Source organism: Hahella ganghwensis DSM 17046, from assembly GCF_000376785.1.
GTDB classification, from domain to species: Bacteria; Pseudomonadota; Gammaproteobacteria; order Pseudomonadales; family Oleiphilaceae; genus Hahella; species Hahella ganghwensis.
On the sequence record NZ_AQXX01000132.1, the window covers coordinates 1 to 57671 of the forward strand.

A 57671-nucleotide genomic window follows, 5' to 3' on the forward strand; every position below is an offset into this window, starting at 1 on the left:
TAAGGCGAGAAGCATCGATTGCGGCGGTAAGCTTTGATCGAGCCCCGTCTGACATTCGCTTCAAACCAGTGTGTGATTATATTGCTGTTCAGTTAATTGTGATGGCGGCTTCCAATCCGATATCTGGAACAGGTCGGCGCTTGTCAGAGTTAAGATCGGGAATTAGTAGTCTGTTTTTGGAGAGGCGTCCGAGGCCTACGACACCTCGGACGGTTAAGATATCAAAGACCCGATATCCAGTAGATCGCAATGCTGCTCCTCTTAAGTGAACAGCATTGCGTCAATCACGGGCTTTTTATCTGGCTTTATTACCTATTTGGCTTTAAGGCCATCCTTTTCAATTTTTCGAGTAATAACCCACTGCTGTGCAATAGACAGACAGTTGTTCACCAGCCAATAAAGAACCAGACCAGCCGGGAACCAAAGGAAAAATACGGTGAAAACAATTGGCATCATCTTCATAACTCTTGCCTGAATAGGATCCGGTGGGGTCGGATTCAGGTGCATTTGGAGGAACATGGTTGCCCCCATCAACAATGGCAGTATGAAGTATGGGTCCATAATGGACAGGTCTTGAATCCAGAAAAAGAATGGAGCCTGGCGTAATTCAACAGATTCCAGCAATACCCAGTAGAGGGCAATAAACACAGGCATCTGAACAAGAATAGGAAGACATCCGCCCAATGGGTTGATTTTCTCTTTCTTATACAGCTCCATCATAGCCTGAGACATTTTCTGGCGATCGTCAGAATATTGCTCGCGGATTCTCTGCAGTTCCGGGGTTACACGACGCATATTTGCCATGGAACGATAACTTGCTGCAGACAAATGGAAGAATATTGCCTTAATCAAAACTGTCAGGAGGATAATTGCAATCCCCCAGTTACCCACATAGTCGTGGATATAATCCAATACCAAAAACAGTGGCTTGGCGATTAACCATAACCAACCAAAATCGATGGTCAAATCCAAATTTGGTGCGATAGATTGCAGGGATTCAAGAATCTTCGGACCCACATATAAACTGGCTTCAAAGGTTTCCGTTGTTCCCGGAGCAACTGTTACCTCAGGGTCTACATATCCCATCAAGTAAAGACCATTTCTTACACGGGTCTGATAGGTATGAGTTTCCTCATTACGAGGAATCCAGGCACTAACGAAATAATGTTGTACAAAAGCTACCCAACCACTGTTGTCTTCGACCTGAACTGACCCCTCGTCCATATCGTCAAAATCGACTTTTTCATAAGGAGTTTCAGTGGTAGAAACGACAGCACCAAGATAAGAAACAGCGCCCATCCCAGCAGCTTTTGTGGGATCAGGGGAATTATCTCTTACCAACTTCGCAGAAAAGTTCGCTCGCCATGGATCTACCGAGTCGTTGTTAACCAGATAGTAGACCTTGATTTCATAATTTCCGCGGCTAAAAACATATCGTTTAGTTACATTCACACCATCACGGGTATAGTTCAAATCTACAGTCAGTTCGTTATTGTCTTCTGAAAGCTTGTAATGATTTTGCGAAGACTGATAAACCGGTAGAGGACCATTTTTGGAAGCATCAAATCCATCGCGTCCAATTAAACCACTTTCAGCAACAAAATAGCGTTCTGAGTTCTTCTGAAAGATTTCCAGTGGGGCAGGGTTATTAAGTGAAACCGGATAGTCCTTTAACGCTGAGTAAGTAAGATTACCACCGGTAAGATCGATTTTCGCAGCCAGGACGTCAGTCAAAACAGTGACTTCTCCGCCTGTACTCGAAGAACGTGAGGAGGCACTTACTTCCACATTTTGCTCTGAGCTCATTGACTCTGGAGTAGCAAGCTCTCCAGTTGTACTGTGATCAGAAGGAACGCTTGAAGAGCTGGTTTCATCAAACCCAGGGGCAGTTTGAGTAACAGCAGGACCCTGATCAGACGAGAAGTCTTTGTTCCACTCAAGTACCAACAGATACGAGACAACAAGTAAGCCAATAATAAGAGGTGTTCTTATATAGTCCATAAAATCACAAACTAAGATTCATGTAAGGATGAATGGCGGTGTCTGGAATGAGAACACTCGGGTACGGGATCGATACCGCCTGTTGACCAAGGGTGGCATCTTAACAGACGTCGCACCCCAAGATAACTCCCTTTTATTGCTCCATAACGAGATATTGCCTCGAAGGTGTAATGGGAACATGAGGGATAGAATCGACAATGGTTGCCCATCATGGGACTGATGGCATACCGATAACATTGGACGATTAAAAGAAGTGCCTTTTTAGGCAGTTGACGAACTAGATCGATCAGGTGGGTTTTTTTCATATTGTCGACTCAGTTTCGCCAATAATTTAACCATACACTGATGAAGTTCAGCATTGTCAATGTCTGCCAGAGGGCGACGGGCAATTACCACTATGTCGATAGCCGGTAATTGATACTGTTTTAAACGAAACTGTTCACGAATTATTCGCTTAACTCGGTTTCGACCAGTTGCAAATTTGATATTGCGCTTAGCAATTACTAAACCCAATCTCGCATGATTGCACTGGTTAGAACGAGCCAATAGCAATAATGCAGGATGCCCTGCCTTATACTCGGCTTGCTCAAAAACATTACGAAAGTCCCCTGGCCTCAGTAATCGAAGCGACCGGGGAAATTCGTAAGTCGACATCTAAGCGTTGAAAAAATTCAACGAATGATCAATTAAGCGGAAAGACGCTTACGACCTTTCGCACGACGGGCTGCCAGTACTTTACGACCATTTGCAGTGGCCATACGTGCACGGAAACCATGAGTGCGTTTACGCTTAAGGACGCTTGGTTGGAATGTACGTTTCATGTCCTACTCTCACAGCTAGATAACGTTAAAATGGACTATTCAAAAATAGGGACGCGAATTTTATGGAATTTAAGAACAAATAGCAATCGGAATTCCTGAAAAGATTTTTATAGCCCTTTCTCGAAAATTTTGTCCACACGCTAAATTAAATATAAATATGAATTTTTAAAGAAAGATTGTTGATTTAGTGCATTGTTAAGGAAGCCCTTTTCTGTGGATAAATCGATTTTATTTATGAAAAACAACAATCTGGGAGATTAATAATTATATGGATATCACGTTGGAAACACTGGGATAGCCTGGGTAATACCGTTGGAAAAACTGGTCACTTGTCCACAGCCGTTTTCATCCACAGGGATTTGCTCAGGTTATCCACATGGATATCAAAAGGTTTTCCCTTATAAGCAATGGTTCTAAATTTTTTTTCCTCGATTTTTTGTTAACAAGGCTGTTGACAAGTCAGTATATTTTTGATTTTTAAAGGTAAAGTTATCCACAAGGCATCTAATAAGCATGATTTTGGTGGTGGCATTAGGTGAAACTTCCCGCTAGAATCCCTCTTTACCTGTCCAAGCACCAAGGCGCGTTTTGTCATTTTGGGGGACAAGGCGGTGCCAAAAATAATGAATACATATTTTTATGCGGTGAATTTCACTGCAGGGGTATTTGTCACTCTGATTTTTGTCATTTGGCGATCCGCCAGGGAAGTTTTCAATAAACATGATGTCTGAATTGGGGGCAGGTAGCGGCGTATCCACTCGGAGGAGTGTTGCGTGTGATAGACAGATTAAAAAGCAAAATTCATAAATAACGATATCAGTAAGCTGGAGGTTTTGGCGTGGCTTTAGAACTGTGGCATCAGTGCCTTGGGTATCTGGAGGATGAGCTTCCTTCGCAACAGTTCAATACCTGGTTACGACCATTACAGGCAAGAGCATCTGAAGAGGAAATTCTTCTCTACGCACCTAATCGCTTTGTTTTGGATTGGGTGAATGAAAAGTATGTCAGCCGTATTAGTGAAATACTGCAGGAGATTTCTCATTCACAACCACCAAGAGTGTCTTTGAAAATTGGAAGTTTAAGTCAAAAGAAGGCAAATGGTGGTGGTTCGGCAGTAAGTAGGCCTGCTAATAATGGTAATGATGCAAAAAATAGGAAGGATACCGAACATTCTGTAGAGGCGAAGTCACCTGATCGTCAAGTATCAGTGGACGGAGCTATAAAACATGAGAGTTCCCTTAATCTTAACTTCACTTTTGATACTTTTGTTGAGGGCAAATCAAACCAATTGGCAAGAGCTGCCGCGACTCAGGTTGCGGATAATCCGGGCTCTGCCTATAACCCACTATTTCTATATGGTGGTGTGGGATTGGGGAAAACCCACTTAATGCATGCGGTGGGGAACTCAATTCTGAGAAAGAATCCGAATGCAAAAATTGTATATCTGCATTCAGAACGTTTTGTCGCTGACATGGTAAAGGCGCTGCAACTAAATGCAATTAATGAGTTCAAGCGTTACTACAGGTCGGTGGATGCATTACTGATCGATGATATTCAGTTTTTCGCCAGAAAAGAGCGTTCTCAGGAAGAGTTTTTCCACACATTCAATGCGTTATTGGAAGGTGGACAGCAGATGATTCTGACGTGTGATCGATATCCAAAGGAAATTGATCACATGGAAGAGCGTTTGAAGTCTCGTTTTGGCTGGGGATTGACTGTGATGGTTGAGCCTCCTGAGCTTGAAACCCGAGTGGCGATTCTGATGAAGAAAGCTGAGCAGGCAAATGTAATGCTTAGTAGTGAGTCAGCATTCTTTATAGCTCAGAAAATTCGTTCCAACGTTCGTGAACTTGAAGGAGCTTTGAAGCTGGTTATTGCCAATGCTCATTTCACAGCCCAGGAAATTACGCCACCTTTTATCAGGGAATGTCTGAAAGACCTTCTGGCTCTGCATGAAAAGCAGGTTAGTATCGATAATATTCAAAGGACGGTGGCTGAGTACTATAAGATAAGAGTGGCTGATCTATTATCAAAACGGCGTACACGTTCTATTACCCGTCCAAGACAGGTGGCAATGGCTCTGGCGAAAGAATTGACAACCCATAGTCTGCCTGAAATTGGTGAGGCCTTTGGCGGTCGTGACCATACAACAGTGCTTCACGCTTGCAAAGTCGTACTGGAATTGCAGGAAAAAGATCCGATGATCCGGGAGGATTATCAGAACTTTATGAGAATGTTAACGGGATAGTTGGCAATAGGTTTCCGGGAATATATCGTTCCCTCATTTATCGGAAAAATCATAGTCGCATCACGGGTTTAACATCGCTAACATACAGATGTTATAAGCCGGTAACTAAAGCAGGATACAAACAGGATAATCCATGAAATTCACTATTACGCGAGAGGCGCTCATAACATCCTTGCAAATGATTTCAGGTGTGGTTGAAAAAAGACAGACCATGCCTGTACTTGCTAACGTTTTACTTGATGCGAGTGAGGATAAGCTGACTGTTACTGGAACCAATATGGAAGTGGAGTTGGTCGCTCAGATTGCGGAAGTGAATATACAGCAGCCGGGAAGAATTACTGTACCTGCCAAGAAGTTTACAGATATCTGCAGATCCCTACCAGATCAAGCTAATATTGACGTAGAAGTGAAAGATTCCAGACTGAATGTCCATTTTGGAAAGAGCCACTTTGTTTTATCCACATTACCCGCTGATCATTTTCCTAATGTAGAGGAAGAAGCTGGTAGTATTAAACTTGAGTTACCGCAAAAAGAACTCAAGCGAATGATTGATGCCACGGCATTTGCAATGGCCCAGCAGGATGTACGTTATTATTTGAACGGCATGCTCATGGAGCTTAGCAATGATGGTTTAAAAGCTGTTTCGACAGATGGTCACAGGCTGGCAATGGCTGGTATCGCTACAAAGACTTCAGTGGAAGATAAGAGGCAGCCAATTGTTCCTCGTAAAGGGGTGCTGGAATTAGCCAGATTGTTATCAGATACAGAGGAAACCTGTACTGTGATATTTGGTGACAACCATGTGCGTGCCGTGGTGGGTCATTATACCTTTACCTCAAAGCTAATAGACGGAAAATTCCCGGATTATCAAAGGGTTATACCACGTGGTGGGGATAAGACAATGATTGCTGACAGGCAGTTATTGAAGGGCGTTTTGCAAAGAGCCAGTATCCTTTCCCATGAAAGTATCAGGGGAGTTCGTCTTCAGTTTGAGCCGGGGGAGTTAAAGGTTTTTGCCAATAACCCTGACCAGGAAGAAGCTGAAGACAGTCTTGAAGTCGATTATGATTTCGAGCCTATGCAGATAGGTTTTAATGTCGGTTATCTGATTGATGTTCTAAATGTGCTTGATGATAATTTGATCAAAATGACCTTGTCCAATGCGAATAGTAGTGCTTTGGTTGAAGGTATGGAAACCAGTGACGCATTGTATGTTGTCATGCCAATGAGGCTGTAGAATTACCTGAAGTTTCAACAGGTTCCAATGTTATTTTTGAAATGTTGGTGCCTGTCTAATAATAAGACAGGTTGCCGGAATTTTTTCGGCTTATCCAAGGTAGGAAGGGGTTTGATAGTGTAACGGAATTAAGACGCAGGTTAGCAAATGAGTAAATTAGCGATAGCTATAAAAAGTGCGTTCAGAATTGGTCAAACCGCAGCAGTTGTGACAAAAGCCGGTGCTGGCTGGGTGTTGGGAGATAAACTGCCACCGCCAAAGTTGCTTAGGCAAACTTTCGAGGAACTGGGGGCAACATATATAAAACTAGGACAGTTTATCGCGTCCTCGCCAACCTTTTTTCCAAAGGAATATGTTGATGAATTTCAACTCTGTCTCGATAAGACAAAACCACTGCCCTACTCTCAGATAGAAAAAATCATTAAGGATGAGTTGAAGCAACCATTAGGCGATATCTTTTCGTTTATCGATACGAATCCGCTAGCTTCAGCCTCAATTGCTCAGGTACATGCCGCAAGGCTTGTAACTGGTGAAGAAGTCGTCATCAAGGTGCAGAAACCTGGTGTTCGTAATATTCTTCTGACGGATCTTAATTTTCTCTATGTAACAGCTCGGGTTATAGAGTATCTGGCTCCGAAATTATCTTGGACCTCCCTCTCCGGAATTGTTGAAGAAATTCAGCGGACGATGATGGAGGAATGTGACTTTTATCAGGAAGCCAGGAATCTTAAAGAATTTCAGGAGTTTCTTGTTCGAACTGAAAACGAAATGGCAGTCGTACCGAAAGTATATGAGAGTGCCAGTTCCATGAGAGTTCTGACCATGGAGCGTTTCCATGGCGTGCCGCTGACAGATTTAGAAACGATACGAGAGTACTGTTCTGATCCTGAAAAAACCTTGATATCAGCAATGAATACATGGTTTGCATCGTTAACCCAATGTGAGTTTTTTCATGCTGATGTTCACGCAGGAAACCTCATGGTTCTTGAAGATGGACGAATCGGTTTTATAGATTTTGGAATAGTCGGACGGATTGGCGCCGGTACTTGGCAAGCAGTGTCTGATTTTATTACCTCTATAATGATGGGGAATTTTCACGGCATGGCAGACGCCATGGCGAGAATAGGTGTGACCAAGGTTCAGGTAGATATTGATGCGTTGGCGCGAGATATTGCGAACGTTTATAAGAAAATGGACGCAATGGTGCCCGACACCTCGATCTATTATGATCAGTCTCCAGAGGATGATGATATTAATAATATTCTTATGGACTTGGTTAGGATTGGTGAGCAGCACGGCTTACACTTTCCAAGAGAGTTTGCTCTCCTGTTAAAACAATTCTTATATTTTGATCGCTATGTCCATATCCTGGCTCCTGAATTGGATATGTTTATGGATGAAAGACTGGGCCTGCTTCAGTAGATAGAAATTGAAGATAAGAAAAAACCTGACAATGTGTGAGCGTTGTTGGGTTTTTTTATTGCTAAACTGAAAATATAGAAATTTGGCGGATATCAAGAGACTGCTATGGAAATATCCTCAGCGATAATATTGTTGTTAGTGGTAATGGATCCTTTAGGAAATATTCCTATATTTTTAAGTGTTTTGGATAAAGTTGAAAAATCCAGGCGGTTTAAGGTTCTGTTGCGTGAGCTGCTAAGAGCTTTGGTGATACTGCTTGGTTTTTTGTTTGGTGGCAGTTATTTACTAAAAGTTTTCAGCTTGAGTCAGGAAGCGGTAGGAATGGCAGGGGCCATAGTACTGTTTGTGATTGCTATAAGAATGATATTCCCGGCCAAGCGTGACTGGTTGGAGGATCTGCCAGACGGTGAACCATTTATTGTACCTCTTGCTATACCCTTTGTGGCTGGCCCCTCAGCGTTGGCTACATTGATTCTTATATCAACCCGAGAGCCCGACAGAATGGTGGATTGGGTGATTGTTGTTGTCGCATCATGGAGCTTAACGGCGTTGGTTCTGATGTGTTCAACAGGCTTGTATAAAATACTGAGAAAACGAGGCCTAATTGCGATTGAGCGTTTGATGGGGATGTTATTGATAGCAGTGTCCGTTGAAATGTTTATCTCAGGCTTGCAACCGCTACTAATTAAGATCACTCACAGTTTATGACAGTAGAAAGGATTTCTCTTTCCGGGATCAGAAATCTTGAAGATGTCGATTTAGAAGCAGATTCACGAATAGTATTTATCCAGGGTGATAATGGTAGTGGCAAGACCAGTCTAATCGAGGGATTGTATTTGGCTGGTCGAGGCTCTTCTTTTAGGAGTCATGATCTCGACCATGTTATCCATTATTCAAAAGATCAGTTTATTTGTTTTGCGAAACTTACTGGCCATCAGAAAATTGGTGTTAGTCGTCAGAAGAGCAATAAGAAGACTCTAGTCAAGATTAATGGAGAGCCTGCACGAGGTCTTTCTGAATTGGCAGAGATATTTCCATTGCTGTTAATTACTCCCCTCACTTTTGATTTGTTAAATGGAAGACCTTCCGGTCGCAGACGATTTTTGGATTGGGGGGTGTTCCACGTGGAACCCTCATATAAATTCGTTTGGCAAAGGTGGAGGAAATTATTATTACAAAGGAATAAATTGCTGAAAAATGGTACAATCTCCGGCTCGGAGTTGGCTCCCTGGACAAGTCAGTTTATTGAAGCGTCGGAGAAAATTGATGTCTTCAGAAATCAGTTTTACAGAGAGTTGATCGACAGATTGAAGAATAATCTTCTGGAAGGAGGTGTATTCAATCAGGATATTTCCGATCAGGTTACGATCAAATATGATCGAGGGTGGTCCGGGAATTTATCTTTGGAAGATCAACTTGAAAGATCGCTTGATTTAGATAAAAGACGAGGTTTTACTTCAGTGGGACCTCATAAAGCAGATCTAAAGTTTACTGCACACGGGATAGCTGCAAGGGAAGTATTATCCAGGGGGCAACAAAAGGTTTTAATCACCCATTTATTACTGGCTCAACTACAGCTGCTTAGAGAAAAAAGGCAGCTAGATTGTACAGTATTGGTGGATGATTTAGGTGCTGAACTGGATCAGGAAAATCAGTACCAATTATTGAAAACGCTCCTTGAGAAAGGTGCCCAGGTGTTTTGCACCATGGTAGACACCGAACAAATGTTAAGTTTGAACCAAAGGTTGAACGAAAGATACTACGCCAAAATGTTTCACGTGGAACATGGCCGTGTTACCCCGCTAAACCCAGGGGAATGATGGGTAGGAGAACTATATGTCAGATTCCGGAAATTACGATTCGTCTAGTATTAAGGTCCTAAAAGGTCTGGATGCCGTTAGAAAGCGTCCCGGCATGTATATAGGTGATACTGACGATGGTACCGGCTTGCACCACATGGTGTTTGAGATTGTGGATAACTCCATTGATGAAGCGCTGGCTGGTCACTGTAAAGAAGTTAAAGTCACCATCCATCCTGATGAGTCAATTTCGGTATCCGATGACGGACGTGGTATTCCTGTAGATATCCATGAAGAAATGGGAGTATCTGCGGCAGAAGTTATTATGACGATGCTGCATGCTGGCGGAAAGTTTGACGATAATAGCTATAAAGTATCCGGTGGATTACATGGTGTTGGGGTATCTGTAGTCAATGCCCTTTCCAAGGAACTGCGTTTAACAATCAGGAAAAACGGTAAAGTTTACGAGCAGGTATACCATCATGGTGTGCCACAGGCTCCTCTAACCGCTATCGGTGAGACTGATAATACAGGGACAGAAGTTCACTTCGTGGCTTCAGAGGCTACTTTCAACAATATTGAGTTTCATTACGATATCCTCGCTAAGCGTCTTAGAGAACTGGCTTTCCTGAACTCAGGTGTGCGTATCAATTTGACAGACGAAAGAAGCGGAAAGAACGAAGTTTTTGAATATGAAGGTGGACTGGAAGCCTTTGTTGCTTATCTCAATCAGTCAAAGAATCCTATCGCCAAACCGTTTCATTTCATCAAAGAGCGTGAGGACGGTATAACAGTAGAGGTCTCTCTGCAGTGGAACGACAGTTTTCAGGAAAATATATTCTGCTTCACCAATAACATTCCGCAGCGTGATGGTGGAACACACTTGGCTGGGTTCCGTGCATCACTGACTCGAAGCCTCAATAACTATATTGAGAAGGAAAGCCTTCTTAAGAAAACGAAGGTTAATACCTCTGGTGATGATGCTCGGGAAGGTTTAACTGCAATTATTTCTGTTAAAGTTCCAGATCCCAAATTCTCCTCTCAGACGAAAGATAAGCTTGTCTCTTCCGAAGTGAAGTCTGCGGTAGAGCAAGAGATGAATGTTGCTTTTAACGACTTTCTAATTGAAAACCCTACTGATGCGAAAAACGTCGTTAACAAGATGATCGATGCAGCGAGAGCCCGGGAGGCCGCTCGTAAAGCACGTGAGATGACTCGTCGTAAGGGCGCACTGGATATTGCCGGGTTGCCAGGAAAACTCGCAGATTGTCAGGAGAAAGACCCTGCCCTATCCGAACTATATATAGTGGAGGGTGACTCGGCCGGTGGATCAGCCAAGCAGGGCCGAGATCGTAGAACCCAGGCGATACTTCCGTTGAAAGGTAAAATCCTGAACGTTGAAAAAGCCCGCTTCGATAAGATGCTTTCCTCAGCAGAGGTTGGCACGCTGATCACTGCGTTAGGCTGCGGTATTGGGCGCGAAGAGTTTGATATCAATAAACTTCGTTACCATAGCATCATTATCATGACGGATGCTGATGTGGACGGATCACACATTCGTACGCTACTGCTGACCTTTTTCTTCCGTCAAATGCGCGAAATTATTGAGAATGGTTATGTCTTTATTGCGATGCCACCGCTCTATAAAGTGAAAAAAGGCAAGCAGGAGCAGTACGTCAAGGATGAAAAAGCCCTTCAACAGTATCTAACCCAGAATGCCTTAGAGGGAACAGAACTCTATACCAATGCAGATGCTCCCCCAATTTCAGGAACAGCTCTGGAGACTCTGGTAAATGACTATCGTACGGCTGTTAGCTTGATTGAGCGGATGTCCAGGGCTTATCCAAGATCCGTGTTGAATAAGTTATTGGAAGTATCACGCTTGGTTGAGGATGATCTAAAAGATGAGTCTAAAGTAGATAGCTGGTGTAAAGAGCTCGGCGAGACCTTGCACTCTGACAACCCTAACGGTGAAAGTATTCTCCTGAAGGTCATTGAAGATACTGAGCGGAATTTATTCCTGCCGCAGATTGAATTTATTCTGCATGGTGTAGATTACCGTTACACGCTGAATCAGGAATTCTTCACATCAACTTCCTATCAGAACGTTGCTACTGTAGCGGAAAAATTGGAAGGGCTAATTGAAGAAGGTGCTTTTGTAAAACGTGGTGAAAAAGAATTCCAAGTTCGCAGTTTCGATGAGGCTTTGACCTGGTTGATGAAAGAAGCTCAACGTGGTCAGAATATTCAACGATACAAAGGTTTGGGAGAGATGAACCCAGAACAGCTATGGGAAACCACGATGGACCCGGAAAGCCGTCGGATGATGAAAGTGACGATTGAAGATGCTATTGCAGCTGATCAGATCTTTACAACTTTGATGGGAGACGAAGTAGAACCCCGTCGAGACTTCATCCAGACCAATGCACTACAAGTAATGAACCTCGACGTTTAATTACTTGCTGCGAACGAAAAAAGGCGGCCTTCCCTTGGCCGCCTTTTTATTTCTACTCAGATACTTCCTGGTATACCCTCATGCCTCTTGCCCGATAATTACTTAATGCTCCCGGATGATCCAGGCTGCAGGTGTGAACCCAAACTCTTTGTGTATCCTTAAAACTCCAGGCATTGACCAATGCTTTGGTGAGTAGGTAACCACCTAATCCTTTACCAATGAACGCTGGCATCAGGCCAAAATAACTAATTTCTACATTACCCTCTTCTTGCTTCTCGAGTTCAAAATAGCCTGCTGGACTACCCTTGTAGTAACCTACGTAAAGGTGAAGTTCCTCTTTCTCGGCATAGTCTTTCCATTCGATATCAGACCATTGAAGCTTGTCTTTCCAGTCCCACTCCGCACCCACTGACTGATAAAAGAAACGGTTGTACTGATACTGCTTTATCTCTGCTTCGATAACTTTAAAGTGTTCAACTGGTGGCTTCTCTTTGATTTGCTTCGGGTCTGTTTGTTCTAAATAGTAGGTTATTACTTGCGTCATTGGCGTTTATCTTTTGGGGATTTTGGTATTGATTCAATACAGGAAACTATCGGTTAAAAAGCGTTGTGCTAGTCCTCAGATCAAAAACAACTAAATGTTTCCCTGCTCATTTCAACTAAGTATGAATGTAGTATCTGAATACTACCGAAAGCTTAATAGATCGTATTACACTTTTTGTTTTTTACAACAAGGAGAGAAAGAATAATGTCTGCCAAAGTTCTCGTGATTGCCGGTGATTTTGTAGAGGATTACGAATTAATGGTGCCTTTTCAGGCACTTATTGCGATGGGGTATGAAGTAGATGCTGTTTGTCCTGAAAAATCCAAGGGAGATACTATTGCGACTGCCATACATGATTTTGAGGGGGATCAAACCTATACCGAAAAACCAGGCCATAGATTTACATTAAATGCTACTTTCGCGGAAGTCTCTCCGGATCAGTATGATGGACTTCTTATCCCAGGTGGGAGAGAGCTCCAGAGTACCTGAGACTAAATGAACGCGTACTGGAAATTATCAAAGCCTTTAATGAAGCAAACAAACCAATAGCAGCCATATGTCATGGTGCTCAGTTATTGACTGCAGCCGATGTTATTCGGGAAAGAAAGATTTCAGCTTACCCGGCTTGTGCTCCAGACGTTCGCCAGGCTGGCGGAGATTATCAGGATATACCGGTTGATCAAGCGATTACGGATGGACACTTTGTAACAGCACCTGCCTGGCCTGCAAATGCTGAATGGGTGAAACAGTTTGCTAAACTATTGGGCTAACCGGCTGTGGATAAATAATGGTGCAGAGATGCACCATTATTTTATTTGCCTGTAAATAATTTCGTTAAGAAAAGTATTAAAGCAACTCAGCTACATCGTTAGAAGATGGTACGCTATCTGTATGATTAATCTTATTGATAAGAAAAGTCGTACAGGCAACTCTTAGTAGTGATGTGAAGTTGGGTGCTTCTCCATACCGAAGAACAACTTCATCATGAAGTGTTGTGATGAAATTGGAAACTGAGACGCCTTCTGTAGACGCCATCTGTTCGAGTATATCCCAGAAGCGGTTTTCCAGAGAAAGGCTGGTGACATGCCCATGTAAGCGAAGTGACCTCGAAGTTTTACCATAGGTATTGGTGTCCACACCTGCATAGACCTCACACATACACGCTGCCCTCCCCTATTCAAGTATCTTTAATGTTAGCGTTTGTCATCGACTGAAATACTGCCAGTAAACTACCAACCTTCATAACGATTCATATCATAGATTCCTGCCTGTTCAGGAGACTGCTTTTCCATATAATCTCTGAAGCTGTGGAAAACTTCCCAGAACTCAGGGTGACTTATGCGTATACCCCACTGGTCTATCAGTAAGCGACGTTCTTCTTTACTGTCTACATTGATCAACTGACTGACAAAGTCTTCCACATCACTGGCAGGTACCCTGAAGCTGTAATTCGGGTAGCTACCAATGAGTTCAGGTAATACGGTGATACTGTCTTTTTCAGGTTGATAGCGAAGTCCCTCGCCCAGCATGAAGGCAACGTTTGAGTGAGCCCGATTACGTATAAGGCTATAAACCAGATAGTCGGACTGATTTGTATCCACTCTAACAAAAGTGACTTCTGGTAGAAATTGTAGGCCTGGGAACTCAGTGTACTCAGCATTCGCCAGACGTCTAAATTGATCATCAATTTCATGCACTGACTGATTATTTGCTGGCCTGGAACATATATCCAAATGACAACGGTTCAGAGAATCACCGGAACCAAGTAGATGGGGATTCTCTTTAATGACATTCTGAACTAACTGATCTTTCACACTTCCTGTTTGATTGTAGTCCACTGAGGTAGGCGAACTGACATCAAGTTCGTGGTAGACAATGGCAGTCTTAATCTTACCGCTGTTTTGATACCAGTTTTTGTAGACAGCTTTTCGTTGGCCTGGTGGCAACATGCGTAGAAAGTTGGTTTCTCCGCCATTTCGAATCAGGTCAAAGTAAAGTCGGGTTTGAGCCTGATGTGAAATGCTTCCAAAGACATTAAAGCCGACGACCAGCTCATAGTAGGTACGCTCGAAAAGAGGATAATCCATAAGCCACAGCGTTAGAGGAAACTTTCCACGCCAACCTTTTGTCACAGACGCGCTATCGTGATGTCTGAATATGGTGAGAAATGCATTGGCATTGTATGTGTCGCCATCCCAAATGTGTTCAATTTCAGCTCCCTGTGGATAACGTCTTCTGTACTGTTTTTTTCTTTCCTCAAGGTAACGATTTCTCTTCTCCTTGTATTCAAACCATTCCGATCCTAAGTCACCAAGCTCCGAACGATGACCGGGAACACCAAGTAAGGGAGTGACTGATTGTTGGTAATCGATTGAATTAACAAACTGCTCCGATTCCGGATCCTCAAACATGACCCAGAACTGGTCCCGAATAACATCGGTGGCTATTTGTCCCCGGCAAACAGGGCCTCTGATAAAGGTGCGTGTAAAGTATTCCGCTTCATCCAGCATAAACTGATAACGTGATTTAGCTGGTATGGCAGAAAAAGTCAGAAATGGATTAGAAGCGTATCGTTCCTCATAACCAGGCAGTTCTGAAACATCCCAATCTGTATCCAGAAAGAGTTCCTGGTACCTTAGATACCGGGACTCATTCATCTCGTAAACGATATGAGTTTTGTGAACAATACTGTCTTCAAGCGGTTGGAGGCGATAAAAAAACGATCTGCCTGGATCGCCATTGGGTCGCACAGTAGCCACCGGTTCTATCGGGTAACCAGGGGGACTAAAAGACCTTACGAGCTTAAAAAAACGAAAGCGCTCTTTAGAATCAGAATCCCTAAATAGTAGGTGGGCAAGATAGAGGTGTTCAAATAGATACCTGGCTAAAAGCTTTTGCCGGTCAGTTGAGGCGTTAAAAAACTCCTCCCATTGAATGATTTGATGCTGAATATTTTCATTTAATGGTGTTCCAGATGGCTGGTCAACCATACCACCCTCTTCCAGCCATGTTTTTATTACCAGGTATTCTTTTTCAGTTAATCCGCTCACCGCGAAAGGCATCCCTTCTCTCGGATGGTCAGCCGCGTAATGATCGAACTCTCCGGGAGAAGGACAGCTGTTTTCGCGACTGATGCCCAGTTCAATCTCTTTATCCACAGGTTGATTTGAGGTCGTGGGATGTTGATAACCCAGGGTCAGCATTTTCTCCATCAATGAAGGGGCTGGAGAGAAAGCCTCTTCCTTTGAGTTGTCGGCAGCGATAACAGAGTAGAAACCTTTGGCCCTCCACTGTGACTCTGTTTGAGCATCCATATTCAAACGTGTTGGCGCAAGATCTTCCAACCTGCCGCCGTCATACACCGGTATTTTTGAAGCTCCCCTTTCAACGCCATTTCCCGAGCTTAGCTTTAACTGACAGGGGGCATCGTTACAGGCGTGGCAGGCAACACACTTGCGATCAAATATCGGCTGAATATCGCGCGAATAGCTATAGGTTTGAGTTGCAGAGACGGATCTGGGAATTACCTGATAAACAGGAGTACTGGCACAGGAAAGTATAAAAATAACTGAAACGCAGATTCCCCACTTAAATATCCTATTAAGCCTGTATTGTTCCATCGAATGTGCTTCTCCCGTCAAGAATAATGGTAGCCACATCTAAACTTGCTAGATGTGGGACAGGATAGCAATGATAGGGATAGTCTCCCCAGGTTTATATCAATCGACAGCAGGATCTGGTTTGTTACCTTCCGGATTAACCATCCTGATTTCCAATGGAGATTGTGTATCCAAATGAACGTCCCTTTGTGGGAAGGCGATCACAATACCGGCATTGTTCAGCTTCTCATAGATATCAAGGTGAAGCTCTGTCAGTGTTGTCAATCGCACATCCAAGCCACTGATATAAGCTCGAAGGTAAATAATCAGTGCGTTGTCTCCAAAGCTTTCAAAAGAAACGATTGGGGCAGGATCTGCCAGTACATTATGGTTATTGCGAGCGGATTCCTCTATCAGCTCCATTGCTTGTCGAGGGTCTGAACCATAGGCAATACCGATAGGTATGAGCAGCCGGTTAGTCTGGTCTGATAGGGTCCAGTTGAGTAGTCGGCTGGTGATGAATTCTTTGTTGGGAACCAATAATTCCTTCTGGTCCCAGTTCCTGATAGTCGTTGCCCTGATCTTGATCTTGGTGACAACACCGTCTGTATCACCAACGGTGACTACGTCGCCTACTCGGATAGGACGTTCAAACAGAATGATCAAACCACTGATGAAGTTGGCGACAATTTCCTGTAAACCAAAGCCGATCCCGACACTCAATGCGGCTGCGAGCCATTGTATCTGTGACCAACTGGCCCCTATCGTGCTCAGAGCGGCCAGAATGCCAATTGCCACGATAATATAGCCAGAGAGTGTACGCATTGCGTAAAGGCTGCCAGCGGCGAGCTGAATGCGTTGTAGCAGGATAAACTCCAGCAAGGCGGGTACTCTTTTCGCGGCCAGAATAGTCAGCACCACGACGGTGATCGCCAGGCCGATGTCGAACAGTGTGACCGGAACCTGCTGTTCTTTACCTGCAACGGACTCGGTATAAGCCCAGACTGAAATCTCTTCCAAGATACCGAAGGCCGGTAGGATTTCTGACCATATGAGCCAAAGTCCCATAGCCCCGATTAAGACCAGCACAGTATTCAGTAACTCACGACTACCTTTACTCAGCGCATCCAGGTCAACGGTCGGTTCTTCAACTAGGATTTCTGAGCCTTCACTTGTATCGTGGCCCTCCTCTGCCTTCTTCTGCCGGGCCAGATTTCGTTTCTCAATCGCATTGCGATAGGCAATCTTGCGTTGGGTCAGTACCAGCCAGCGGACAACAAGCTGATGAACGAGGAACAGACTGATAAGCAATACAATCGAATTCAGCAGATGTAGACTTAGTGTTCCTGCCGTATAGAGATAGCCTGATAGCGCCACGATAGACAGTATTCCAGGCAGGGTTATGGCGATTAGAACCAGTAATCTTTTCAGTAGAGGGGTCGCAACCTTAAATGAGCGGTTTTCATACACTCTAAGTGCACCATTCGGGTTTTTGATGAGTTTGAAGGTGCAAAAGCTGAACATGAGGATCGTCAGTACCAGAGCCAGATGGGGCAAGGCACCGGTCTTCAGATCAAAGCTGTAATCGTTGCAGAAATAGCTGATAAATAGTGTCGGAATAAAGTAGTGCTGATATCTACCTAGATCCCGGTAAAGATTGGTTACACTGTTTTTAGGCCACTTAAAGTGAAGAATACCCAGCCCGCTAGGAAGACAGAATCTTCTCAGGAAGGCAAAGCTGAAGAAGATGGGAGACAGGGATATCATCGCCTGTGCCGCGGAACTGGTTACCGGTGACATCGCGGGTGTATGAACGATAGCCCGGCCAATAACGTAGATAATGAGAGGCCAGGTAGCAGCGTATACAATCGTCAGAATCAAAGCCCTGATGGTATAGCGATACTCATCTGTTGTGAGCCTCTTAAGGGGTTCCGACAGGCGTTCCAGTTCACGCCGGAAAAAGGAGCGTTTGAACCCAATTACCAATAGTCCCAACATGATAAATCCGGATAAAGGGTTGATTCTTGCTGCGCGAATGAGGTTTTCAGTGGCATCAGGTATCTGGTTAAAGGTCAGCAGTTCTGCCAGCTGTGTTCCCGTGGCGCGCAACATTTCTGGGTTTACGGGAGAGGAGCTTCTTATCCACAAGAGCCGTTCAGTCAGAAATTCATTAAAGCTTTCAATCTTTTGAATAAACTGTCTTAGGGTAAAGTCCAGCTCTCCCAGAGAGCGTATGTAATTTTGATCGATCTCTATGGCCTGTAGTAGGAGTTCTCTTCTCTGCTCCGCCAGGTCAAACAGTTCTGTCTTGACTGATTCATCTATTTCGCCTGGAATACCTTCGAGTAGCTTTTCAATGTAATCCTCCATGTTGCGTAGATCCCGGCGCTCGTCTTCATGCTGTATCTGATGAAGTCCGGCTTCGGCAATTGCATCTCGTTTTGTTATACCACTGGTGCGAAGATTGTTGGTATTGGGAAGCTTTCGCTTCTCTTCTAAAAGAACCTGCCCCAGCGCTTGGCTTAAGCCTGCTATTTCAATCTTCTGTTGAGTGCTACGGAACTGTTCGGCCAGGTCCAAAGATCTCTGATTGGCATTATTTGCGCGGGTCTGAACTTCTTTAAGCTCCCGGCTGGTATCCGCAATATACTGGCTGAGCTCCGTGTTGCGGGAGGCCAGCTTCTGAACTACAGGGTGTTTATCCTTCAGTTCCTGTTCCTGTCTGGCAACGGTCTCCTGTGTTTGTTCGGCACTTTGGAGTCGACGGGAGGAGGCGGAATTTTGTAGTTGCTGAGATTTAAGATTGGAACGCCTTAACTGTAATTCCAGTAATGACAGTTTGGTTTTCAGATATTCCACTCGAGACTGATGGCTGAGAAGCTCCTGCTCCAGCGCCTTTTGTTTTTCCGTCAAAGCTTTGTTTTCCGCCTGCAGCAGCCAGTATCGGGACAGACTTTCAAGATCAGAACTGTCAGGTTCCGGAGTGGTGGCTAGCGCCGATTCGATTTTATCCTGACGTGATGAGAGTTCTCCCAAGGTACGGAGAATAGCAGAGGGGCGATCTTGTATGTTGGTGAGCTTGTGCTCTATATCACTGACTTCAGAGGTCAAGCTGTTCTGATTGGCTTCCTCGCTGAGAATCTGCTGCTCGATGGTTTCAAAGGACAGTTCTTCCAATGTATTGGCGGGTATGCTCGCGGGATTACGCTCCAGTCGCTTTATTTGCGTCTGTATTTCCTTTGTCAGGTTAGGCTGGGTATTAGTCGCCTTTGAATATCTTTGTGATTCCTGTCGACTCTCTTCCGCCTGGTCCAAAAATCCCCTGGTACTTTCGAGCAGCTCAGTCAGGGTTTTTTTTGTGTCCTCCGTTAAGAGAGTATTCTGTTCAACCTGCTCGAGTTGAGTTTCTACCTGTTTACTACTGGGAAGCGCGTGGGCGAGCGAAGTTGTGATGACGGATATCATGGTCACCAGGACTAGAAGCACCAGGTTTCGATATCGCCATTTGAACGCTGTGTTCTGAGACTCTGGCGAATACGAGTGAATAAGAGAGGGGTGTTCGCTTGCCTGATCTGGCATGAAGTACATCCTGGATATGATAAGATCGTTGATAGTTCTCATCTTAGTCAGAATCCATCATAAATGCAGTAGAACGAAAAGCGTATGCGGATCGTCCGAGAGCTGGACGTCGGCATACTGGGTAGCACCTGACATCACAGCGCAATACTTGAATGCCAAGGTAGAGTTATCTCTTTCGAGCCGATTTCCTTCGGCGGTTGATTCCTTCTAGAGGCCTTGATCGTCATTCTTTTATTTGGACGCGGACGCATACCGGCTCTTCAGTATTCTATAAATTCGAACCTATCGGTTAATGGGCCAAATAATATCGCCGTTAGCCAAAGAGGTTCCATTCTTATGTGTGAAGACGGCGGCTCCGATCCCAAGCGTCTGGTAGTGCTGACTCAATCAGGAAACACCTTTCCATCCGCTGAAAATCGCATTGCTCTTGATGAAGGGGATCTGACACTGATCGATGCAATCTATCCGGGAACCAAGGAAAACTTCGGGGATTCGGCGTGAGAGGATTCGATACGCGCCGTGCAACGGGTCCGACCCTGATGGTGAAACCATCATCAAGGTGGTCGGCGTGAGAGGATTCGAACCTCCGACCCCTTCGTCCCGAACGAAGTGCGCTACCAGGCTGCGCTACACGCCGACAGCAAGAGCCTTCAATCATAATCAAGGATGATCCGGCTCTGCAACCCTGGAAAGAAGTTAGATATTTTTCAACAGATTGTCAGTAAATGCGGCCAGATCATCAAATACCGGAACTTCTGCAAATGCTGTATCTGCCAGCTTTTCCAGTGTTCTCTGCCCCTTGCCCGAAGCGACTAGAATCGGATAACAACCCGCTTCCCTGGCGGCCTCCAGATCTCTCAAGCTGTCACCCACAAAGAAGGCTCCCTGCGCCTTGTGATGAAGTTTTTCCTCAATCTGATAGATCAAGCCCGGTGCAGGCTTGCGACAATCACAGTGATCCTCAGGACCATGTGGACAGTAGGCAATGGCATCAATGCTACCGCCTGCTTCCTCGACCAGATCCAGCATCTTTTTGTTCATGTCATGCAGAGTCTGTTCTGTGAAATAGCCGCGCGCGACACCGCTCTGATTTGTCGCTACAGCAACAAGGAAGCCCGCCTTTGTCAGGCGGGCAATAGCCTCAATACTTCCGGGAATGGGGTGCCATTCATCCAGTGACTTAACATAATCGTCAGAGTCCTGGTTGATGACACCATCCCGATCCAGAATGATCAGTTTGTTCACTACTTTGCTATCCACAAACAACAATGTTCTCAATTATGACGCTTTGGTTTGAAGCAGAGAAATATCGGCAATTTGCAGGAAGGTTTCGCGCAACTGGGAAAGCAAAGCGATCCGGTTATTACGAATTGCTTCGTCATCAGCCATGACCATCACCTGATCAAAGAAACTGTCCACCGGTTCCTTCAATTGTGCCAGCTCGGTCAGTGCGGCGGTAAAATCTCTGGCTTCCAGAGACGGCTTAATGGCTTCTGCCTTGGATTGCAGTGTTTCATAAAGTGCATTTTCTGCCGCTTCCTGGAACAGCCCTGAATTGAGGGATGAAGTCTCTGTCACCTCTTCTTTGCTCAGAATGTTGGATACCCGCTTGTTGGCAGCTGCCAATGCCTGGGCTGCTTCCAACTGAGCAAAAGCCGCAACAGCCTGTACTCGCTGATTGAATTCCAGTGGCTTGGTTGGGCGACGGGCGACCACACTCAGGAATACTTCAGCGGCCAGGCCTTCTTCTTCATACCAGGCACGGAAACGCTCTAGAACATAGTCAACAACAGTATCCTGTAGATTTTCTGCTGGCAGATTGCCGTGCAGCTCCTGGGCCCAGGCAACACACTCTGCCAGATCCAGGTCCAGTTCCTTCTCTACCATGATACGCAGCATACCTAACGCTGCACGACGCAGGCCGAATGGATCTTTGGTACCGGTTGGGGGTTGGTTGATACCAAATATACCCACCAGTGTATCCAGCTTATCTGCGATGGACACAGCACATCCGGTGGTGGTTGCAGGTAATACATCACCGGCAAAGCGCGGGAAATACTGTTCTTCCATCGCCGCTGCTACTTCTTCGGCTTCGTTATCCAGTTTGGCGTAGTAGCGTCCCATGATGCCCTGAAGTTCCGGAAACTCCAGGACCATTTCGGTCATCAGATCTGTCTTGCAAAGCTCACCGGCCCGCTTGGCCCATTCGCTGTTTCCACCGATTTTCTCAGCAATTTTGGCTGCCAGCTGAGAAACCCGTTGAGACTTATCATATAAACTGCCGAGTTGCTGCTGAAATACGACTGGCTGCAGACTTGGAAGACGGTCCGCAAGCGTTTGCTTCTGATCGGTTTCGTAGAAGAATGCAGCATCTGCGAGACGAGGACGAATCACCTTTTCGTTACCTTCAATCACCTGTTGCGGATCATTACTCTCAAGATTCGCAATGGTGATGAAGTACGGCAACATACGGCTGTCGTTATCCACAATGTGGAAGTACTTCTGATTACTCTTCATGGTTGAGATCAGGGCTTCAGCAGGTACCTGCAGGAAACGTTCCTCAAACCGACCGGTCAATGCCACTGGCCATTCGTTCAGACTGGCAACTTCATCCAGCAGGTCCTCATCAACTACAGCCTGGCCGTTGGTTTTCGCCGCAGCTTCGATAATCTGCTGACGAATTTTTTCTTTACGAGCGTCGTAATCGGCCATTACAAAGCCAACAGACTCCAACTTTGTTTGATACTCAGAGGGGCTGTGTATGGTGATTTTATGGGGATAGTGGAAACGATGTCCCTGGGTGGTATCCCCGGATTTAAGACCCAGAATACTGGCGTTCACGACTTCATCACCTAACAGCATTAACAACCAGTGAACAGGACGCACGAATTCCACTCGTGAAGCTCCCCAGCGCATACGCTTGGGAATCGGCAGTGCGGCCAGAGATTCATCCACAAAAGTTGGTAATAACTCTCGAGTGGGGGTTCCTGGTTGGACACTTCTGTATACAACCCAAGTGCCCTTATCGGTTTCCAGTTTTTCCAGCTGATCAACCGTTGAACCGCAGGAACGGGCAAACCCTTCCAATGCCTTGGTTGGATTTCCGGCGGCATCATAGGCAGCTTGAATTGCAGGGCCGCGGCGTTCGATTTGCTGATCTGGCTGTTGGGTGGCCAATTCTTTGATCTGAATAGCGAGTCGACGGGGAGCTGCAAAACTCTTTACTTCGCCGAATTCAAGATTAGCCTTGGCCAGACGCTCAGTGACGCCTTGAGTAAAGGCTTCTGACAGTTGTTTCAGTGCTTTTGGTGGTAGCTCTTCAGTACCGAGTTCTACTAGAAAATCCTGGGTGCTCATGACTTCTTCTCCGCTTCGCTGGCCAATACTTCTTCCCGAATCGAGGCATCAGCCAAGGGGAAACCAAGCGCTTTACGCTTATCAAAATAGGCTTTGGCCACTTCGCGGGCCAGAGTGCGCACGCGCAGGATATAGCGTTGTCTCTCCGTAACGGAGATGGCATGACGAGCGTCTAACAAATTAAAGGTGTGAGAGGCTTTCAGTGTCATTTCGTAAGCTGGCAGAGGCAGGCCTTTGGTTACCAGGCGTGCGCTTTCCCGCTCAAAGTAGTCGAAATGAGTAAATAATGTTTCAGTGTCCGCCTCTTCGAAGTTGTAAGTGGATTGCTCCACTTCATTTTGGTGGAAGACATCTCCATAAAGAACCGGCCCCTGAGGTCCGTTGGTCCAGACCAGATCATAGACGCTATCCACATCCTGCAGGTACATGGCAATACGCTCCAGACCATAGGTGATTTCACCGGTGACGGGGTAGCACTCCAAGCCTCCAGCTTGCTGGAAATAAGTAAACTGGGTCACTTCCATACCATTCAGCCACACCTCCCAACCCAGGCCCCAGGCCCCTAATGTGGGAGATTCCCAGTTATCTTCAACAAAACGAACGTCGTGAACGTTGGTATCGATGCCCATTTCCCGCAATGATCCCAGGTAAAGCTCCTGGAAATTGGCCGGCGAAGGTTTCATCACAACCTGATATTGGTAGTAATGTTGTAAGCGGTTCGGGTTTTCACCATAGCGACCATCGGTGGGACGACGGCTGGGTTGAACGTAGGCAGCATTCCAGTTTTCCGGCCCGATGGAGCGAATAAAGGTGGCTGGGTGGAAAGTCCCTGCCCCTACTTCCATATCAAGCGGTTGCAAAATGACACAGCCTTGCTGTGCCCAGTAATTTTGCAAAACAGTGATCAATCCCTGGAAGGTTTTGGCATCGGGTTTACTTATTTCTGTCACGTTAAACACCACTTGGTTAATCAAATTGCCGGGTCGGAAAAATAGAATCCGGTCACGTCAATATCCGGAATGGCAGCAACCTTTCACGGGTTGCAGAACCTTTTAGGTTAACAGGTTCCGACCTGGGCTGTAGAATAAAGCGCCAAATTATACAACTTGCGGGCACTTATTACAGAGTCGAGTGTGTCGGCTTCCATATTTTCCTGCTTTTTATTGCAGAAATCAGTCGTTATGGGGATTATCGCCTCGCAGACGGCCCGTGAATCACAATATATCTGTGCAGAAAAAGGACATCGATTGAGCAATTCAGCAAACAAGGCTCTCTGGATACAGCGTGCTATCAGGTTATTATCAAAACTCTCATTACCGGCCGCCCAAAGACTGGGCCGGTGGGTTGGTCATATTCTGTGGTGGTTTCAGGCTGGGCCGGCGAGGGTGACGCTGACTAATCTGGAGCAGTGTTTTCCGGAGCTGCCTGCCAGAGAACGTCATGCTTTGGCAAAACAAAGTCTGTTACATACCGGAATGGTGGCTGCTGAAATTGGCGCGGTATGGGAGTGGCCTGCAGAAAAGATCTTATCTCTGGTGAAGGAAGTTGAGGGTGAGGAGCTGATTAAATCTGCTGAGTCCGCCGGTAAGGGGCTGGTGTTGCTGGCACCTCATTTGGGGAACTGGGAAGTTGCAGGTCTCTTTTTTGCTGCCAGGTATAAGATGGCAGCGCTTTATCAACCGCCGAAAATCGAAGAACTTGATGACTATATGCGGAAAGTTCGTGAGCGTAACGGTTCCGAATTGGTTCCGGCAAACAAGCGAGGTGTGATGCGCCTGTTTCATATTCTGCGTGAAGGTGGCGTCATCGGCATATTGCCCGACCAGGATCCGGAGCTTTCCGGAGGGCAGTTCGCCCCTTTCTTTGGCATTGAGGCAAACACGATCAAGCTGGTATCCAAGCTGGTGGAGCGTACAGAGGCGAAGGTGCTTTGTGTCTGTGCCGAGAGATTGTCTGATTCCGAAGGTTTCCGGTTGGTGGTGCAGGAAGCGGATTCGTTGATTTATAGTGAGGACTTGCTAATCTCGGTAACAGCATTAAACAGGACTGTGGAAAACATGGTAAATCGCTTTCCTGAGCAATATCAATGGGAGTATAAACGGTTCAAGCGCCGTCCTGAAGGACAGCGCCATTTCTACAATTGAGCTGAATGCTTAGTCCAATTCCGAGGTTGAAATCAGAACTTCATTCGTGGTTCCGGATGACGAAATATTTTTCAGGGAATTGGAACGCCGGGTATTCAGATAGTAAATATCGCTGTTCTGGCCTTCTCCATCCGGGTCAGCATTATCAGTGGAATCCAGTTCCAGTGCGAGCAGGCCGTTGCCCTGCTCTGAAACTCCAACGCCGGTAATCTGCACTTCATTCCCAAGCGAACCAATAGATACCAGACGTAATCCGGTGCTGGTGTCATAACCCAGAAAAGTGGGGCGGTAGAAGTAGTCTCCATCGGCAGTGACGGAAATGGCCCCATCACTTTGAACCAGTATGGGGTAATATTCCACGCCGCGATCCAGGTTTTCCCGCATAAACTTCCATTGCGCATTGGTAAACTGTATACAACCAGAGGCGGCTTCACTGACGGCGCAGGTGTCTGCGTCACTACCACCGTTACAATCGGTGGCGGTTGCACAGTCCAATGCCGAATGAGTCAGATCCGCAATATAGGCGCTATCCGCGTCTGTGCTGAAATAGAGAAGATTATTACTGACGATATAGTCGTTGAGTGTATTCGTCGCAATGGAAACCGCGGTACCGCCCACTTTTTCCACCCGATAAAGCGTATTATCAGTGGCATGGACGACAAGATAGTCTTCAGATTGGGCAATGCGTCCGTCCAATGTACTGCCATTAACATTAATGGGCGTGTTTCCACCCGTCTCCAGATCAATTTTACGCAGTGCTCCGTCATCATTGATGTAGAGGCTTTCGGAGTCGACTTCCCAGTCTTGAGCCGTCAGAGCGGTCTGGTCAATAGAGGTTAACGTGGTGAGCAGAGTTCCAATACTGTCAACCAGCTCCTCCGAGGTATTCAGGTACAGTTCGCCGTTGGCATTTAATAGCAGGTTTCCGTCAGTACTGAGACGACTGATACTGAAGTCATTGCCAGCCAATCCTGTGAGTGTCCTCTCAGGAGTAAGTTCAGGGTCAATAATCTGGACGCTGTCTGCACTGGGGGGATGAACATATCCCTGAATCTCGAAAGCCTCGTTCTGAAGCGGCAGCGAAGTAAACAGTGTGGCGCTGATATTGTTTGGGGAATCTGAACCGTCAGACCCAAGATCAATCTGCTGTTTGAGGTCGTCTGCGGTGTTACAGGTTGAATCCGTACCCGCCGCTCTGAGTTGGAACAGGTATTCTTCATTGCCCAGCCCGTTCGCCATGAATTGGTATGTGCAGCGTTCTTTCAGTCCATTGGATAATGTGCCCATCTGGATCAGGCTCTGCTGATTGGGCTCACCCCGAAAGTAATTGCCGTTCTCCTCAATGACCACATAACTCTGTGTGAAGCGACCTTTACCCAGAGGAATATCCGTGGCAAATGCTTTGGCAGTCTGGCCACTACTCTGGCGCACAACACTGTTGGCACTAATGTCGTAGCTGTAGACAAAACCTTCAGGGTCGCTGCTTCCTGTGTCCTCTACTTCCTTGAAGTACAGATAACGGATAAACGGAAATGATACCTGTGGCTCTGTAATGTCCACCACTGGCGGATCTACGTCGGTGCCCTTGTTCGAGCGCGTGGTTTCATCATCGTCCTCCAGGCCAAGCTCTTCGCAGCCGCTAAAAAGCGGAGCCAGCATAATAATCAGAACTATCGCGCGCCAGTTTAACTCCATAAGAGACCTACATTAACCCAAAGCCTTGATTTACATAAAATACAAATGGACACACTAATTTACATGAATTCAACTGGCCAGTATTTGAACCAGTGCCCCATCCTGAAATTAATCGATCAACTGTCAGTAAAGCCACTATCCGCCCAGGCTATCAACAAGGTCGATCAAATCTCTGGTATAAATTTCTATAAGTTATTGTTCTTGAGGAAGAATAGAGTGAGGGTTACAGAACATGACGGTTAGACTTTCTTCCGCAGAGTGCTATATTTTTGTGATAAAAGTCACAAAAATAATTGAGTATGGTCGTGCGATTTCGGTATTGGCACAGGCTCTTGAAGGACTGTCCAGATCCCTATCAGGAAACCGGAATGACCCTGGGTAATGATTTATGGCCTTGAAAAACGCCTCGGAAAACTCTCAATCAATTGTGGGCAGTATTCGGTATTTGCCGGTGAGTGAGAAGCGGCTCATCAGCTACCGGGAATGGGGGGATCTGAACGGCTATCCGGTTTTCTATGCTCATGGAACACCGGGTTCCAGTTATGAAGGGGCAATGTTTCATGACAATGCCAAAGAGCATCACCTGAGATGGATTGTCATGGATAGACCCGGAATTGGAGAATCCTCTCTGGTATCTGAATATTCTCTCCTTGATTACCCCAAGGATCTTGTCAGATTGGCGGATAAGTTAAACCTGCCTGGGTTTGCTGTTGCGGGCTGGTCCAGTGGTGTTCCTCATACACTGGCTTGCGCCTACGTGATTCCGGATAAGTTGTCTTTTGTCGGAGCACTGGCCGGTTACACTAACTTTGCCGAAATGGCGACTGCCAAGAAACTATTATGGTCTGTGGATCAGCGGGGTCCGAGAATTGCTGATGTCAGCCCTTTTCTGTTTCGATCATTGATGAACATGATTCGGTTGGCGGAGCAGCATCTACCCAAAATTTATCTGCGTTTTATTGAAAGCTCCAGTACACAGGAGGACAAAGCACTGCTGCATCAACCAAAAGTTTTGGATGATTTTCTCGAAAGTCAGCATCTCGCCTTCTGCCAGGGGGCCGAAGGCGTTGTGAAAGATCTTCTTCTGCAGTACCGGGACTGGGGGTTTCGGTTGAAGGATGTTCAATTGCCGGTACATGTTTACCAGGGAATCAGAGATCGCTTTGTGCCCTGGCAATTTGGTGCACATCTGGCAGAACAAATGCCTTTGGTTGATCTGCAATTGCTGGAAAATGAAGGCCATATGTTTCCCCTCCGACACAGTTTCCAGCAGACTTTCATGGCATCCCTGGTGCAGGCGGTCGAGGGCTAACGCCGCCAGAACGTAGGAGTGAACAGGATCAACAGAGTAAATACTTCCAGTCGACCAAGCAGCATGGCAAAGGACAGTATCCATTTGGCCGCATCGTTTAGATCGCCATAATGGTAAGCCACAGAGCCCAGGCCCGGACCGAGATTATTGATACAAGCGCCCACTGCCGACCATGCGGTCACCTGGTCCAGTCCGGTGGCAAGTAATGCCATCAGCATGAAGACAAACATAAACATGTAAACCGAGAAGAATCCCCACACGGCTTCCAGAACCCGGTCGGGTACCGGCTTTTTACCCAGTTTGACCTGAATGACTGCATTCGGGTGAATGATGCGTTTGACCTCACGCATGCCCTGTTTATAGATCAGGAGCATCCGGATCACTTTCATGCCGCCTCCTGTTGAGCCGGCACAGCCTCCTACAAACGCGATAACAAATAGAAGAAACGGCAGTAAATGCGGCCAACTGGCAAAATCTGCTGTGGCGAATCCAGTGGTGGTGGCGACGCTGACGACTTCAAACACCCCTCTCAGAATGGCGTTCATGGGGTCGTAGGTATTGCTGAACATCAGAACCGAAACCGTCAAGAGAGAGACGGCGGCCAGTATCAGAGCATAGAAGCGGAACTCCGAATCTTTAAAGTAAACCCAGACAGAGCGCTGTCGCCAGGCAAAGAAGTGCAAGGCAAAGTTGACACCGCTGATGATCATAAAAACGATACAAATGATCTCTATCATAGGGTTATTAAAGTAACCAATAGAGGCATCGTGAGTGGAAAAGCCTCCAATGGCCACTGTTGCAAAGCTGTGACTGATCGCATCAAAAGCGTCCATACCGGCGAACCAGTACATCAGCGCACAGACTGCTGTCAGCGTGACATAGATATACCATAACGCTTTGGCGGTTTCGGTAATGCGGGGGGTTAGCTTGTTGTCTTTGACCGGACCTGGCGTTTCTGCCCGGTACAACTGCATGCCCCCGATTCCCAGCATAGGTAGTATTGCCACGGCCAGAACGATGATTCCCATGCCCCCGAGCCATTGAAGTTGCTGACGGTACCAGAGGATGGATTTGGGAAGAGAATCGATGCCGGTGATGACCGTGGCTCCGGTGGTGGTTAGTCCGGACATGGACTCAAACACCGCATCCACCAGTTCCAGATGTGGATTGTGGCTCAGGTAAAGGGGCACCGCCCCACTGGCTGCCAACACAACCCAGAACAGGACAGTCACGAGAAAACCGTCTCTGACCCTGAGATCTGCGGTCTTTCTGGCGACCGGCAACCAGGTCAGAATACCTGCAGAAAAAATAACGCCGAAGGCCGTGACGAAAGGTCTTAGATGCCCGTCATCATATATGAGAGATACCACCATAGGCGGAACCATGGTAAAGCTGAACAGCGTCATCAGAACGCCAAGGATGCGGGTGATCGCTGAATAATGCATTAATCAGGTTCGCTTTAATTATCCTACAGTGGTCTCAGGAAAAACTTGTGGTTTATCAGAAAAATGTCAGGCCGACCTGGAACAAACGTTCAATTTCCGCTATCCGGCGTTTGTCGATCACAAACAGGATAACGTGGTCGTCAGGCTGGATTCGTATATGATCATGAGCGATCAGCACCTCCCCCCGACGGACGATTGCGCCAATCGTGGACCCCGAGGGTAAAGCAATTTCATCCAGCCGTTTGCCGACGACTTTCGAAGATCGATGGTCACCATGGGCGATAGCCTCAATCGTTTCTGCGGCGCCTCTCCGAAGTGAGTGAGCGGCCACTACATCTCCACGCCTTATATGTGTGAGAAGGCTACCAATGGTCGTCTGTTGCGGCGATATGGCAACATCGATTTCACCGCCCTGAATCAGGTCCACATAATCCGGGTTATTGATCAGCGTCATCACCTTGCGGACGCCAAGGCGCTTCGCCAGCATCGATGCCATGATGTTGGCTTCATCGTCGTTGGTGACGGCGCAGAATACGTCGGTGTCTTCGATATTCTCTTCCAGCAGCAACTCTTTGTAGGCTGCGTTGCCGTGTAGCACAATCGTTTTATCCAGCTCCTCTGAGAGCTGGACACACCGGCCCTGATTATGTTCGATCAGTTTGACCTGATAGTTACTTTCCAGCATTTCCGCCAATCTTGCTCCGATATTCCCTCCGCCAGCGATCATGATTCTGCGGTAGGGTTTCTCCAGCGGCTGAAGCTCGCTCATGACCTTGCGAATGTGATCTTTGGCTGCGATGAAAAAGACTTCATCGCCTTCTTCAATCACAGTGTCTCCCTGAGGAATAATTGCCCGGTCTTTGCGGTAAATCGCAGCAATTCGGGTATCTATATGAGGAAGATGTGCACGCAGATAAGCTAACTCGTGACCTATGAGCGGACCACCGCGGCTTGCTTTGATTCCCACCAGACGTATCAGCCCTTTAGAAAAATCCAGAACCTGTAGTGCTCCAGGATTTTCGATCAGACGGCCGATATGCTCGGTCACGACCTGCTCGGGGCTGATAATGACGTCAATGGGTACAGCCTCTGGGCAGAACAATCCTTTGCGATCAAGGTAGGCGGCTGTTCGAACCCGACTGATTTTAGTCGGTGTCTTGAATAAAGAGTAAGCAATCTGGCAGGCGATCATGTTGACTTCGTCGCTGTTGGTGACGGCTATCAACATGTCTGCATCGTCGGCGCCAGCCTGTTTCAATACGTTGGGGTGAGAGGCCTGACCCTGTACCGTGCGGATATCCAGGCGATCCTGGAGACCGCGGAGTCGCGTGGCATCAGAGTCCACGATGGTGATATCGTTGGCTTCGCTGGCGAGGTTCTCCGCCAATGTGCCCCCAACCTGGCCGGCACCAAGAATAATAATTTTCATAGGAAATCCTATTGAAACTGAACTTTTCCGATAGCTTCAGCCAATCGCTTTTTCAAGCAGGGAGTAAAAGAAACCATCATGCCCCCCTGCCTTGGGTAACAGCTGGATATGCCCAGTGGGCGTGTCGTGAAATCCTCGAAGTTCCAGCGGAATGTGACGGGCATTCGGGGTTTCTCTTATAAACCTTTCAATTATATGCGTATTCTCTTGAGGAAGAATAGAACAAGTGGCGTAAAGTATCTGCCCACCGGGCGCCAGAGTTTTCCAAAGCGTATTCAGTAAGCTGTACTGAATCTCGCTAAGGTGGGTAATATCCTCCCGGCGACGAAGATGCTTGATATCCGGGTGACGACGGATAACACCGGTGGCACTGCACGGTGCATCGAGCAGAATGCGGTCAAAGGGCTGCTCGTCCCACCAATCGGAAAGAGTGCCGGTATCCGCCACAATCACGTTTGCTTTCAGTCCCAGTCGGCCAAGGCTGTCATGGGTCCTTTGCTGGCGCTCTGCCTCGATATCTACGGCAACCACTTCCTTGACCTTTGGGCACTGTTCCAGAATGGCGGTGGTTTTTCCGCCTGGCGCGCTACAGGCGTCCAACACTCGCTGTCCGGGCGCCAGGTTGAGAAAAGTAGCGGCCAATTGGGCGGCTTCATCTTGCACTGAGCAGCGTCCGGGCTCAAAAAAACCAGGAAGATCTTGCACATCGCAAGGGTGCGTCAATGTCAGACCATAAGGGGCAAGTTCTGTCGTCAGGCTCTCCAGTCCATTCTCTTTGAGAAGATCGGCATACTCTTCTCGGCTTTGCTGTAGGGGATTCACCCGTAATGTCATCGGTGCCTGTTGGTTAAGGCTGTCCAGCAACTCTTCTACCTGATTCGGATAAGCCTGAGTCAGTGTTTTAACCAGCCATCCGGGAAACGCAAAGCGTGTGGTGTTTCTGAGCTCTGCCCATTCCTCTAACTCTTTCTGTTTGCGCTGAAAGTTACGCAGTACGCCATTTACCAGCTTGGTCGCCCAGTTTTTGTTGAAATCCTGACAAGCATTAACTGTCTCGTTTATGACGGCGTGAGTAGGTTTCTGCATGTAGCCGAGTTGGTACATTCCACAGATCAATAGCATATGCACGTCCCTGTCCTTGGGCTTAAGCGGCTTATCCATTAACTGGCCGAGACAGCCATTCAGTCGGATATACCAGCGCACAGCTCCATAACAGAGAGCTGTGACAAAGGCTTTCTCATTTTCAGGGATCGCCTCAAGCCAATGTTCCATTAGTGGCGTCAGCGATTTTCCGTCATCAATGACGCTTTTTAGAATACCGGCGGCGATACCCCGACTGCTGGTGGCGGTGGATGGTTGATTCACTGGTGTCAGTCTCCTGACTCTGGGGAGACTGGATTGAATCGCTCACCGGGGAGAAGTTTACTCTGGTTGCCATTAACAAAATCTGTCACTGCCATGGCCTTGGCTCCGGGAAGCTGAAGTTTGTGTATCAAAAGAATATCCTGGCCGCAGGCAACTTCAATCCCGCCTGATTGACGACTGATAATTATCCCTGGGAGATGTTCATGAGCGGCGGAGATAGCTTCTGCCTCCCAGATCTTAATTTGGTCCTTGCCACAGATTCCGCTGGTTCCGGGCCAGGGATTGAACGCCCGGATGTTACGGACAATGCTCTCAGCAGACTGCGACCAGTCAATCGCTGACTCACGTTTATGCAGTTTACTGGCGTAGGTTGCCTGGTTGCTATCCTGTAACTCTGGCGTCAGCGTATCCAATTTGTTCAGAGCGTCCACAATGGCCTCTCCTCCCATGTCTGCCAGACGGTCGTGGAGACTGCCGCCGGTGTCGGAATCCTGAATCGGAGTGCTTGTTTTCAAAAGCATGGGACCTGTGTCCAGTCCGGCTTCCATTTGCATAATGGTAATACCGGTTTCTGTGTCACCAGCCTGGATCGCTCTTTGGATGGGAGCTGCACCTCTCCATCGGGGAAGTAGCGATGCGTGAATATTAAGGCAGCCCAGTGCAGGAAGGTCCAAAACGGCCTGAGGAAGTATCAGACCATAGGCTGCGACAATCATAATATCAGCCTTGTATTCCGCCAATCTGGCAATGTCTTCTGGGTTCTTAAAGGAAAGTGGCTGTTCCACTGGAATCCCATGTTCAAGAGCCAGAGACTTGACCGGACTTGGTGTCAGCTTTTGCCCTCTGCCCGCTGGCCGGTCAGGTTGGGTGTAGACAGCGATAATATTAAATTGCTGGTTGATCAGCGCCTGTAACGCTGTCGCGGCGAATTCGGGAGTTCCGGCAAAAATGATACGGGGGGAGGTCATCTTGTTCTCAATTCCTTTGGCGCTTGCTGCCAGAAAAACAAAAACCGCCAGAGCCTGGCGGTTTTGAAGTTATCTTGGAAAATGATTTGTCAGGCACGCAACCGCTGCTGTTTTTCCAGTTTTTTACGGATTCGGGTCCGTTTGATGGGGCTGAGGTAATCAACATACAGCTTGCCATTCAAATGGTCGACCTCATGCTGAATGCAAACGGCCAACAGCCCTCTGGCTTCCAGTTCGAATGGCTTACCATTGCGGTCCAGTGCATTGATCAGAACATGCTCTATGCGGGTAACGGTTTCATAAAAGCCGGGAACAGAAAGGCAGCCTTCCTGCATTTCCTCTGGCTCACCGTCCAGGACCGTTACCTCAGGGTTAATAAAAACCAGCGGTTCGGACTTGTCTTCCGAGATGTCTATGACGATGATACGCTTGTGCACGTTCACTTGGGTAGCGGCTAAACCAATACCCGGGGCGTCGTACATGGTTTCAAACATATCGTCGATGATAGTGCGAATGTCGTCATTCACTTCCTCGACCTTTTTTGCAACTGTACGCAGCCTAGGGTCAGGAAATTCAAGAATTTGGAGCTTACTCATAATAATTTTGTGAAAAAAATTCCATTACAGATTTAGGATCGCCTGCTACTATTATCTATTAGTGTATCACTGAGTACAAATTGAACCGGTTTATGGGCATTATAGCCCAACCCCATCTCAAACTGCCCGGAAAGACTTTAAGGGAATGAGACCATGAGGAAAATGCTGTCCTTGATGTTCGGCGCCATGCTGTTGGTTAGTCAGTTGGCTTTGGCGGCCCCAGAACTTCGAAATGATCACCCAGACCGTTATACAGTGGTCAAGGGCGACACACTTTGGGATATTTCATCGAGATTTTTAAAGAATCCGTGGTACTGGCCGGAAATATGGCACGTTAACCCACAGATTGAAAACCCTCACCTGATTTTTCCAGGTGATGTTCTGGCGCTGATTTATATTGATGGTCAACCTCGTGTAACGGTTAGTGAGCGTGGGGCTGCCAGCCGTACGATCAAACTGACACCGGAAAAACGGATTACGCCTCTGGAAAGTGCCATCCCTGCGATACCACTGGAAGCGATTCAGCCGTTCCTAACCAACAACCGTGTGGTTCAGGAAGAAGATCTGCTGGAAGCTCCGTACGTTCTGCTAGGCAAGAAAGGCAATCTTATAGTTGGTGCTGGCGATCAGGTATATGCCCGTGGAGAAGCCAAAGAAGATGAGTCTTATGGGATTTATCGTCGAGGGCAAGTATACGTTGATCCTGAAACTGAAGAGTTTTTGGGAATAGAGGCTCGTTCCATTGCGCTCGGCCGGGTTACCGATGCTGTCGATGAAGTGGTGACTGTTCAGATTCGCAGAACCTCTGAGGAAATCCGTCAGGGAGATCGCCTGCTGCAGGAAGAGGATCGTGAGATAAGCTCTACTTATTACCCCAGTAATCCAGATCGTGAAATTCGTGGACGCATGATATCCGTACTGGATGGAGTAAGTCAGATCGGTCAGTATGATGTCGTTGTCATCAACAAAGGTTCGGATAACGGCCTAAAAGAAGGTAACGTTCTAGCTATATATAAGACCGGTGAGCAAGTACGCGATCCTTACACTGACGAAATCCTTCAACTACCGTCAGATCGTGCCGGTATTCTTATGGTATTCCGGGTGTTTGACATGGTCAGCTACGGGTTGATATTGCGTGCGGAACGGCCGTTGGCGATTATGGACGAGGTAAGAAACCCGTAACCTTTCTCTCTAGCCTTTTGGCCGAAAATGGGTAAGCTATAGTATCCAGTCAGGGGCGCATGAAGCGCCCCTTATTTATTTCGACAAGGATGATCGATGAAATCTACTGCCTACAATATCTGGCTGAATCTGGCCACCCTTCCCGGACTGGGAACATCACGTCTGGCAAAACTTTCCTCTGTTTTTCGTCATGACCAGGTTGATGAAAAGCAATTGGATATTATCTTATCCCGGTTTCCCGGGGAGCTGCGCCGTCAAGTAGCCAGCTTGATATTTCAAAGAGATTTTGTCAGCAGCTCTGAGGAAACGGATCAAGCTCTACAATGGGCAGAAAAGCCCGACAACCATATACTCGCATTGATTCAGCCGGAATACCCGGCGTTACTTAAGCTGCTGGATAATCCACCCCCATTGCTGTACTTGAAAGGTCAGGTGGATATGCTCTACCGCCCCCAATTGGCCATGGTGGGCTCCAGAAGCCCAAGTCCACAGGGTCTGGAAACTGCGCGTCAGTTTGCCCGATCTCTTGGAGCTGGAGGTTTTACGATCACCAGTGGACTGGCTGCCGGCATTGATGGTGCCGCCCATCTTGGAGCAATTGATACCCTTGGATCGACGATTGCCGTGATGGGCTCCGGTATTGATGTTGTATACCCAGCCAAGCATAGACACCTTGCCGAGCGCATTGTGGAAAATGGGCTCCTGGTCAGTGAATTATCGCCAACTATGCCGCCGATGGCGCAGAACTTTCCCCGTCGGAACCGGGTCATCAGCGGATTGTCTCTTGGTACGATTGTGGTGGAAGCAAGTATGCGTAGCGGTTCTCTCATTACGGCCAGAACGGCACTTGAGCAGCACCGGGAGGTCTTTGCTATACCAGGCTCAATTCATAATCCCCAGGCAAGAGGCTGTCATCACCTGATTAAACAGGGAGCTAAGCTTGTTGAAAGTACAGATGATATCTTTGAAGAATTACCTGCACTGATGTCGTTTTATCAACAACAGCAAATATCCATGACGAATAATAACTTGCCAACAAGTATGGGGACTGCCGCCTCAGGTACTACTCCTTCGTTCCCTGGACTTGATCCAAAACCTTCGATTTTACAGAGTGAAAAAGGGAACCAAAAAGATCCGGTATTGGAAGCGGTAGGGTATGACCTGACCCATACTGACCAGATTGTGGACAGAACCGGGCTTGAGGTGGCTGATGTACAAAGTCGTTTGATGTTACTGGAATTGGAAGGGGTAATCCGCAGCGACCGTGGAGGTTTTGTCAGAGTTGGGTGAAGATAGATGGGCCAGGCGTCTTGCCTTGGTGTGCTGCATCGGTTAACTTGCGCCGGAATCTGTTGGCTAAGGTATGCTCTATACCGCAGCCGGTAAACGTCAAAGTTTGAAAGGGGCAAAAGGTGTCCTTTATCCATATTGCGCAAGCCTGTCACCATGTTCATCGTGGGGGGGTGATTGCTTACCCTACTGAAGCCGTGTGGGGCCTGGGATGTGACCCCTTCAACCAAGAGGCTGTTGAACGCATTCTCAAATTGAAAAAGCGCCCCTGGCAGAAGGGATTATTGCTGGTGTCGGGAGACATGAACGACTTCCGTTCTCTGCTCTCATTGATCCCTGAAGAGCGGGCAAACGAGGTCATAAAGAGTTGGCCCGGGCCTAATACCTGGGTGCTTCCCGATCCTGGTATATACCCGGATTGGGTCAGGGGGACTCATCGCTCAATCGCGGTGCGGGTGACTGACCATCCCCTTGTCTGTGAACTAACCCGTCAACTGGGGTATCCTGTCATCTCAACATCAGCTAACCCCGCAGGCATTTCCCCGGCACGGACTCTTCTGGAAAGCCGTTGTTACTTTGGTGACGAGCTGGATTATTATCTGCCTGGTGAATTGGGCGGACTGGATCGCCCCACCACCATCAGAGATGCTCTCACGGGCCGACTGTTCAGAAGTTGAAATCTATTCGAAGCAGAGAGGAAAAACAGGATTCCATGCAGGATTACACCAGTAAAGTTGAACGATACCTGAAGGGCTTGCAGGACAGTATCTGTGAGAATCTTGCCGGCCTTGACGGTAAAGCGGGCTTTGAGGAAGACAGCTGGATCAGAGATCAGGGGGGTGGCGGAAGATCTCGGGTTCTTTCGAATGGGAAAGTGTTTGAAAAAGCCGGTGTGAACTTTTCGCATGTATTCGGTGACCAACTGCCTCCTTCCGCCACTGCTGCCCGCCCAGAATTGGCTGGACGCGGATTTCAAGCGATGGGCGTCTCTCTGGTCATTCATCCTCATAATCCATATGTTCCGACATCTCATGCCAATGTTCGGTTTTTTATCGCAGAGAAGGAGGGTGAAAACCCTGTATGGTGGTTTGGAGGAGGATACGATCTGACTCCTTATTATGGTTTTGAAGAAGACTGTCGGCATTGGCACAGGACAGCAAAGGAAGCCTGTGACCCGTTCGGTCCCGATGTTTATTCTGAATACAAAGCTTGGTGCGACAGATACTTCTATTTAAAGCACCGGAATGAACCCAGAGGTGTGGGTGGACTGTTTTTTGACGATCTCAATGAATGGGGATTTGATCAGTCATTTTCTTTTCTTCAGTCCGTAGGAGACAGCTACGTGCCTGCCTATGCTCCGATTGTGGAAAAACGAAAAGACACTCCGTATGACGAAAGAGAGCGTCAGTTCCAGCTTTATCGGCGTGGGCGTTATGTCGAATTCAATCTGGTATATGATCGCGGTACATTATTTGGTCTGCAGTCAGGAGGCCGGACAGAATCTATTCTGATGTCATTGCCGCCCCTGGTACGCTGGGAATATAACTGGACTCCCGAGCCGGACTCTGATGAAGCCCGTTTGACGGACTATTATCTGCAACCCCGTGACTGGGCGTAAAGCGGCCAGCCTGTTCAAGAATTGACGTTTCAGAAGGTCCTATATCATGGATATCTATGCTGTTGTAGGAAATCCGGTGGCCCATAGTAAGTCCCCGAAAATTCACAATCTGTTTGCCAGTCAGACTGGACAAGGTCTTGAATACACGGCGATACAGGCTCCACTGGATGGGTTTGGCAATACGGTCAACAACTTCTTTGGCAACGGCGGAAGAGGTCTGAATGTCACGGTGCCCTTCAAGGAAGAGGCCTGGAAACTGGCAGAAGAACGAACCGCAAGGGCTGAACTAGCCGGTGCCGTGAATACGATGTATCGAAAAAATGGAATTTTATACGGTGATAACACCGACGGTGCGGGATTGGTTCGGGATCTGACAGTAAATAATGGCCTTGATCTGAAGGGTAAACGGATACTGATTCTTGGGGCAGGAGGAGCGGTCCGTGGGGTACTGATGCCAATGCTTGAACAGGGGCCGGAGTCTGTCACCCTGGCTAATCGGACCGTCTCAAAGGCTCAGGCGCTGGTTGAATTGTTTGCCTCTTATGGGCAACTTGAAGCTTCCGGGTTTGGGGAGTTAACGACCTCTTTCGATCTTATTATCAATGGGACCTCTGCCAGTCTGGCTGGAGACCTTCCGCCGATATCCCCTCAAGTTATCGGCAAAAATACCGTTACCTATGACATGATGTATGGAAATGAGGCTACAGTATTTAACGCCTGGGCTGCCCAACACGGTGCTGTGCTCTGCATAGACGGCTTGGGAATGTTGGTAGAACAGGCCGCAGAGGCTTTTACCGTCTGGCGCGGCATAAGGCCGAAAACCGGTGCAGTGCTTGAGGCTTTGCGCGCTGGTGACTAGTCCGGCTATCTATTCGGTTCATCTCTGCTCGGTTTAATACCCTCTATTGTCTATGCTTAACAAGCTGCTGTAGAAAAACGAACTGAAAAACTGGCAGCTATTTCTAATGTCCTATCCGTATGGGGTTTGGTGATGGATATATTGACCTTGATCGGTCTGGTGACTGGAATCAGTGTGGTTCTGGGAGCCATTGCGTCCGGCTCAAGCTTGTTGGATTTCTTTAACCTGCCCGGCCTGATGATTGTTGTCTTTGGCACTCTGGCGGTGACTCTAGTCAAATTTCGCTGGAAAAACCTGGCAAGTAGCTTCCGTCTTGCCTTTGCTACCGTGTTCACCGATAAGCTCGACGATCCTTTCGCCCTGTACATTGAACTCAGAAAAGTAGCTGATGTTATTCGTAAACAGGGCCTTCTGGGTTTGGATGATCTGGAAATCGAGCATGATTTCCTACGTAAGGCGGTGATGTTCAGCGCTGACGGTCATCAAATGGAATTTGTGGAAGAAGTGCTCTTGGAGGACACTCAACAGGAAATTGACCGACTACAGAAGGCGGAAAAAGTTTTTCGAGGTATTGGTGAGGCCGCACCAGCACTTGGCATGTTAGGGACACTGGTAGGGCTGGTGCAGATGCTGAACAACATGCAGGAGCCCTCCAGTATTGGACCGGCCATGGCGATTGCCTTGCTGACAACTTTTTATGGGGCCTTTATCGCACAACTGATTGCCTTGCCCCTGGCCGATAAACTGCTGCAGAAAACCCAGGATGAAATCCGTAACCGGATGATTGTGACCAACAGTATTCTCAGTATGTTGCGGGGACAGAATCCGCGAGTTCTCAAGGATATTGTTTCTTCATACATTCCAGGTCTGATGGAAATGCCTGAACCTTCCAGTAACGCGGCCTTTACGGCGACCCGAGAAGAATGAAAAGAACCCGCAAAAGTCGAGGATTGATTCCTGGAACTTCTGGGGCGCCTTCCTGGATCGTCACTTTCGCTGACCTGATGACACTGTTGTTGACGTTTTTTATTCTGCTGCTTAGTTTCTCCAACCTGGATGCGGAAAAATATCGGGCTATTGCCTATTCAATGAGTAAGGCCTTTGGTGTTCCCTGGGCGCCTGGTTCGCAGATCGACCCGGATCTGCCACCCGTGATTGTGGTGGACCCGGAAGGCACTTCTACCAGTGACGGGCCTCTGGCCAATCAGAACCTTCCCCCAGTACCGCCTGCCCTACCCCCATCGCTGGAAACCAGTTCCGAGATAATGGCCCGGGCCGCACTGGCGGAAAACGACGCACTGGCAACCAAGCTGATCGGTCGATTGGAACAGCAACTTGCGGATGATGAGGTGGACATACGTTTTGATGATAAAGGCGTTGTATTGACCTTCACTGAAAGAGCCTCTTTCGAATCCGGCAGCGCTGATTTGAAACAGTATATGCGTCCGGTGTTGATCAAGGTGGTTGATGAGCTGGCAAATTGTGAGGGGGATATTATTGTCACGGGCCACACAGATGACAGACCTATAGACTCCGCACGCTTTCGCTCAAATTGGGACCTGTCGGCTGCGAGGGCTGTTAGCGTGGTTCATCAATTGGTTCTCGACGGGCGACTGGATGCTTCCCGTGTCGAAGCGGTGGGGATGGCTGAAACACGGCCTTTGCTGGACAATGACACTGAAGGGAACCGAACCCGGAATCGTCGGGTTGAGATTGTGATTGAAAATGCCAAGTGCAATTTCCAGTAATAAAGGTTGGTTTGGTGTAAACCGTTGCCGGAAGGCGCTAAACTATGCGCCCGGTGGGATCAGAGAGCTCCCCATACCTTTTTTCATTTGATCCCAGTACCCATTTTTCAAATGAATCGTTAAACAGGTGAAGTTATGAGTGGTCCGTCACAACCGAAGGTGATTGGTGAAGATTGGAGTGATGACAGAGTTAAAGGTTTCCTGGATCTTAAACCATACGACAACCGTGATCCCGACTATCACGTTCTGCGTGAATCCTATGAATACATGCTCGCCGGAGATTATGCCCGTCTGGTGAAGTTTTTTGTGGATGCTGGCCGGAATATCAATGCATTGGGACCCGATGGTCAGACAATGCTGGATCGCGTTAGTGAGCATGCCAAAGGCCAGGAGTATGCGGTTCTACTCAAAGAGGCTGGTGCCAAGTCTGCTTCTGAACTCTGAACTCTGAGCGGTGTTGGAATTGGAGACTATGTGCCCTGATTCGGTGACGCACAGTCTCCATTAGTCCCACCTAACCCAACACTGATACCCTCTTGCTGCTTTACCTTTTACTACTTTGCCTTATCGGTCTGGTCAGTACTGGTTAGTGCAGATTAATCTCAATGGTTTTGGGTTGAGCTTTTTCCACCTTGTTCAGTTTCAGGGTCAGTAGTCCATCCTTGTATTCCGCCTGAATATTGTTTTCATCAACATTATCCGGCAGTTGGAAAGAGCGGGCGAAACTGCCATAGAAGCGCTCTATCCGGTGATGTTTCTTGTCTTGCTCCTCTTTCTCCAAATGGCGTTCACCCTGGATGCTCAGGATATTGTCCTCAACGGAGACTTTGACATCCTCTTTGTTTACCCCAGGCAATTCAGCCTTGATCAGGTAGTCAGTCTTGGTTTCAGTGACATCAACAGCCGGAGCCCAGTCCGCTTTGCGCATCAGTTCACTGCTTTCTCCATTACGGGTACCGGGCTGCACGGACCGGTTATAGCGATCCAGAATATCTTCAAATTCACGGAACGGATTCCAACGTGTAATAGTCATAAAAATTTCCTCCAAATGATCGGATAAACGATTGAAAAAACAACTATTTAAACTACATCCAGGGGTGACGTCTCATCCCGCTACGCTGCGTTGTAGAATATAAATAGTTCCCGTTTCGGAGGATTTCAAGGGGGACCAAATTCAAGTCAGAAAATATTTTGATCCAGATCAACGGCGTCTGATCAATCTATGGGCCTACCCCATTCTGACAGGTGCTGGTCCTTAAGTTTGACGTAGTTCGCGGCGGTGTAGGTGAAGTAGTTCATTTCTTTTTCCGTTAAAGGACGCGCCTGGCGGGCTGGACTTCCCACATAGAGGTAGCCGCTTTTCAAAACCTTTCCCGGAGGAACCAGGCAACCTGCTGCAATGATCACATTATCTTCTACCACAGCTCCGTCCATAATGGTGGCCCCCATTCCAACCAGTACACGATTTCCAACCGTGCAACCGTGTAGTAATGCCTTGTGCCCAATGGTGACATCATCGCCGATATGCAGAGGATAACCTTCAGGATTGTAGGGGCCGGCGTGTGTGATGTGCAGAACTGATCCGTCCTGTACGCTAGTCCGGGAGCCTATCCTGATTCGGTGCATGTCGCCGCGGATAACTGTCATCGGCCACACTGATACATCATCCCCCAACTCCACGTCGCCGATCACGACTGCTGTGGGATCAATCATGACGCGTTGGCCTGATTTCGGATGGTGGCCTTGAAATGGGCGGACAGACATAAGACAGCTCCGATTGGAATGGGTTTCAGATTAGCAGATTAAACTGGGTGCTATTTTAGCATCCGCGATCTGACTTGGTGCGATGAAAGTGCTTACTATTGGAGTCTCTCTTGAAAATCATTATCGTTAACCCAACATAACAAAGTTCACGTAATTGATCAGGATATGGCTGATGACAGATCCAGTGCTAGCAGACCCCCAACTCCCTGCCTTTTCTTCGATAACTCCGGAACAGATTAAACCGAAACTGGTTGAGCTGTTGGACAATAACCGCCAGCTCATAGAGAAATTGGTGGAAAATCCGGAAGCGAGTTGGAATTCTCTGGCGCAACCCATGGATGATATGTCTGATCAACTCAACCAGATGTGGTCTCCAGTCAGTCACCTGAATAGTGTGCTCAATAGTGAGGCCCTACGGGAGGCCTATAATGCCTGTATTCCGGAGATATCCCAGTACAGTACCGAAATTGGGCAGAATAAAGGGCTTTATGAGGCTTATGCGAAAATAAAAAACTCCGATGAGTTTCAAAAACTGAACGAGGCCCAGCAAAAGTCCATCACCAATATTCTGCGGGATTTCCATCTAGCGGGGGTTGATCTTCCTGAAGAAAAAAAGTCGAAATATAAAGAGATTTCGCAGAAGTTGGCCGAACTTAGTAGCAAATTTAGTGATAATGTTCTAGATGCCACACAAGCATGGAGTAAGCATCTGGATTCTGAAAGCGCACTTAGGGGGCTTCCAAAATCCGCCTTGGCGGGTGCCAGACAAGCGGCTAAAAGCCGTAATCTGGAAGGATATGTGCTGACACTGGATTTCCCGAGCTACTACGCTGTCCTGACCTACGCAGAGGACCGTGAACTGCGTCGGGAGATGTATGAAGCCTATAACACCCGGGCCTCGGATCAGGGACCTCATGCCGGGCGCTTTGATAATTCCAGAATCATGCAGGATATTTTAAAGCTGCGGCAGGAGAAGGCGAAACTGCTGGGTTTTGAGACTTATGCGCATTATTCCATGGCTACTAAAATGGCTAAATCCCCACAGGAAGTCCTGGATTTTCTGAATGATCTTGCGGAAAAGTCCATTGCCCACGCGCGTCGTGAGTTTGAAGAGCTTGAATCATTCGCCAGGGAGCAGGGCCATGATAACGTTGAAGCCTGGGATGTCAGTTTCTATGCAGAGAAACTGAAACAAGAGCGTTACGCCATATCAGAGGAAGAACTGAAACCCTATTTCCCTGCTGCCAAAGTGATCAACGGTATGTTTACTGTTGTTGAGCGCCTGTTTGGTGTGACCTTTGAAGCAGTGGAAGGTTTTGAAACCTACCATCCTGATGTACGTTACTTCAAGGTGATAGAAAACGGGCGGGAAATCGCCAGTATCTATATGGATCTTTATGCCCGGGAGAATAAACGTGGTGGCGCCTGGATGGCAGATTATGCAGTACGGCGTCGGTTGGATAATGGCAATATCCAGAAGCCTGTTGCGTTTATCACCTGTAATTTTGCTCCAGCTACGGATGATCATCCAGCTCTGTTGACCCACAATGAAGTGACCACGTTATTCCATGAATTTGGTCATGCCCTTCACCATATGCTGACTCAAGTCGATAGTTATGAAGTGTCCGGCATTAATGGCGTGGCCTGGGATGCGGTTGAGCTGCCCAGTCAGTTTCTGGAAAACTGGTGTTGGGAGGAGGAGGCTCTGGCAATGATTTCAGGGCATTACGAAACAGGAGAACCTCTCCCTAAAGACTTATTGGATAAAATGCTGGCAGCAAAAAACTTTCAGTCTGCGATGATGATGGTACGGCAACTGGAATTCGCGCTGTTCGATTTTCGCCTGCATCACGAATATACCGGAGAAGAAAACTTCGACGTTCTTGGTCTGATGAATGAAGTCAGAGAAAAGGTGGCGGTTATTAAAACCCCCGCCTTTAATCGCTTCCCTAACAGCATCAGCCATATATTTGCTGGCGGCTATGCTGCGGGTTATTACAGTTACAAATGGGCGGAAGTGTTGGCAGCCGATGCTTTTTCCAAGTTCGAGGAAAACGGCGTATTTGATGAGAGAACTGGACGTGAATTCCTGCACTGTATTCTGGAAAAAGGTGGCAGTCAGGAGCCTATGGAGTTGTTCGTGGCATTTCGTGGGCGTCCTCCGGAGGTGGACCCATTATTACGGCATAGCGGCATTCTTCCGGAGGCATCATCCAAGTGAGTGTGGTCAAACGCTTTATTGCCGGTGCTGTGTGTCCCCGTTGCGGGGCCATGGACCGTATCGTGTCATATGTTGACGAACATGCGCGGCAGATACGTGAATGCGTGGATTGCGGTTTTCACGAGAAGTTGCGTGATGCGGACACTCAGCTGCCTGGTGGACCTGAGGAACCAGAAACCCGTGTGACCCGGAAAAAGCCGGTCGCAGAGGTGAAGGCTCAGCCAATCAAATTTTTCCCCCGGATGCCGGGCAAATCCAAAAACGAGGATGAATCCGGTAACAAACCATAACAACCCATGGATATCTCAGGCCCCTTGCATAAAATTCAGATCGATACCATGGTTTTCCAGTAAGTGAGTCCAGGCGTCATTTACGGGTTGCCAGCGTGCGTCATTGGTCAGTTCCAGGTATTTGGTCAAATCCAGATGATAGTAGTCAGGCATGCTGACTAACTGCCTTAGAGTCACCTGTATTGCCTGATCAATTTCATTGGCAAAGGGTTCTCCAATCAGGTGGTGAGCCAGCAGATTTGCCTGAGTTGCCTGCAGCTCACATATGGGGCTGTTGCGCAGACTGTGATTGTTTTCGTACAACTCTTCAATCAGCCGATGAGCCTGATAGGCACGGATCAATAATCCATCCAGACCTGTGTGTCGTAACACTAGTACAGATGGATGTACAAAATAATTGATGGATAAGGCGATAAACGGCTGAAACAGTTTTATGGTTCGGCTTGACGCAGCACAATCAGCGACGCACTCAATAATACGAGGCGCCAGTTCGATATAGTGAACGACAAACTGTCCGAGATCGGCAACCGGTTCTGGCCCATTTAGCGTAATTACGCGATGTAGGGACTCAAGTTGATTTACCAGCCAGTTGGCGTAGTGGTTCGTCTTGAGTTCTGTTCCTTTGGCCTGGTTGATGATCCCGTATACTGCTTCTAGGCTCATCCGATGTCCATTTTCCATAGTGGCTGCTGACGTGTTGTCAGACGGCCAGCCCATTGGGTTAAGCATAAGATATATCCGTTCTCTGCTGTATTAAATTTATTCAAAGGCACTCAACTTCTCTCCTCGCGCCGGGTTGCTGGACAATGCCACCGACCCATTGCTGGACTCAATGTTGGGCGCCAGATGCAATCTCAACAGACCCTCGTGCCCGGTATTGACTGTTCAATCTGAGTCTTTGTTTACTTAATTTCTTCAGTGTAGACAACGCTGGGATAACCTGCGTAATTCAATTTGTGTTTAACCAGCGTTGATGCTGGGTTATGTGACGGTAGTAGCACCATTGAATCAGGCCTCTGCTGCCCAGAAAGATCGTCATGGATAGCCAAAGTCCATGATTATTCAGGGATTGGGTCAACCACCAGCAGGGCAGGAAGACACCCAGGACCGATAGCAGAATCGTATTGCGCATTTCCCTTGCCTTGGTCGCACCGACGAATACGCCGTCAAACAGATATCCCCATACACCGACCAGTGGGAGCACAATCATCCAAATGATGTAAGTAAGTGCTTGCTGTCTTACAGAGGGTATGTCTGTAAGTAAAGTTATAATCCATTCTCCGAGTAGCCAAAAGCTTATAGAGACCGCCATAGCGGTAAGAAGTGACCAGAAACCGCTGATTCTTACGGCCTCGTGGAAGTGGTCCAGGTTTGATTTGCCGATTGCTTCACCACATAGGGCCTCTGCTCCGTTGGCAAAACCATCCAGGGCGTTGGAGGTCAACATCAAAAAGGTTAGCAATACTGCATTGGCTGCCAACACATCTGCACCCATCTGGGCCCCCTGGGCGACAAAGAATGCGAAAGAAAAAAGTAGCAGAATGGTGCGTATAAACAGATCTGAATTGAATTTCAATAGCTGAATAAAGGGGTCAATTTGCCAGAATTCGCGATTGGTCAGAGTGTTGGTGATGATCGGCATTTTGCCCCGACAGCACAGGATGATGCCGATAATCGCTGAATAATATTCGGCTACCGTGGTGGCAAGAGCCACACCGTCAGCCCTCATACCGAATCCAACGACGAGAAGCAGATCCAGTATGATATTCACAATGTTCGTGCTGACGGCCAGAAATAATGCCGAACGGGTTCGCTGGCAGCCGATTAGCCAGCCCGTGATGGTGTACTGGATCAAAATGGCAGGGGCACTGAATATGCGTATCTGCGCGTACATTTCGGCTTGAGACCAAAGTTCACTGGAAGTCTGCATGAGTTTCAGACCCAGCGGCAAAATCCAGAACTGATTGGCAAACAACAGAAAACCAATGCCGAGCGCTATGATGCAAGCCTGTGCAAGGCCGCGATATAGTTTTTTTTCATCATCCGCGCCCCAGGCTTGTGCACTCAATCCCGTTGTCCCCATCCGCAGAAATCCGAATGCCCAGAAAATAAACGTAAACAGGTTCGCCCCGAGGGCAACGGCTCCGAGATAGACCGGTGATTCCAGATGGCCGAGCACAGCGGTATCCACCAAACCCAGCAAAGGCACGGTGATATTGCTAAGAATCAAGGGCCACGCAAGTGACCATAATCGAAGATGTAAGGACATTTAATTCCGTGAAAAGCCAGAAAAGACGCTGTGATTATGACAGGGCTGCGACATTTTTGTGCATGAAATCAATCTACTAGACATTTCATTTTGACACGAATTGAACATTTGCCAGCCAGCTTAAAAAATGTCTATACTGAGCCTGCACCTTGCATTCGACTTCCTACATAGCAGTTCGAATTGGGAAGTGTCTGGCAGTAACAATAACAAATAACACTGTGGAGACACCTATATGTTGTCAAGAAGACGCTTGATAGCGTTGGCTTTGCCATGTCTTGCTGTGACTGAATTCGCCCATGCCGATTGGCAGGTCAATATGACCAGGGGGGTGACTGATGTCAGTGAGTCTGTGTTCAACCTCCACATGACAATTTTCTGGATCTGCGTGATCATAGGGATCGTGGTTTTCGGAGTCATGTTCTGGTCAATATTTGCTCACCGGAAGAGTAAGGGGGCCAAGCCTGCGCAGTTTCATGAAAGCACCACCGTTGAAATCATCTGGACGATCATACCTTTCGTTATTTTGATTGGTATGGCCATTCCTGCTACCGGTACATTGATTCAAATGTACGATACCAGTGATTCTGAGTTGGATATCAAGATCACCGGATATCAGTGGAAATGGAAATACGACTACCTGCAGGAAGACTTCGGGTTCTTCAGCAACCTGTCCACCCCTCAGGATCAAATCTACAACCGTGACGATAAAGGCGAAAACTACCTGCTTGAGGTGGATGAGCCTGTCGTTATTCCCGTCAATAAAAAAGTTCGCTTCCTGGTAACAGCCAATGATGTTATCCACTCCTGGTGGGTTCCGGATCTGGCGGTCAAAAGGGATGCGATTCCGGGTTTCATCAACGAAGCCTGGGCAATCGTTAAAGAGCCTGGTATCTACCGCGGACAATGTGCCGAACTCTGTGGCAAAGATCACGGTTTTATGCCCATTGTGGTAAAAGCTGTGTCTGATGAAGAGTATCAGGAGTGGGTGTTGGCCAAGCAGGAATTGGCCCGCCAGGAATACGAGTTGAAAAACAAGCAATGGAGCTTGGAGGAACTCGTAGAACGTGGCGAACAGGTTTACAACAAAAGTTGTGCCGCCTGTCACCAGGCATCCGGCGAGGGACTACCTCCGGCCTTCCCAGCACTTAAAGACAGTGCAGTGGCTCTAGGGCCGATAGAAAATCATATCGATGTTGTTGTGAATGGTGTTTCGGGGACCGCGATGCAGGCGTTTGGTCCGCAGCTGAGTGAAGTGGATCTGGCTGCCGTGATCACCTATGAACGTAATGCCTGGGGTAATAACAAGGGTGACATGGTGTCACCACAGGAAATTGCCCAGAGCAAGTAAAAGGATTTGATTAGCGCCTGTGGCTCAATTAAAGCCAAAGCCTCTCAAACACGATAACAACAGACATTAGAGGAGAGTGACCATGAGTGCGGTAGTTGGCGAACATCACGACGACCATCATCACGGTCCGGCCAAAGGGCTGACTCGTTGGATATATACCACCAACCACAAAGATATCGGCTCCATGTATTTGTGGTTCAGTTTTATTATGTTCCTGATCGGCGGCACCATGGCGCTGGTCATCCGGGCGGAGCTGTTCGAGCCGGGGATGCAGATTGTTGATCCGGGGTTCTTCAACCAGATGACGACCATGCATGGTCTCATCATGGTATTTGGTGCGGTCATGCCCGCATTTGTGGGATTGGCCAACTGGCTGATCCCCATGATGGTAGGAGCGCCGGACATGGCGCTGCCGCGGATGAATAACTGGAGTTTCTGGATTCTTCCGTTTGCCTTCGCGCTCCTGTTGTCTTCTTTGTTCATGGAAGGTGGAGCGCCCAACTTTGGCTGGACTTTCTATGCTCCTCTCTCCACCACCTATGCGCCACCAAGCGTTACTTACTTCATTTTCGGTGTGCATATGATGGGGGTATCCTCGATTATGGGGGCTATCAACGTAATCGCGACCATTCTAAACCTGCGGGCGCCGGGCATGACACTGATGAAAATGCCCCTGTTCGTCTGGACCTGGCTGATTACAGCGTTTCTGTTGATTGCGGTTATGCCAGTACTCGCTGGGGTAGTCACCATGATGTTGATGGATATTCACTTCGATACCAGCTTCTTCTCGGCTGCTGGTGGCGGTGACCCGGTCCTGTTCCAGCATGTGTTCTGGTTTTTCGGACATCCAGAGGTCTATATCATGATTCTGCCGGCTTTTGGTGTGGCTTCGCAGATTATTCCAACCTTCTCCCGCAAGAGACTGTTTGGTTATCCGTCAATGGTATATGCCACAGCGTCAATCGCGATTCTGTCCTTTGTGGTCTGGGCTCACCATATGTTTACGGTAGGATTGCCGTTGGCCGGGGAGCTGTTTTTCATGTACGCCACCATGTTGATTGCCGTCCCCACCGGGGTGAAGGTATTTAACTGGGTGTCGACGATGTTTCGTGGTTCGTTGACCTTTGAAACCCCCATGCTGTTTGCCATTGCATTTGTGATTCTGTTCACCATTGGCGGATTCTCCGGACTCATGCTGGCGATCGCACCGGTGGACTTCCAGTATCACGATACTTATTTCGTGGTGGCTCATTTCCATTATGTTCTGGTGCCAGGCGCTATCTTCTCGATCTTTGCCGCTGCCTATTACTGGCTGCCCAAGTGGACTGGTCACATGTATGACGAAGCACTGGGCAAGGCTCACTTCTGGCTGTCCTTTATCGGCCTGAATCTGACCTTCTTCCCAATGCATTTTGTCGGTCTGGCGGGAATGCCACGCAGGATTCCTGACTATGCGATGCAGTTTGCCGATTTCAACATGGTATCCAGTATGGGGGCGTTCCTGTTCGGGACAACCCAGTTACTGTTCCTGTTTATCGTGCTGAAATGTATTCGTGGCGGTAAAAAAGCGACTGCCCAGGTCTGGGAAGGTGCTGATGGGCTGGAATGGACCCTGCCCTCACCTGCGCCATACCATAGCTTTAGCGAACCACCTCAGGTGAAGTAGCAAGCAGATCAGGCAGATAAGGATATTGAAAGGAGCCCGACAGTGACTGATGACAATACTCATACAGGTCAGAAAAGTAACCGGAAGGTTGTTATCTGGACGCTTGGTGTCGTTGTGGGCATGTTCGGTTTTGGATTTGCGCTGGTACCGTTATATGAGGTGTTCTGTGAGATCACCGGGTTAAATGGTAAGACTGGTGGCCGGTACGAAGTGTCCTCCACAATTGAAGTGGATGACACCCGGCGTATCCGTGTGCAATTCCTGACTAACAACAATGAGAACATGCCCTGGCAGTTCAAGCCCGTGGTTCGGGAAATCAAGGTACATCCTGGCGAACAGATGAAAGTGGAATTCTACGCCAAGAATACGACGGGAAAGATCATGGTGGCGCAGGCAGTCCCCAGCATTTCACCTGCTGAAGGTGCCGAATATTTTCATAAGACGGAATGCTTCTGTTTCAACCAGCAGACTCTGCAGCCTGGTGAGGATATCAATATGCCGCTGATCTTCCTGGTAGATAAGAACCTGCCAGACCGTCTGCATACGCTGACACTTTCATATACGCTGTTTGATGTGACCGAAAAAACAACAAAAACAAAGAGCTAACTGCCACAGGAGGACCTATGGCGACTCAGCAAAGTTATTACGTACCAGAACAGAGCAAGTGGCCCATTATTGCCACCGTCGGATTATTCCTGACCCTGGTTGGTGTGGGAACGGTCATGATGAACAACACTCAGGGGACCGACCCGACCACTGGCTGGTGGATGTTCGGAATCGGTTTCACTGTATTGATTTACATGTTATTCGGCTGGTTTGGCAGTGTGGCCAAAGAAAGTATGGCCGGGCTCTACAGCGAACAGATGGATCGTTCTTTCCGCTGGGGGATGAGCTGGTTTATTTTCAGTGAGGTGATGTTTTTCTCGGCATTTTTCGGTGCCCTGTTTTATGCCCGTTTTCTAGCTGTGCCCTGGCTGGCAGGTGAAGGCGATGGCGCCATGAATACGTTATTGTGGCCGGAATTTGAACGTGCCTGGCCATTGCTGAGTAATCCTGATCCCAACCTGTTCCCTGGACCGAAAGAGGTGATCAGTCCGTGGCAGATTCCACTGCTGAATACCCTGCTGCTGTTAAGCTCAAGTGTCACGATTACGATTGCCCATCATGCCATCAAGAAAGACGAGCGCAGCAAAGTAAAACTGTGGTTGGCGGCAACTGTTCTGCTGGGCGCTATATTCATGGGATTCCAGATTTACGAATATATTCATGCTTATCAGTATCTGGATCTGACGCTTTCCTCCGGTATATACGGTACCACCTTCTTCATGCTGACAGGCTTTCATGGCATGCACGTTACCCTTGGAGCCATCATTCTGTTTGTGATTCTGATGCGTTACATGAAAGGTCACTTTACCCCTAAGCAGCATTTCGGGTTTGAGGCGGCTGCATGGTATTGGCATTTTGTAGATGTGGTATGGGTATGCCTGTTCGTCTTTGTCTACATTATGTAGGCTCTGGAGAACAGAGGTAACAGATTCTGAATTGGCATCCGTTGGCAGATTATATGCCGAGGGTGCCAGAAAACGCTGCGAATCGGCAGCGTTTTAGTCTGGATTGAAAGATCTCGATTGAAAAGGATGTCAGTAGGGCGTGGGATTAAGTTCCAGATGGCCAGTGGCCAGGAGAATAATGACCAGTAGTATCAGTACAAGTGAAAACCCCACCCGAAAGGTCATGGCTTTGGCTGTGCGGTCGCTGCTGCTGGTATCCTTCACAAGAAAAAACAGTCCGCTGAACAGGCTGCCGATGGCGCCGATTAGCAAGAGCCCGATAAGTATTTTCATAGATCAGCCATGTAATTTGTTTTTTCATCAATATAGCAAACCTGCCGCTGACTCGACAGCGAAGCATGAGAAGTGCTGGATAGTTGTTTTTGCTTCACAAATGCTTTGCCTGAAGGTGCCAGTTTGAACTGGAAACTCTGGTGTCTGTTTGGAATATTGTTTCCTGCTCTTCTGGGAATGGGGGCGTGGCAACTTCAGCGAGCCGATGAAAAAAAAATGGCCCTGGAGCGTTTTCATGATCAAATTGACCAACCTCCCCGAGACTGGATGTCATTCCTCAACTCGCCCATTGATTTCGCTCAAGTTCGTTTGGAAGGAGGCTTTCTGGATCAGGACTGGTTGCTCGACAATCAGATAGAAGGGGGGCGCTTCGGGTATCGGGTATTTACCCCTTTCTGTCTGAACACGGCTACTCATGCTCCTCAGGATAGTAAGGAGTGTGTCCTAGTAGACAGGGGATGGGTCGCGGGAAATCTGGACCGCAACATATTACCTGCTATCGATCGGCCGGAAGGAAATTTGATTCTCCAGGGGCGGGCCGACCATATTTCATCGTCTGTCATTCTGGGTGAAAGCGAGCCTCTTGTGAATTCGCCCTATCGCGTACAACAAATCGAGATCGGCGAAGTCTCTGAGATGGCTGGCGTGCCATTGTCATCCTGGATACTGCGATTGTTGCCAGGACAACGAGGAGTCTATAAGCAGAACTGGCAGCCGGTAGTGGTAGGCCCCGAAAAACATATTGGATATGCTGTTCAATGGTTTGCCATGGCCATCGTGCTGGCTGGTTTGGTGGCTTGGTTGCAGTTCAAGCCGGAAAAAGCAGTCATGGATTCCTGAGTTGATGACTGAAGGAAGTGGTGTGCAGCACCTCGATTATTTCAATGGATGAATGATGTGTCTGAAGTTAACTATTTTGTGGCACCAAAGCATGTGGCTCCAAAGGTAGCAAAAGGCCTGAAGATAATAGTAGGACGTAGCGATGAATGAGATGTTGGAAGAACAACCCCAGACTCCCTCAAATGGCCGCCTGAAACTTTGGGGGTTAATTATATTAGCAGCAGCGCCGCTAATATTGGCCATGGTGATGTATTTCGGCAAGATCGGAATTCCCGGTGGCACAACTAACCATGGATCTCTGATACTTCCACCTGTTCCGGCTGAGGATTGGGGGGTTCGAGAGATACAACAGACAGATCCGGGCTTTATTCAATATGATGGTAAATCCAAGTGGGTCATGCTGGTGGTTGGAACCGGCATATGTTCTGACAGATGTGAAGAGGCTTTATACCTGACCCGCCAGATCAACATTGCCCTAGGTAAAGAAGTGGACAGAGTGACCCGCCTGTTGCTAGTACCGGAGGACATCAACGGGGTGGAACAGGCTATGAAAGGGCACGAATCTATGGTCCGTATGCGCTTTAGCAGCGATGAATTTGAAGGATTGAAGGAGACTCTTTCAAAACATGGTCTGGGTCTGAACGACTTCGATATTCTATTGATGGACCCATTGGGGAATATCATGATGCAGTACACAGAGAAGCATTCAGGGAATGATATTCTTGATGATCTGAAACGGCTTCTCAAAGTTTCCAAGATTGGTTAGAGTGAGTTTGACGGTCATCGTCAGTCATCCAGGGATAGAAGACTTCCGCGCAGGTTAAGAGAACCTGCTGGAGAATAAGAACAATTAAGAAAAATAAGAGGCAATGTGATGGATTATGTCGCGCCGCCCAAACAGGTTTATCCGCTAGCTACCCAGTTCCGGCTTGTCTGGTTGCGAAGGCTGGCAGTAGCCACAACCTGTTGGACTTTTGCTGTGATTATACTCGGGGCCTATACCCGATTGGTCGATGCCGGACTGGGATGTCCTGACTGGCCTGGATGTTATGGGTTTATCACAGTACCTAATGAGGCTCATGAGATTGCGGAAGCAGAAGCCCGCTTTCCCCATGCACCTGTTGAAGTTGCCAAGGGTTGGCCGGAGATGATTCATCGTTATCTTGCCAGTACGCTCGGCCTGTTAATTTTTGGTCTTGCAGCACTTGCCTATAAGAAACGTCCGGTAGATCAATCCGGCGTGATCGCCCAGACACTCCTGCCTAGAAAACACACGCTGTTCCTTGCCGCTTTGGTTGTTATTCAAGGGCTGTTCGGTATGTGGACGGTGACCCTGAAGCTTTGGCCGCAAGTCGTGACGGCGCACCTTCTCGGAGGCTTTACCACCTTCAGTGTGCTGGCGATTCTCTGCATGAGGTTGTTGGATCAACCGGTCAGGGTGTCGCAAAAACAGAAGTACTCCATTCAGAAAGCAAAACCCCTATTGGCCGCGTCTATTTTTCTGTTGGCTATTCAGATCACTTTGGGCGCCTGGGTAAGCTCAAACTATTCAGCTGTCGCCTGTACTGGATTCCCGGCCTGTAATGGTGAGGCATGGCCTGCAATGGATTTTAAGGATGGCTTCAACGTCATGCAGTCTATCGGACCAAACTATCTTGGCGGGATGCTGCATCATGATGCCAGAGTTGCCGTACACATGACGCATCGAATAGGTGCACTGGCGGTGACCCTCCTGCTGGGTATTACCTTGTTTTTTATTTGGTTTAGAGCAAGACAGACAGATTTGCGTATCCCTATTCTGTTGACAGCAGTTCTTCTGTCGATACAGGTGGGACTGGGCATCACGAACGTGGTAGCCGTCATTCCGCTGGCTGTGGCTGTTGCCCATAATGCCGTTGCCGCACTTCTGCTGGTCAGTTGTCTCTGGTTGGCATATCGGGTTTGGACACTGACAGCCCTTCGACAGGCACCACAAACAGAGGTAAAGGAGAACAAACCATGAAGCATACTCTATCGCTAACATCCGATACCTCCTGGCGAGACTACTATGAACTCTGCAAGCCTAGAGTTGTGGCTCTCATGATTCTGACTTCTGTTGTCGGAATGCTACTGGCCCAGGAAAGCGGTATTCCCTGGCACGCCCTGTTGTGGGGAAATCTCGGGATTGCCCTGATGGCATCTTCGGCGGCGGCGATCAATCATATTGTGGATCAGAAAATTGATGCGGTCATGGCGCGTACACGCAAACGTCCGATAGTCCAGGGACGGGTGGATAACTTCCATGCACTCTTCTTTGCGTTTGCATTGGCGATTATCGGTATGATCATCCTGGTCATGTGGGTCAATCCGCTAACTGCATGGCTGACGCTGGCTTCACTGATTGGTTATGCGGTTATTTATACACTGTTCCTGAAACGGGCCACGCCCCAGAATATTGTGTTGGGAGGGCTGGCTGGCGCTGCACCTCCTTTGCTTGGGTGGACCGCAGTGACCAATTCTGTTGACGGCCATGCACTATTGCTTGTGCTTATCATATTTGCCTGGACACCTCCGCATTTTTGGGCTTTGGCGGTACACCGCAAAGCTGAATACGCATCTGCTGAAATTCCCATGCTCCCGGTCACTCATGGTGAGCGTTATACAAAATTGCACATTCTTCTCTACACCATGATTCTGTTTGCAGTGACCTTGTTGCCATTCATCACCGGCATGTGTGACTGGATCTATTTTGTTTCGGCTGTGGTATTGGGTTTGAGGTTTCTGGACTGGGCCGTTGCCATGTGGCGAAACTCCCGTCCTCATGCGGCGATTAATACCTTCAAGTACAGTATTACTTATCTGATGCTGCTTTTTGTTGCACTACTGGTTGATCACTACGTACCGGTGACATTTTAGTGGTCCGTGCGGAAAACGGCTTAGAAGAAAGCGACTAAGTTTTTCCCACACCCCACTAGCGACGATCAATGCCTGTCTTTGTTTGAACTCAATATGATATGGAGATCTGCGCTGAAAAGTTGCAGATCTCCACATTTCTTGTACCAATCTCTCAATTTATAGTGATTGATCCTGGCCTCCCGCGTTAAAATTTTCTGGCGCTTTCAGGCAGTTTTTCTCTGCCTTAAATAAAATAATCATATGATCAAGGGCTGTTTATGTTAGAGCTCGTTCGCAGGCAGTTTAATCTGGCCGATATTTCGGAGCCTATGGATGCGGTGACGACAATCGACGAAAAGCAGGAAGTGGTTCCTGAGTGTGTTGACGTGACCAGAGAAGGTAAAGCCAGAATATGGAAGGCGGTCGAGCAGCTGTACCATACCGGTACGCAACCTGCGATTACGCTGTGTATCCGACGTAGGGGAAAAATTCTACTTAACCGTGGAATCGGTTTTGCAAAAGGTAATGGGCCCGGTGATCTGAAGCATGATCATACCTTACCTGCAACTACAGAGACGCCGGTCTGTCTGTTTTCAAGTTCCAAAGCCATGACTGCGATATTGATGCATAAGCTGGCTGAGCAGGGGGCTATCAATCTGATGGATCCTGTGAGTTTTTATCTTCCTGAATTCAGTAAACACGGAAAACAGAACATTACGATTCATCAGATATTGTCTCACCGGGGTGGCATACCCGGCCTGCCGACTCGGGTTCCAGTCGAAACGCTTTATGATAATGATGAAGTCTGGCGCTTACTCTGTGATGCCAAGCCTATTGCTGTCGACGGAGCGAAGCTTGCCTATCACGCCATTACCGGTGGGTTTGTTCTTGCACGCGTATTGGAACAGGTAACCGGAAAAAGTATTCAGCAGTATCTGGATACTCATATCCGCAAACCTATGAGAATGAAATACTTTACCTATGGGATCGGCAAACAACAGCGTCAACTGGTGGCTAAAAACTATGCCACAGGTCCTAATGCGCCATTCCCCGTGTCCTGGGCAATTAAACGTGCACTGGGGGCTAGTTTTCCAGAGGCTGCGGCCATTTCCAATCAGGCACCCTGGATGGATGCTGTGATCCCCGCAGCCAATATGTATGCCACAGCGGAAGAAGTCAGTCGGTTCTATCAAATGTTGTTGGATCACGGATGCTGGAATGGCAAACAGATTCTCAAACCGGTGACGGTACAGCGAGCGATTCAGGAGTTTGGGGGCTGTACATTTGATCGCACCATGATGATTCCCATGCGTTACAGCGCGGGACTAATGCTTGGAGGAGATCCGGTAGGGTTGTACGGCCCGAATACTGGGAAGGCTTTTGGCCATATCGGGCTAATCAATAAATTCTGCTGGGCCGATCCGGCACGTCAGATTTCAGTCGCCCTGCTCACGACTGGCTTGTCGCTGGTATCCCATCACCTGCCGGTACTGGCCATGCTACTAAGACAGATCAGCCATTACTGTGAACCTACGGTGATGAAATAGGACCTGGGGGCTTCCGACAAGTGCGATGCCTAATCCTGGTCGCCTGGTTCAGTCATCCCCAGACCATTTGTTGCTTTGTTGGTCGATAATGGTAATGACGCTTTTAAGTAGCTGTTTGAGTCTGATCTGGGTGGTTGTGCGCTCGACCACATGATCCACACTGCTCTGCAAGGCGTGTAATTTGGGGCTGACATAGCGAATGCCGTCAGTGATCATTTCGTAGGGATAGTGATGGTCCTGAATACTCAGTTTATTCAGTTCTGCTATTTCCTGATGGAATAGACTCAATACATCG

The 57671-nt window shown here is 47.8% G+C and carries 51 protein-coding genes, 1 tRNA gene and 2 pseudogenes (1 of these 54 running past the window's edge); 30 read left to right on the forward strand and 24 right to left on the reverse strand.

Annotated features, from left to right (window positions below):
- Positions 1–269: pseudogene (locus F566_RS36420) on the forward strand (IS4 family transposase); the annotation flags it as partial.
- Positions 270–312: 43 nt separating this feature from the next.
- Here the strand turns inward: F566_RS36420 and yidC are convergent.
- The 4 genes from yidC to rpmH are packed head-to-tail and all read right to left on the reverse strand — an operon-like array spanning position 313 to position 2822.
- Positions 313–2001 (reverse strand): membrane protein insertase YidC, encoded by a 1689-nt coding sequence (yidC, locus tag F566_RS0121765; RefSeq protein WP_020409152.1) that lies wholly within the window; start codon positions 1999–2001, stop codon positions 313–315.
- An 11-nt stretch (positions 2002–2012) separates the two neighbouring features.
- Entirely contained in the window at positions 2013–2306 is a 294-nt protein-coding gene (yidD, locus tag F566_RS36425) for a membrane protein insertion efficiency factor YidD (protein ID WP_083921153.1), read from the reverse strand.
- Positions 2263–2655 carry a ribonuclease P protein component gene (gene rnpA, locus F566_RS36430; protein WP_083921154.1) on the reverse strand — a complete coding sequence of 131 codons (393 nt, stop codon included), beginning with the start codon at positions 2653–2655 and terminating at the stop codon, positions 2263–2265. Before rnpA ends, yidD begins: the two co-directional genes overlap by 44 nt.
- Positions 2656–2687: 32 nt before the next feature.
- Complete coding sequence (gene rpmH / locus F566_RS36435; protein WP_083921155.1) at positions 2688–2822, reverse strand: 50S ribosomal protein L34; 135 nt, start codon at positions 2820–2822, stop codon at positions 2688–2690.
- Between the two features lie 838 nt (positions 2823–3660).
- On the opposite strand from rpmH, the gene dnaA reads away from it, so the two are divergent.
- The 6 genes from dnaA (at position 3661) to gyrB (ending at position 11983) form a co-directional block, all read left to right on the forward strand.
- Positions 3661–5070 (forward strand): chromosomal replication initiator protein DnaA, encoded by a 1410-nt coding sequence (dnaA, locus tag F566_RS0121775; RefSeq protein WP_020409154.1) that lies wholly within the window; start codon positions 3661–3663, stop codon positions 5068–5070.
- Positions 5071–5203: 133 nt separating this feature from the next.
- On the forward strand, positions 5204–6307 hold the full coding sequence (dnaN, locus tag F566_RS0121780) for a DNA polymerase III subunit beta (protein ID WP_020409155.1): 1104 nt from the start codon (positions 5204–5206) through the stop codon (positions 6305–6307).
- Between the two features lie 147 nt (positions 6308–6454).
- Positions 6455–7729 carry an ABC1 kinase family protein gene (locus tag F566_RS0121785; RefSeq protein WP_020409156.1) on the forward strand — a complete coding sequence of 425 codons (1275 nt, stop codon included), beginning with the start codon at positions 6455–6457 and terminating at the stop codon, positions 7727–7729.
- A gap of 105 nt (positions 7730–7834) precedes the next feature.
- Positions 7835–8437 carry a MarC family protein gene (locus F566_RS0121790; RefSeq protein ID WP_020409157.1) on the forward strand — a complete coding sequence of 201 codons (603 nt, stop codon included), beginning with the start codon at positions 7835–7837 and terminating at the stop codon, positions 8435–8437.
- Positions 8434–9549, forward strand: coding sequence for a DNA replication/repair protein RecF (gene recF / locus F566_RS0121795; protein WP_020409158.1), 1116 nt, complete (start codon positions 8434–8436; stop codon positions 9547–9549). Before F566_RS0121790 ends, recF begins: the two co-directional genes overlap by 4 nt.
- A gap of 16 nt (positions 9550–9565) precedes the next feature.
- Positions 9566–11983 carry a DNA topoisomerase (ATP-hydrolyzing) subunit B gene (gene gyrB, locus F566_RS0121800; RefSeq protein WP_020409159.1) on the forward strand — a complete coding sequence of 806 codons (2418 nt, stop codon included), beginning with the start codon at positions 9566–9568 and terminating at the stop codon, positions 11981–11983.
- 52 nt (positions 11984–12035) lie between these two features.
- On the opposite strand, the gene F566_RS0121805 is transcribed toward gyrB, so the two are convergent.
- On the reverse strand, positions 12036–12527 hold the full coding sequence (locus F566_RS0121805; protein WP_020409160.1) for a GNAT family N-acetyltransferase: 492 nt from the start codon (positions 12525–12527) through the stop codon (positions 12036–12038).
- A 204-nt stretch (positions 12528–12731) separates the two neighbouring features.
- Here F566_RS0121805 and F566_RS34965 point away from each other — a divergent pair.
- Positions 12732–13297, forward strand: a pseudogene (locus tag F566_RS34965) (DJ-1/PfpI family protein).
- A 76-nt stretch (positions 13298–13373) separates the two neighbouring features.
- On the opposite strand, the gene F566_RS0121815 reads toward F566_RS34965, so the two are convergent.
- The 3 genes from F566_RS0121815 to F566_RS0121825 form a co-directional block, all read right to left on the reverse strand.
- Positions 13374–13685, reverse strand: a complete 312-nt coding sequence (locus F566_RS0121815) for a ribbon-helix-helix domain-containing protein (RefSeq protein ID WP_020409162.1) — start codon at positions 13683–13685, stop codon at positions 13374–13376.
- Between the two features lie 71 nt (positions 13686–13756).
- Positions 13757–16147, reverse strand: a complete 2391-nt coding sequence (locus tag F566_RS0121820; RefSeq protein ID WP_020409163.1) for a fatty acid cis/trans isomerase — start codon at positions 16145–16147, stop codon at positions 13757–13759.
- A gap of 99 nt (positions 16148–16246) precedes the next feature.
- Positions 16247–19705, reverse strand: coding sequence for a mechanosensitive ion channel domain-containing protein (locus F566_RS0121825; RefSeq protein WP_020409164.1), 3459 nt, complete (start codon positions 19703–19705; stop codon positions 16247–16249).
- 216 nt (positions 19706–19921) lie between these two features.
- On the opposite strand from F566_RS0121825, the gene F566_RS38080 reads away from it, so the two are divergent.
- Positions 19922–20206 carry an alkaline phosphatase PhoX gene (locus tag F566_RS38080; RefSeq protein WP_157496991.1) on the forward strand — a complete coding sequence of 95 codons (285 nt, stop codon included), beginning with the start codon at positions 19922–19924 and terminating at the stop codon, positions 20204–20206.
- Between the two features lie 59 nt (positions 20207–20265).
- Here F566_RS38080 and F566_RS0121835 read toward each other — a convergent pair.
- From F566_RS0121835 to glyQ, 4 genes are all read right to left on the reverse strand, one after another.
- A tRNA-Pro gene (locus tag F566_RS0121835) sits at positions 20266–20342 on the reverse strand.
- 59 nt (positions 20343–20401) lie between these two features.
- The gene (gmhB, locus tag F566_RS0121840) at positions 20402–20950 is read right to left on the reverse strand and encodes a D-glycero-beta-D-manno-heptose 1,7-bisphosphate 7-phosphatase (protein ID WP_020409166.1); all 549 of its coding nucleotides are present in this window, start codon (positions 20948–20950) and stop codon (positions 20402–20404) included.
- Positions 20951–20983: 33 nt separating this feature from the next.
- Entirely contained in the window at positions 20984–23062 is a 2079-nt protein-coding gene (gene glyS, locus F566_RS0121845; RefSeq protein WP_020409167.1) for a glycine--tRNA ligase subunit beta, read from the reverse strand.
- A complete protein-coding gene (gene glyQ, locus F566_RS0121850; protein WP_020409168.1) occupies positions 23059–24012 on the reverse strand; it encodes a glycine--tRNA ligase subunit alpha in 954 nt (317 codons plus the stop codon). Before glyQ ends, glyS begins: the two co-directional genes overlap by 4 nt.
- 183 nt (positions 24013–24195) lie before the next feature.
- Between glyQ and F566_RS0121855 the strand changes: the two genes are divergently transcribed.
- Positions 24196–25206, forward strand: a complete 1011-nt coding sequence (locus tag F566_RS0121855; RefSeq protein WP_245555286.1) for a lysophospholipid acyltransferase family protein — start codon at positions 24196–24198, stop codon at positions 25204–25206.
- A gap of 9 nt (positions 25207–25215) precedes the next feature.
- On the opposite strand, the gene F566_RS0121860 is transcribed toward F566_RS0121855, so the two are convergent.
- Complete coding sequence (locus tag F566_RS0121860; protein ID WP_026180217.1) at positions 25216–26901, reverse strand: hypothetical protein; 1686 nt, start codon at positions 26899–26901, stop codon at positions 25216–25218.
- A gap of 388 nt (positions 26902–27289) precedes the next feature.
- Here F566_RS0121860 and F566_RS0121870 point away from each other — a divergent pair, with 388 nt between their 5' ends.
- Complete coding sequence (locus tag F566_RS0121870) at positions 27290–28213, forward strand: alpha/beta fold hydrolase (RefSeq protein ID WP_020409171.1); 924 nt, start codon at positions 27290–27292, stop codon at positions 28211–28213.
- On the opposite strand, the gene F566_RS0121875 is transcribed toward F566_RS0121870, so the two are convergent.
- The 5 genes from F566_RS0121875 to def form a co-directional block, all read right to left on the reverse strand.
- Entirely contained in the window at positions 28210–29658 is a 1449-nt protein-coding gene (locus F566_RS0121875) for a TrkH family potassium uptake protein (protein ID WP_020409172.1), read from the reverse strand. The two genes, F566_RS0121870 and F566_RS0121875, sit on opposite strands and share 4 nt — an antisense overlap.
- Positions 29659–29713: 55 nt before the next feature.
- On the reverse strand, positions 29714–31087 hold the full coding sequence (gene trkA, locus F566_RS0121880) for a Trk system potassium transporter TrkA (protein WP_020409173.1): 1374 nt from the start codon (positions 31085–31087) through the stop codon (positions 29714–29716).
- Positions 31088–31123: 36 nt separating this feature from the next.
- Positions 31124–32452 carry a 16S rRNA (cytosine(967)-C(5))-methyltransferase RsmB gene (rsmB, locus tag F566_RS0121885; RefSeq protein WP_020409174.1) on the reverse strand — a complete coding sequence of 443 codons (1329 nt, stop codon included), beginning with the start codon at positions 32450–32452 and terminating at the stop codon, positions 31124–31126.
- A gap of 5 nt (positions 32453–32457) precedes the next feature.
- Positions 32458–33420: a methionyl-tRNA formyltransferase gene (gene fmt, locus F566_RS0121890; RefSeq protein ID WP_020409175.1), complete on the reverse strand. Its 963-nt coding sequence runs from the start codon at positions 33418–33420 to the stop codon at positions 32458–32460.
- Between the two features lie 89 nt (positions 33421–33509).
- Complete coding sequence (def, locus tag F566_RS0121895) at positions 33510–34016, reverse strand: peptide deformylase (RefSeq protein WP_020409176.1); 507 nt, start codon at positions 34014–34016, stop codon at positions 33510–33512.
- Positions 34017–34169: 153 nt separating this feature from the next.
- Here def and F566_RS0121900 point away from each other — a divergent pair, with 153 nt between their 5' ends.
- From F566_RS0121900 to F566_RS0121935, 8 genes are all read left to right on the forward strand, one after another.
- Positions 34170–35198, forward strand: a complete 1029-nt coding sequence (locus F566_RS0121900) for a LysM peptidoglycan-binding domain-containing protein (protein ID WP_020409177.1) — start codon at positions 34170–34172, stop codon at positions 35196–35198.
- A 96-nt stretch (positions 35199–35294) separates the two neighbouring features.
- Positions 35295–36488, forward strand: a complete 1194-nt coding sequence (gene dprA / locus F566_RS0121905; protein WP_020409178.1) for a DNA-processing protein DprA — start codon at positions 35295–35297, stop codon at positions 36486–36488.
- A 122-nt stretch (positions 36489–36610) separates the two neighbouring features.
- Complete coding sequence (tsaC, locus tag F566_RS0121910) at positions 36611–37165, forward strand: L-threonylcarbamoyladenylate synthase type 1 TsaC (RefSeq protein WP_020409179.1); 555 nt, start codon at positions 36611–36613, stop codon at positions 37163–37165.
- A 35-nt stretch (positions 37166–37200) separates the two neighbouring features.
- On the forward strand, positions 37201–38106 hold the full coding sequence (hemF, locus tag F566_RS0121915) for an oxygen-dependent coproporphyrinogen oxidase (protein ID WP_020409180.1): 906 nt from the start codon (positions 37201–37203) through the stop codon (positions 38104–38106).
- A gap of 46 nt (positions 38107–38152) precedes the next feature.
- Positions 38153–38965: a shikimate dehydrogenase gene (aroE, locus tag F566_RS0121920; protein ID WP_020409181.1), complete on the forward strand. Its 813-nt coding sequence runs from the start codon at positions 38153–38155 to the stop codon at positions 38963–38965.
- Positions 38966–39097: 132 nt separating this feature from the next.
- On the forward strand, positions 39098–39892 hold the full coding sequence (locus tag F566_RS0121925; protein WP_020409182.1) for a motility protein A: 795 nt from the start codon (positions 39098–39100) through the stop codon (positions 39890–39892).
- Positions 39889–40713, forward strand: coding sequence for a flagellar motor protein MotB (locus F566_RS0121930; protein WP_020409183.1), 825 nt, complete (start codon positions 39889–39891; stop codon positions 40711–40713). The genes F566_RS0121925 and F566_RS0121930 overlap by 4 nt, the downstream gene beginning before the upstream one ends.
- Positions 40714–40848: 135 nt before the next feature.
- Positions 40849–41157 (forward strand): PA4642 family protein, encoded by a 309-nt coding sequence (locus tag F566_RS0121935; protein WP_020409184.1) that lies wholly within the window; start codon positions 40849–40851, stop codon positions 41155–41157.
- 142 nt (positions 41158–41299) lie between these two features.
- Here F566_RS0121935 and F566_RS0121940 read toward each other — a convergent pair whose 3' ends face one another.
- Together F566_RS0121940 and F566_RS0121945 are read right to left on the reverse strand one after the other, a co-directional pair.
- A complete protein-coding gene (locus tag F566_RS0121940; protein ID WP_020409185.1) occupies positions 41300–41746 on the reverse strand; it encodes an Hsp20/alpha crystallin family protein in 447 nt (148 codons plus the stop codon).
- A 182-nt stretch (positions 41747–41928) separates the two neighbouring features.
- Positions 41929–42477 carry a gamma carbonic anhydrase family protein gene (locus F566_RS0121945; protein ID WP_020409186.1) on the reverse strand — a complete coding sequence of 183 codons (549 nt, stop codon included), beginning with the start codon at positions 42475–42477 and terminating at the stop codon, positions 41929–41931.
- 172 nt (positions 42478–42649) lie between these two features.
- Here F566_RS0121945 and prlC point away from each other — a divergent pair, with 172 nt between their 5' ends.
- Together prlC and F566_RS0121955 are read left to right on the forward strand one after the other, a co-directional pair.
- Positions 42650–44698: an oligopeptidase A gene (gene prlC / locus F566_RS0121950; protein WP_020409187.1), complete on the forward strand. Its 2049-nt coding sequence runs from the start codon at positions 42650–42652 to the stop codon at positions 44696–44698.
- A complete protein-coding gene (locus F566_RS0121955) occupies positions 44695–44988 on the forward strand; it encodes a YheV family putative zinc ribbon protein (protein WP_020409188.1) in 294 nt (97 codons plus the stop codon). Before prlC ends, F566_RS0121955 begins: the two co-directional genes overlap by 4 nt.
- 15 nt (positions 44989–45003) lie before the next feature.
- On the opposite strand, the gene F566_RS0121960 is transcribed toward F566_RS0121955, so the two are convergent.
- Positions 45004–45717: a hypothetical protein gene (locus F566_RS0121960; protein ID WP_020409189.1), complete on the reverse strand. Its 714-nt coding sequence runs from the start codon at positions 45715–45717 to the stop codon at positions 45004–45006.
- Positions 45718–45937: 220 nt separating this feature from the next.
- Positions 45938–47257 (reverse strand): MATE family efflux transporter, encoded by a 1320-nt coding sequence (locus F566_RS0121965; RefSeq protein ID WP_020409190.1) that lies wholly within the window; start codon positions 47255–47257, stop codon positions 45938–45940.
- Between the two features lie 232 nt (positions 47258–47489).
- On the opposite strand from F566_RS0121965, the gene coxB reads away from it, so the two are divergent.
- The 4 genes from coxB to F566_RS0121985 all read left to right on the forward strand — a co-directional run bounded on the left by coxB (position 47490) and on the right by F566_RS0121985 (position 51782).
- Positions 47490–48605, forward strand: a complete 1116-nt coding sequence (coxB, locus tag F566_RS0121970) for a cytochrome c oxidase subunit II (protein ID WP_020409191.1) — start codon at positions 47490–47492, stop codon at positions 48603–48605.
- 82 nt (positions 48606–48687) lie between these two features.
- The gene (gene ctaD, locus F566_RS0121975; protein WP_020409192.1) at positions 48688–50271 is read left to right on the forward strand and encodes a cytochrome c oxidase subunit I; all 1584 of its coding nucleotides are present in this window, start codon (positions 48688–48690) and stop codon (positions 50269–50271) included.
- Between the two features lie 42 nt (positions 50272–50313).
- Positions 50314–50877 carry a cytochrome c oxidase assembly protein gene (locus F566_RS0121980; protein ID WP_020409193.1) on the forward strand — a complete coding sequence of 188 codons (564 nt, stop codon included), beginning with the start codon at positions 50314–50316 and terminating at the stop codon, positions 50875–50877.
- A 17-nt stretch (positions 50878–50894) separates the two neighbouring features.
- A complete protein-coding gene (locus tag F566_RS0121985) occupies positions 50895–51782 on the forward strand; it encodes a cytochrome c oxidase subunit 3 (protein ID WP_020409194.1) in 888 nt (295 codons plus the stop codon).
- A gap of 129 nt (positions 51783–51911) precedes the next feature.
- On the opposite strand, the gene F566_RS0121990 is transcribed toward F566_RS0121985, so the two are convergent.
- On the reverse strand, positions 51912–52115 hold the full coding sequence (locus F566_RS0121990) for a twin transmembrane helix small protein (protein ID WP_020409195.1): 204 nt from the start codon (positions 52113–52115) through the stop codon (positions 51912–51914).
- A 123-nt stretch (positions 52116–52238) separates the two neighbouring features.
- On the opposite strand from F566_RS0121990, the gene F566_RS0121995 reads away from it, so the two are divergent.
- The 5 genes from F566_RS0121995 to F566_RS0122015 all read left to right on the forward strand — a co-directional run bounded on the left by F566_RS0121995 (position 52239) and on the right by F566_RS0122015 (position 57376).
- Positions 52239–52955, forward strand: a complete 717-nt coding sequence (locus tag F566_RS0121995; protein ID WP_157496993.1) for an SURF1 family protein — start codon at positions 52239–52241, stop codon at positions 52953–52955.
- A gap of 142 nt (positions 52956–53097) precedes the next feature.
- Positions 53098–53721, forward strand: coding sequence for a hypothetical protein (locus tag F566_RS0122000; protein ID WP_020409198.1), 624 nt, complete (start codon positions 53098–53100; stop codon positions 53719–53721).
- 108 nt (positions 53722–53829) lie between these two features.
- Positions 53830–54957: a COX15/CtaA family protein gene (locus F566_RS0122005; protein ID WP_020409199.1), complete on the forward strand. Its 1128-nt coding sequence runs from the start codon at positions 53830–53832 to the stop codon at positions 54955–54957.
- The gene (gene cyoE / locus F566_RS0122010; protein ID WP_020409200.1) at positions 54954–55850 is read left to right on the forward strand and encodes a heme o synthase; all 897 of its coding nucleotides are present in this window, start codon (positions 54954–54956) and stop codon (positions 55848–55850) included. The genes F566_RS0122005 and cyoE overlap by 4 nt, the downstream gene beginning before the upstream one ends.
- A 257-nt stretch (positions 55851–56107) precedes the next feature.
- Complete coding sequence (locus F566_RS0122015) at positions 56108–57376, forward strand: serine hydrolase domain-containing protein (RefSeq protein WP_020409201.1); 1269 nt, start codon at positions 56108–56110, stop codon at positions 57374–57376.
- A gap of 48 nt (positions 57377–57424) precedes the next feature.
- Here F566_RS0122015 and F566_RS0122020 read toward each other — a convergent pair whose 3' ends face one another.
- A protein-coding gene (locus F566_RS0122020; protein WP_020409202.1) for a hypothetical protein crosses the window boundary here: on the reverse strand, positions 57425–57671 show its 3' portion. 110 nt of this gene lie beyond the right edge of the window; 247 of the gene's 357 nt are visible here — the last part of the coding sequence; the start codon falls outside the window, past its right edge — the gene reads right to left on this strand; its stop codon occupies positions 57425–57427.

Coding starts and splice junctions, on each gene's coding strand:
- yidC (WP_020409152.1), bottom strand. CDS start 2,001: ATGGACTATATAAGAACACCTCTTATTATTGGCTTACTTGTTGTCTCG.
- yidD (WP_083921153.1), bottom strand. CDS start 2,306: ATGAAAAAAACCCACCTGATCGATCTAGTTCGTCAACTGCCTAAAAAG.
- rnpA (WP_083921154.1), bottom strand. CDS start 2,655: ATGTCGACTTACGAATTTCCCCGGTCGCTTCGATTACTGAGGCCAGGG.
- rpmH (WP_083921155.1), bottom strand. CDS start 2,822: ATGAAACGTACATTCCAACCAAGCGTCCTTAAGCGTAAACGCACTCAT.
- dnaN (WP_020409155.1), top strand. CDS start 5,204: ATGAAATTCACTATTACGCGAGAGGCGCTCATAACATCCTTGCAAATG.
- F566_RS0121785 (WP_020409156.1), top strand. CDS start 6,455: ATGAGTAAATTAGCGATAGCTATAAAAAGTGCGTTCAGAATTGGTCAA.
- F566_RS0121790 (WP_020409157.1), top strand. CDS start 7,835: ATGGAAATATCCTCAGCGATAATATTGTTGTTAGTGGTAATGGATCCT.
- recF (WP_020409158.1), top strand. CDS start 8,434: ATGACAGTAGAAAGGATTTCTCTTTCCGGGATCAGAAATCTTGAAGAT.
- gyrB (WP_020409159.1), top strand. CDS start 9,566: ATGTCAGATTCCGGAAATTACGATTCGTCTAGTATTAAGGTCCTAAAA.
- F566_RS0121805 (WP_020409160.1), bottom strand. CDS start 12,527: ATGACGCAAGTAATAACCTACTATTTAGAACAAACAGACCCGAAGCAA.
- F566_RS0121815 (WP_020409162.1), bottom strand. CDS start 13,685: ATGTGTGAGGTCTATGCAGGTGTGGACACCAATACCTATGGTAAAACT.
- F566_RS0121820 (WP_020409163.1), bottom strand. CDS start 16,147: ATGGAACAATACAGGCTTAATAGGATATTTAAGTGGGGAATCTGCGTT.
- F566_RS0121825 (WP_020409164.1), bottom strand. CDS start 19,705: ATGCCAGATCAGGCAAGCGAACACCCCTCTCTTATTCACTCGTATTCG.
- glyS (WP_020409167.1), bottom strand. CDS start 23,062: ATGAGCACCCAGGATTTTCTAGTAGAACTCGGTACTGAAGAGCTACCA.
- F566_RS0121860 (WP_026180217.1), bottom strand. CDS start 26,901: ATGGAGTTAAACTGGCGCGCGATAGTTCTGATTATTATGCTGGCTCCG.
- F566_RS0121870 (WP_020409171.1), top strand. CDS start 27,290: ATGGCCTTGAAAAACGCCTCGGAAAACTCTCAATCAATTGTGGGCAGT.
- F566_RS0121875 (WP_020409172.1), bottom strand. CDS start 29,658: ATGCATTATTCAGCGATCACCCGCATCCTTGGCGTTCTGATGACGCTG.
- trkA (WP_020409173.1), bottom strand. CDS start 31,087: ATGAAAATTATTATTCTTGGTGCCGGCCAGGTTGGGGGCACATTGGCG.
- fmt (WP_020409175.1), bottom strand. CDS start 33,420: ATGACCTCCCCCCGTATCATTTTTGCCGGAACTCCCGAATTCGCCGCG.
- def (WP_020409176.1), bottom strand. CDS start 34,016: ATGAGTAAGCTCCAAATTCTTGAATTTCCTGACCCTAGGCTGCGTACA.
- F566_RS0121900 (WP_020409177.1), top strand. CDS start 34,170: ATGAGGAAAATGCTGTCCTTGATGTTCGGCGCCATGCTGTTGGTTAGT.
- dprA (WP_020409178.1), top strand. CDS start 35,295: ATGAAATCTACTGCCTACAATATCTGGCTGAATCTGGCCACCCTTCCC.
- hemF (WP_020409180.1), top strand. CDS start 37,201: ATGCAGGATTACACCAGTAAAGTTGAACGATACCTGAAGGGCTTGCAG.
- aroE (WP_020409181.1), top strand. CDS start 38,153: ATGGATATCTATGCTGTTGTAGGAAATCCGGTGGCCCATAGTAAGTCC.
- F566_RS0121925 (WP_020409182.1), top strand. CDS start 39,098: ATGGATATATTGACCTTGATCGGTCTGGTGACTGGAATCAGTGTGGTT.
- F566_RS0121930 (WP_020409183.1), top strand. CDS start 39,889: ATGAAAAGAACCCGCAAAAGTCGAGGATTGATTCCTGGAACTTCTGGG.
- F566_RS0121935 (WP_020409184.1), top strand. CDS start 40,849: ATGAGTGGTCCGTCACAACCGAAGGTGATTGGTGAAGATTGGAGTGAT.
- F566_RS0121940 (WP_020409185.1), bottom strand. CDS start 41,746: ATGACTATTACACGTTGGAATCCGTTCCGTGAATTTGAAGATATTCTG.
- F566_RS0121945 (WP_020409186.1), bottom strand. CDS start 42,477: ATGTCTGTCCGCCCATTTCAAGGCCACCATCCGAAATCAGGCCAACGC.
- prlC (WP_020409187.1), top strand. CDS start 42,650: ATGACAGATCCAGTGCTAGCAGACCCCCAACTCCCTGCCTTTTCTTCG.
- F566_RS0121960 (WP_020409189.1), bottom strand. CDS start 45,717: ATGCTTAACCCAATGGGCTGGCCGTCTGACAACACGTCAGCAGCCACT.
- F566_RS0121965 (WP_020409190.1), bottom strand. CDS start 47,257: ATGTCCTTACATCTTCGATTATGGTCACTTGCGTGGCCCTTGATTCTT.
- coxB (WP_020409191.1), top strand. CDS start 47,490: ATGTTGTCAAGAAGACGCTTGATAGCGTTGGCTTTGCCATGTCTTGCT.
- ctaD (WP_020409192.1), top strand. CDS start 48,688: ATGAGTGCGGTAGTTGGCGAACATCACGACGACCATCATCACGGTCCG.
- F566_RS0121985 (WP_020409194.1), top strand. CDS start 50,895: ATGGCGACTCAGCAAAGTTATTACGTACCAGAACAGAGCAAGTGGCCC.
- F566_RS0121990 (WP_020409195.1), bottom strand. CDS start 52,115: ATGAAAATACTTATCGGGCTCTTGCTAATCGGCGCCATCGGCAGCCTG.
- F566_RS0122000 (WP_020409198.1), top strand. CDS start 53,098: ATGAATGAGATGTTGGAAGAACAACCCCAGACTCCCTCAAATGGCCGC.
- F566_RS0122005 (WP_020409199.1), top strand. CDS start 53,830: ATGGATTATGTCGCGCCGCCCAAACAGGTTTATCCGCTAGCTACCCAG.
- cyoE (WP_020409200.1), top strand. CDS start 54,954: ATGAAGCATACTCTATCGCTAACATCCGATACCTCCTGGCGAGACTAC.
- F566_RS0122015 (WP_020409201.1), top strand. CDS start 56,108: ATGTTAGAGCTCGTTCGCAGGCAGTTTAATCTGGCCGATATTTCGGAG.